This window comes from Salinimicrobium profundisediminis, assembly GCF_026241755.1.
Classification (GTDB): domain Bacteria; phylum Bacteroidota; class Bacteroidia; order Flavobacteriales; family Flavobacteriaceae; genus Salinimicrobium; species Salinimicrobium profundisediminis.
Genome location: NZ_JAPJDA010000015.1, coordinates 57,672 through 115,342, shown reverse-complemented (window position 1 = coordinate 115,342; position 57,671 = coordinate 57,672). Strand labels below are relative to the sequence as shown.

General features: G+C 42.4%; 42 protein-coding genes and 1 tRNA gene (2 of these 43 cut by a window edge). 15 read left to right on the top strand and 28 right to left on the bottom strand.

What is annotated here, in order from left to right:
- Positions 1-475 carry the 3' portion of an HD domain-containing protein gene (locus tag OQ279_RS10470; RefSeq protein ID WP_266069841.1) on the top strand. Its footprint begins 50 nt before the window's first position, so 475 of the gene's 525 nt are visible here — the last part of the coding sequence; the start codon falls outside the window, past its left edge; its stop codon occupies positions 473-475.
- Between the two features lie 103 nt (positions 476-578).
- Here the strand turns inward: OQ279_RS10470 and OQ279_RS10465 are convergent, their stop codons facing one another.
- Complete coding sequence (locus tag OQ279_RS10465; protein WP_266069840.1) at positions 579-2,135, bottom strand: M20/M25/M40 family metallo-hydrolase; 1,557 nt, start codon at positions 2,133-2,135, stop codon at positions 579-581.
- Between the two features lie 257 nt (positions 2,136-2,392).
- On the opposite strand from OQ279_RS10465, the gene proC reads away from it, so the two are divergent.
- Together proC and OQ279_RS10455 are read left to right on the top strand one after the other, a co-directional pair.
- Entirely contained in the window at positions 2,393-3,199 is an 807-nt protein-coding gene (gene proC / locus OQ279_RS10460; RefSeq protein WP_266069839.1) for a pyrroline-5-carboxylate reductase, read from the top strand.
- A gap of 232 nt (positions 3,200-3,431) precedes the next feature.
- Positions 3,432-5,240, top strand: a complete 1,809-nt coding sequence (locus OQ279_RS10455) for an AMP-dependent synthetase/ligase (RefSeq protein ID WP_266069838.1) — start codon at positions 3,432-3,434, stop codon at positions 5,238-5,240.
- 263 nt (positions 5,241-5,503) lie between these two features.
- On the opposite strand, the gene OQ279_RS10450 is transcribed toward OQ279_RS10455, so the two are convergent.
- Positions 5,504-5,577 (bottom strand) — tRNA-Ile (locus tag OQ279_RS10450).
- 81 nt (positions 5,578-5,658) lie between these two features.
- Positions 5,659-6,108: a methylmalonyl-CoA epimerase gene (mce, locus tag OQ279_RS10445; protein ID WP_266069837.1), complete on the bottom strand. Its 450-nt coding sequence runs from the start codon at positions 6,106-6,108 to the stop codon at positions 5,659-5,661.
- Positions 6,109-6,272: 164 nt separating this feature from the next.
- Here mce and rbfA point away from each other — a divergent pair, with 164 nt between their 5' ends.
- Both rbfA and OQ279_RS10435 read left to right on the top strand, forming a co-directional pair.
- Positions 6,273-6,665, top strand: coding sequence for a 30S ribosome-binding factor RbfA (rbfA, locus tag OQ279_RS10440; protein ID WP_266069836.1), 393 nt, complete (start codon positions 6,273-6,275; stop codon positions 6,663-6,665).
- Between the two features lie 3 nt (positions 6,666-6,668).
- Complete coding sequence (locus tag OQ279_RS10435) at positions 6,669-7,868, top strand: ABC transporter permease (protein WP_266069835.1); 1,200 nt, start codon at positions 6,669-6,671, stop codon at positions 7,866-7,868.
- Between the two features lie 117 nt (positions 7,869-7,985).
- On the opposite strand, the gene dusB is transcribed toward OQ279_RS10435, so the two are convergent.
- The 6 genes from dusB to OQ279_RS10405 all read right to left on the bottom strand — a co-directional run bounded on the left by dusB (position 7,986) and on the right by OQ279_RS10405 (position 17,171).
- Complete coding sequence (gene dusB, locus OQ279_RS10430; protein WP_266069834.1) at positions 7,986-8,978, bottom strand: tRNA dihydrouridine synthase DusB; 993 nt, start codon at positions 8,976-8,978, stop codon at positions 7,986-7,988.
- 352 nt (positions 8,979-9,330) lie between these two features.
- Entirely contained in the window at positions 9,331-11,745 is a 2,415-nt protein-coding gene (locus OQ279_RS10425; RefSeq protein ID WP_266069833.1) for a TonB-dependent receptor, read from the bottom strand.
- Between the two features lie 180 nt (positions 11,746-11,925).
- Positions 11,926-12,615 (bottom strand): LrgB family protein, encoded by a 690-nt coding sequence (locus OQ279_RS10420; protein WP_266069832.1) that lies wholly within the window; start codon positions 12,613-12,615, stop codon positions 11,926-11,928.
- Positions 12,612-12,989: a CidA/LrgA family protein gene (locus OQ279_RS10415; RefSeq protein ID WP_266069831.1), complete on the bottom strand. Its 378-nt coding sequence runs from the start codon at positions 12,987-12,989 to the stop codon at positions 12,612-12,614. Before OQ279_RS10415 ends, OQ279_RS10420 begins: the two co-directional genes overlap by 4 nt.
- 38 nt (positions 12,990-13,027) lie before the next feature.
- Positions 13,028-15,961: a serine hydrolase domain-containing protein gene (locus tag OQ279_RS10410; RefSeq protein ID WP_266069830.1), complete on the bottom strand. Its 2,934-nt coding sequence runs from the start codon at positions 15,959-15,961 to the stop codon at positions 13,028-13,030.
- Between the two features lie 37 nt (positions 15,962-15,998).
- Positions 15,999-17,171 carry an acyltransferase family protein gene (locus tag OQ279_RS10405; RefSeq protein ID WP_266069829.1) on the bottom strand — a complete coding sequence of 391 codons (1,173 nt, stop codon included), beginning with the start codon at positions 17,169-17,171 and terminating at the stop codon, positions 15,999-16,001.
- Between the two features lie 199 nt (positions 17,172-17,370).
- On the opposite strand from OQ279_RS10405, the gene OQ279_RS10400 reads away from it, so the two are divergent.
- The 7 genes from OQ279_RS10400 to OQ279_RS10370 are packed head-to-tail and all read left to right on the top strand — an operon-like array spanning position 17,371 to position 29,742.
- Positions 17,371-18,624, top strand: coding sequence for an ROK family transcriptional regulator (locus OQ279_RS10400; RefSeq protein ID WP_266069828.1), 1,254 nt, complete (start codon positions 17,371-17,373; stop codon positions 18,622-18,624).
- 38 nt (positions 18,625-18,662) lie between these two features.
- A complete protein-coding gene (gene nagB, locus OQ279_RS10395; protein WP_266069826.1) occupies positions 18,663-20,582 on the top strand; it encodes a glucosamine-6-phosphate deaminase in 1,920 nt (639 codons plus the stop codon).
- Position 20,583: 1 nt separating this feature from the next.
- Complete coding sequence (locus tag OQ279_RS10390; RefSeq protein ID WP_266069825.1) at positions 20,584-21,507, top strand: N-acetylmuramoyl-L-alanine amidase; 924 nt, start codon at positions 20,584-20,586, stop codon at positions 21,505-21,507.
- A gap of 3 nt (positions 21,508-21,510) precedes the next feature.
- Complete coding sequence (locus OQ279_RS10385) at positions 21,511-23,292, top strand: exo-beta-N-acetylmuramidase NamZ domain-containing protein (protein ID WP_266069824.1); 1,782 nt, start codon at positions 21,511-21,513, stop codon at positions 23,290-23,292.
- A gap of 15 nt (positions 23,293-23,307) precedes the next feature.
- On the top strand, positions 23,308-25,146 hold the full coding sequence (locus OQ279_RS10380) for an outer membrane protein assembly factor BamB family protein (protein ID WP_266069823.1): 1,839 nt from the start codon (positions 23,308-23,310) through the stop codon (positions 25,144-25,146).
- Positions 25,147-25,152: 6 nt separating this feature from the next.
- Positions 25,153-28,929 carry a phosphodiester glycosidase family protein gene (locus OQ279_RS10375; protein WP_266069822.1) on the top strand — a complete coding sequence of 1,259 codons (3,777 nt, stop codon included), beginning with the start codon at positions 25,153-25,155 and terminating at the stop codon, positions 28,927-28,929.
- Between the two features lie 15 nt (positions 28,930-28,944).
- Positions 28,945-29,742: an endonuclease/exonuclease/phosphatase family protein gene (locus tag OQ279_RS10370; protein ID WP_266069821.1), complete on the top strand. Its 798-nt coding sequence runs from the start codon at positions 28,945-28,947 to the stop codon at positions 29,740-29,742.
- A 138-nt stretch (positions 29,743-29,880) separates the two neighbouring features.
- Here the strand turns inward: OQ279_RS10370 and OQ279_RS10365 are convergent, their stop codons facing one another.
- The 14 genes from OQ279_RS10365 to OQ279_RS10300 all read right to left on the bottom strand — a co-directional run bounded on the left by OQ279_RS10365 (position 29,881) and on the right by OQ279_RS10300 (position 49,746).
- On the bottom strand, positions 29,881-30,786 hold the full coding sequence (locus tag OQ279_RS10365; RefSeq protein ID WP_266069820.1) for a serine hydrolase: 906 nt from the start codon (positions 30,784-30,786) through the stop codon (positions 29,881-29,883).
- 74 nt (positions 30,787-30,860) lie between these two features.
- Positions 30,861-32,087: a C40 family peptidase gene (locus tag OQ279_RS10360; protein WP_266069819.1), complete on the bottom strand. Its 1,227-nt coding sequence runs from the start codon at positions 32,085-32,087 to the stop codon at positions 30,861-30,863.
- A 59-nt stretch (positions 32,088-32,146) separates the two neighbouring features.
- Complete coding sequence (locus OQ279_RS10355; protein WP_266069818.1) at positions 32,147-33,127, bottom strand: aldo/keto reductase; 981 nt, start codon at positions 33,125-33,127, stop codon at positions 32,147-32,149.
- On the bottom strand, positions 33,124-34,155 hold the full coding sequence (locus OQ279_RS10350; RefSeq protein WP_266069817.1) for a dipeptide epimerase: 1,032 nt from the start codon (positions 34,153-34,155) through the stop codon (positions 33,124-33,126). Before OQ279_RS10350 ends, OQ279_RS10355 begins: the two co-directional genes overlap by 4 nt.
- A 4-nt stretch (positions 34,156-34,159) precedes the next feature.
- Positions 34,160-35,968 carry a glycoside hydrolase family 9 protein gene (locus OQ279_RS10345; protein ID WP_266069816.1) on the bottom strand — a complete coding sequence of 603 codons (1,809 nt, stop codon included), beginning with the start codon at positions 35,966-35,968 and terminating at the stop codon, positions 34,160-34,162.
- 28 nt (positions 35,969-35,996) lie between these two features.
- Entirely contained in the window at positions 35,997-37,436 is a 1,440-nt protein-coding gene (locus tag OQ279_RS10340) for a sodium:solute symporter (RefSeq protein WP_266069815.1), read from the bottom strand.
- 23 nt (positions 37,437-37,459) lie between these two features.
- Positions 37,460-39,118, bottom strand: coding sequence for a glycoside hydrolase family 10-like protein (locus tag OQ279_RS10335; protein ID WP_266069814.1), 1,659 nt, complete (start codon positions 39,116-39,118; stop codon positions 37,460-37,462).
- A 110-nt stretch (positions 39,119-39,228) separates the two neighbouring features.
- Positions 39,229-40,977 (bottom strand): RagB/SusD family nutrient uptake outer membrane protein, encoded by a 1,749-nt coding sequence (locus tag OQ279_RS10330; RefSeq protein ID WP_266069812.1) that lies wholly within the window; start codon positions 40,975-40,977, stop codon positions 39,229-39,231.
- A gap of 18 nt (positions 40,978-40,995) precedes the next feature.
- Positions 40,996-44,217 carry a SusC/RagA family TonB-linked outer membrane protein gene (locus tag OQ279_RS10325; protein ID WP_266069810.1) on the bottom strand — a complete coding sequence of 1,074 codons (3,222 nt, stop codon included), beginning with the start codon at positions 44,215-44,217 and terminating at the stop codon, positions 40,996-40,998.
- Positions 44,218-44,378: 161 nt separating this feature from the next.
- Positions 44,379-45,197: an N-acetylmuramic acid 6-phosphate etherase gene (murQ, locus tag OQ279_RS10320; protein WP_266069808.1), complete on the bottom strand. Its 819-nt coding sequence runs from the start codon at positions 45,195-45,197 to the stop codon at positions 44,379-44,381.
- 20 nt (positions 45,198-45,217) lie between these two features.
- Positions 45,218-46,807, bottom strand: coding sequence for a beta-N-acetylhexosaminidase (locus OQ279_RS10315; RefSeq protein WP_266069806.1), 1,590 nt, complete (start codon positions 46,805-46,807; stop codon positions 45,218-45,220).
- A 40-nt stretch (positions 46,808-46,847) separates the two neighbouring features.
- Complete coding sequence (locus OQ279_RS10310; RefSeq protein WP_266069805.1) at positions 46,848-47,612, bottom strand: creatininase family protein; 765 nt, start codon at positions 47,610-47,612, stop codon at positions 46,848-46,850.
- Positions 47,609-48,874 (bottom strand): sugar MFS transporter, encoded by a 1,266-nt coding sequence (locus OQ279_RS10305; RefSeq protein WP_266069804.1) that lies wholly within the window; start codon positions 48,872-48,874, stop codon positions 47,609-47,611. The genes OQ279_RS10310 and OQ279_RS10305 overlap by 4 nt, the downstream gene beginning before the upstream one ends.
- A gap of 11 nt (positions 48,875-48,885) precedes the next feature.
- A complete protein-coding gene (locus tag OQ279_RS10300; RefSeq protein ID WP_266069802.1) occupies positions 48,886-49,746 on the bottom strand; it encodes an ROK family protein in 861 nt (286 codons plus the stop codon).
- 293 nt (positions 49,747-50,039) lie between these two features.
- Here OQ279_RS10300 and lepA point away from each other — a divergent pair, with 293 nt between their 5' ends.
- The 3 genes from lepA (at position 50,040) to OQ279_RS10285 (ending at position 53,250) form a co-directional block, all read left to right on the top strand.
- The gene (lepA, locus tag OQ279_RS10295; RefSeq protein WP_266069801.1) at positions 50,040-51,836 is read left to right on the top strand and encodes a translation elongation factor 4; all 1,797 of its coding nucleotides are present in this window, start codon (positions 50,040-50,042) and stop codon (positions 51,834-51,836) included.
- A gap of 166 nt (positions 51,837-52,002) precedes the next feature.
- Positions 52,003-52,371, top strand: coding sequence for a four helix bundle protein (locus tag OQ279_RS10290; RefSeq protein ID WP_266069800.1), 369 nt, complete (start codon positions 52,003-52,005; stop codon positions 52,369-52,371).
- 120 nt (positions 52,372-52,491) lie between these two features.
- Complete coding sequence (locus OQ279_RS10285) at positions 52,492-53,250, top strand: YebC/PmpR family DNA-binding transcriptional regulator (RefSeq protein WP_266069799.1); 759 nt, start codon at positions 52,492-52,494, stop codon at positions 53,248-53,250.
- Positions 53,251-53,404: 154 nt separating this feature from the next.
- Here the strand turns inward: OQ279_RS10285 and OQ279_RS10280 are convergent, their stop codons facing one another.
- The 5 genes in view from OQ279_RS10280 to OQ279_RS10260 are tightly spaced (at most 50 nt apart) and all read right to left on the bottom strand, a layout consistent with a single transcriptional unit that may run on beyond the window.
- Positions 53,405-54,376 carry an isoaspartyl peptidase/L-asparaginase family protein gene (locus OQ279_RS10280; RefSeq protein WP_266069798.1) on the bottom strand — a complete coding sequence of 324 codons (972 nt, stop codon included), beginning with the start codon at positions 54,374-54,376 and terminating at the stop codon, positions 53,405-53,407.
- A 50-nt stretch (positions 54,377-54,426) separates the two neighbouring features.
- The gene (locus tag OQ279_RS10275; RefSeq protein WP_266069797.1) at positions 54,427-55,470 is read right to left on the bottom strand and encodes a sialidase family protein; all 1,044 of its coding nucleotides are present in this window, start codon (positions 55,468-55,470) and stop codon (positions 54,427-54,429) included.
- 28 nt (positions 55,471-55,498) lie between these two features.
- Positions 55,499-56,137 (bottom strand): copper homeostasis protein CutC, encoded by a 639-nt coding sequence (locus tag OQ279_RS10270; RefSeq protein ID WP_266069796.1) that lies wholly within the window; start codon positions 56,135-56,137, stop codon positions 55,499-55,501.
- Between the two features lie 32 nt (positions 56,138-56,169).
- Positions 56,170-57,600, bottom strand: coding sequence for an alpha-L-fucosidase (locus OQ279_RS10265; RefSeq protein WP_266069795.1), 1,431 nt, complete (start codon positions 57,598-57,600; stop codon positions 56,170-56,172).
- Positions 57,601-57,613: 13 nt separating this feature from the next.
- Positions 57,614-57,671: the end of a glycoside hydrolase family 3 N-terminal domain-containing protein gene (locus OQ279_RS10260; protein WP_266069793.1), read on the bottom strand. Its footprint extends 2,288 nt past the window's final position; 58 of the gene's 2,346 nt are visible here — the last part of the coding sequence; its start codon lies beyond the right edge, outside the window — the gene reads right to left on this strand; the stop codon is at positions 57,614-57,616.

Below are 57,671 nucleotides of genomic sequence, written 5' to 3'. Positions count from 1 at the left end.
ACGGAAATATTCAGAAGAAGCTTATATAGAACACCCGAAGCGGGTGGCAAAAATAGTAAAAAGCGTACCGCATTCCGCAGAAATGATTTGCGCGGCATATCTTCATGATGTCGTGGAAGATACTCCTGTGAAAATCGAAGAAATAAGGGAGAAATTCGGTCAAAAAGTAGCTAATCTGGTTGCAGAACTAACCGATGAATACATGAAGGTGAATTACCCTCACCTCAACCGCAGGACCCGTAAAGAGCGGGAAGTGCAACGCCAGGCCAACATAAGCAAAGAGGCAAAAACCATAAAATTAGCCGATGTTATTGACAACACTCCCGATATTGTAAGAAATGACCCGGGTTTTGGCCGCAAATACCTTTGGGAAATGGAAAAACTAACGCAGGTACTCATTGGCGGTGATCCCATCCTCTTTGAAAAAGCCCGAAAAGAGGTGGCTGAAGGGAAAAAGGCTTTAGGCCTTAAATAAAATAAGCTGCAGAAAATCCCCTTTTTGACACCTTAGGTGAAAGGACCTTCTGCAGCTTAGTGCAAGTAACCAGGAACGCCTGTGCTACAGGCGCTCTTTTTTCTTATTCTACTCCGCCACGGCGATTTGGAGATCGTGGCTCAGGCCATGTCTCCTGTTCTCCCGTACGGGTATTGATTGGAAGTTTGATTTGTTCCCTCGAAGCCTTTTCGTCGTCTTCACTCGCCATATAAGTAAGTACAGCCGTAAGAATGACGTTATTTCTCACGTCGTCAAAAACGATCTTGTCGTAAGTGTCGCGGTTTGTATGCCAGGTATAGTTCCAGTAAGCCCAGTCTAAAGCAGTTAGATTAAAAGCCGGAGCTCCTGCTGCAAGAAAAGAAGCATAATCTGACCCCCCACGACCCGGTCTTCCGGGGAAGGTAGTTTGTACATGATCGGCAACCGTATCGGGCACTTTTGAAAGCCAGTCTTCCAGGTAATCATAAGCGTGCAAGAACCCATTCCCGGTGATACGCACCACTCTTCCGGTTCCGTTATCCTGGTTGAATACCGCCTGAATATTTTCTACAATTTCCGGGTGATCTTCCACAAATGCGCGTGACCCGTTAAGCCCCTGCTCTTCGCTACCCCAAAGCCCAATAATTATTGTTCTTTTAGGGTTAGGGTAATATTCCTTAAGAATTCGGGCAGCTTCCATCATTACGATAGTTCCGGTTCCATTATCTGTCGCCCCGGTTGCGCCATCCCAAGAATCAAAATGCGCCGAAAGCACCACGTATTCTTCAGGTAATTCGGTTCCTTTAATAGTAGCAATGGTATTGAATGTAGGCACCATTCCCAGTTCTTTAGATTGGGCGGTAACTTTAATTTTAGGCTTGCTTCCGTTCTCTGCCAGCCTGTAAAGCATTCCGTAATCTTCAAGGGCGAGATCAAGGGTAGGAACCTCTTTTGTGTAAGCTCCAAAAACCTTGTTTACCCCAAAACCTTCAGACCAATTGGAAGTAATCACCCCAACAGCACCGGCTTTTTCAAGTGCAGCAGGTAAAGTGCGGGAGGTATAGCCCATAGTACTGAATTTATCTCTCCAGGCTTCAGATTGTTCACTACGCTCGCGCTTCATCTTTTCAAAAGAAGCTTCGGTAGCATATTCTTCCCAGTTATAATCGGGTCTTCCGGTTGGTTCCTGCATAGAAATGAGGACAAATTTACCCTTTACCTGTGGCAGCCAGCGTTGAAAAGCCATAGAATCGGAAACTGTTTCGGACAAAGTAATTACCTCGGCGGTTACAGGTTTTTTCCCGGTAGAAGGGCTCCAGGCGAGCTGTCTCCCTTCAAGGGTTTGCAGCCGTGGCTCAACCATATCAATATGGGTAACGCCGCGTTCCCAGCCGCGCCATTCTCCCCACTTCTGCTTTTCGGCAGGGATGCCCCAGCTTTCAAATTTCTTTACGGCCCAGTTATGAGCATTGTTCATTTGTGGTGTTCCTACCAGGCGTGGCCCAATGCTGTCCAGCAACTGGTGCGCTAACTCCTCAAGTTTCGAATTTTGCTCGACCTCCTTTACAATATTCTGTATAACTTCATCTTTTGATTGTGCAAATGAGAAGTGAGCCGACAAAAGCAGACACAGGGTGAATAATCCCGAAAGTTTTTTCATGCGTGTAATAAGTTTTTAAGATCAGTTTTAGCCAAATATATCAATAAAATTAACGTCTTCCCCTTCGGAAGCCTTCCTACTACTGACGGATTTTCAGGTTTTTGACGATATGTCGGTCACTTCAGAAATAAAACTATACAAACAAACTACTTGTTATCAGCGGGATACGCCATGACAGGCAAAGAATTTCAGAATTAATTTTATTTAAGGCTTGTCCTGTACAGTCTTTGCACAAACACTACAAAATATTAGAAGTAATGAAAGTTTTAGTTATTGGAGCAGGAAATATGGGCCTCACTTATGCAGAAGGCATGGCCTCATCAACATTTTTAAACCAGCGTAAGCTCATGATTTACGATGTCTCGCCAGATAAAATTGTTTTGCTGAAGGACATGGGGATCTTTGATGTACACGAACAACTGGAAGATGCTTTACCCCAGGCCGATCTAATCTTTATTGCTGTAAAACCATACCACAGCGAGGAACTATTTGAAAGAATGAAACCGATGATGAATAAGGAGCAAATCGCGGTTTCCTTAATGGCGGGAGTTACCATTGAGACTATACAAAATGGACTGGGCATTAAAAAAGTAGTAAGGTCAATGCCTAACCTACCGGCCCAGGTAGGAAAAGGAGTTACCTCCTACACCGAATCAAAAGAAGTTTCGAGAATAGAATTATTGATGGTTAGAAACCTTCTTGACACTACGGGAGAATCTATTCATGTGAAGAACCAGAACTTCATTGATGCCTCTACCGGAATTTCGGGAAGTGGACCTGCGTACGTATTCTACTTTATGAACTCTATGCTTGAAGCGGCCTTAAAAATGGGCTTTTCGGAGCACGATTCAAGGGTGCTTGTAAGCCAGACTTTTGAAGGAGCGGTAGAACTCTTTAACCAAAACGACCTTTCCCCAACCCTGTGGATGGATCGCGTGGCCTCAAAAGGTGGTACTACAAGGGCAGCGCTAGATTCTATGGATGACAACAACGTAAAAGAACTGATCAAAGAAGCCGCCTACGCCGCTTTTGACAGGGCAGTAGAACTGGGAGAAAAGAGCTAACCAATTTTCCCCTTTTTGACAGGTATATGAAGCCGGTATGTGAGTAACATGACCGGCTTTCCTTTTTCCTGAATTTATCTGCGGAAAAAGAAATGAGGCCCAGGCAAAAAAAGTAACTGCTTCCCGCCATAATTGTTTGATTAAGCAATATTTTTGCACTTCCCGAATAAGTCACAACAACAGATGACTTTTCGGCTATTTTCTGCAATAAAAGATTAGTGAGGATTGACATATGGACCAAAACACAACTTCTACCGAATTTCCAAAACGCCTGTTTGACTGCCTTAGCTTTCAGCTTGAACATTTTCCCCTGCCCGATATGCTTGTCGCTAAAGAAAATGGAACATGGAGAAAATATAGCACTGCCGAAGTAGGACAAAAAATTGAGCAAATAAGTGCTGCACTCTTAAAAATGGGATTTTCGGGAGGTGACGGAAGCATAGAAGGTAGAGATAAAATTGGCATTATTAGCCAGAACTGCCCCGAGTGGATAATGGCCGATATGGCTATTCAACAAACCGGAGCAGTATCTGTACCGGTTTATCCCAACATTACCAACCACGAACTGCAATTTATCCTGGCTGATGCCAGTGTGAAAATGATCTTTGTAGGAGACACCACACTCTACCAAAAGATCGTTGAAATACGCGAAGAGCTGCCGGCTTTAGAACATGTTTATTCTTTCAAACCGGTTGCCGGAATTCCGCAGCTAACCGATTTGATGATCGATGTAACACCCCAACTTAAACTGCAGGTAGCCCAGAGCAAAGATGCCGTTAAAGAGACAGATCTTGCGACCGTTCTTTACACTTCGGGCACAACGGGAACTCCAAAAGGCGTTATGCTCTCCCACGGCAACATTGTAAGCAATTCTCTGGGGGCCGCCCATGTTATACAAGAAGTGGGAGTTAAACACAAGAAAGTATTAAGTTTTCTCCCCCTCAACCACGGCTTTGAAAGAATGGCAACCTACTGTTTCTTTTACAGCGGGGCAGCGGTGTACTATGCCGAGAGCATGGAGAAGATCTCAGAAAATCTCAAAGAAGTAAAACCCACGCTTTTCACCACAGTTCCAAGACTCCTGGAAAAAGTTTATGAAGGCATACTTGCAAAGGGCAACGAACTTACCGGAATAAAAAGAAAACTCTTTTTCTGGGCTTTAAAACTGGCCGAGGAATTTGAGATCAACAAACCCAAGAGCCTGAGTTATAAACTTCAACTTGCCGTGGCCGATAAACTTATCTTTAGTAAGTGGAGAGATGCCCTGGGAGGAGAAGTGAAATCTATCATCACGGGTGCGGCTGCATGCCAGGTACGGTTGTTAAAGATCTTCACCGCCGCCAAAATCGTGATACAGGAAGGCTATGGTTTAACCGAAGCCTCTCCCATTATCAGCGGAAATCGCTACAATGAAAAGAACAGGATGTTTGGCACTGTGGGGCCACTTTTAAAAGGTGTAGAGGTTAAAATTGCCGAAGACGGTGAAATTCTTTGCAAAGGTCCTAATGTAATGATGGGTTATTACAAACGTCCCGATCTCACTGCAGAAGTGATGGAGGGTGAATGGCTGCGCACCGGCGATATCGGAACTTTTATTGACGGTAAATTCCTGAAGATCACCGACAGGAAGAAAGAACTGATTAAAACCAGCGGCGGAAAATTTGTAGCACCTCAGCCCATTGAAAATAAGATGGTAGAAAGCCCATGGATAGAGCAGATCATGGTGGTGGGAGAGCTACAGAAGTTTGTGGGCGCACTCGTTGTCCCTGCGTTTGAAGCTCTTAAAAAATGGTACCTGGAACAGGAGAAACCCTATCCGGGAAATGAAAAGGTGTTGGAAGACAGGCACGCAAAGGAATTGATTGGCGCCTCTGTAATTCATTTCAACAAGCATTTTAATCCGGTGGAGCAGATCAAGAAGTTCCGGTTGATCCCTAATGCCTGGACTATTGAAGGAGGAGAGTTAACACCCACCCTTAAGCTGAAGCGCAAAATGATCATCGAAAAGTACCAGGAATTCATCAAGTCTATTTATAATTAGTCGCGTCTGACTACCACGCAAACCTAACAGGTTTTAAAAACCTGTTAGGTTTTTCCTGATCTTAGAATATTAACTTTTCCAGGTGCTGAAGCTTCGGAAGAACTATCCTGAATTGCTATCTTTTGTCTTTCCAGTGAATTGGTGACCAGCAAAGTGCAATCGAATTCCAAGCAGATCTCCAAATTTGAGGTGGAGCCAACATAATCGTACAAACCAGAATATAAAAAAAGCCTCTCACATCGTGAAAGGCTTGATTTTACTCGTGGTCCCACCTGGGCTCGAACCAGGGACCACCTGATTATGAGTCAGGTGCTCTAACCAGCTGAGCTATAGGACCGGCTCATTGGTGTTATGAGGGCGCAAATTTAGATATTTGTTCAATACTTAACAAGCATTTCAAAAAGATATTTTCAGGAATTTACAAATCCTCCCACACCTCATCGCCAATGGGAATATACTCTTCTCCATCTTTGATCTCTTCACACAATTCAACCAGCACTCCGTTAGCCGATTTTGGGTGCAAAAAAGCCACCAGCTTATTGTCGGCACCTTTCTTTGGGCGTTTGGAAATGAGCTCAAACCCTTCTGCTTTGAGGCGTTTCATTTCGGCTTTAATATCGTCTACCTCAAAAGCGATGTGGTGAATGCCTTCGCCTCTCTTAGCGATGAATTTTGCCACGGCACTGTCTTCAGAAGTGGCGGCCAGCAACTCAATTTTGCTCTCCCCGGTCTTGAAGAATGAGGTTTCTACGCCTTCACTTTTCACTTTTTCGGTTTTGTAGCTTTCAGTCTGCAGCAGTTTAGCGTAAAGTTCATTAGCGGCTTGCAGGTCTTTTACTGCTATTCCTATGTGTTCAATCTTTTTCATTTTTCAGTTTCAATAGTTTTTAAAAGTAAATTTCCGAAGCTACATGAGTCGCTCCGGAAGTTTTGAGTTTTAAATATAAAAAGTAGGGAGCGGTTAGGAGCAAAAACCTAAAGCTATTAACGCAGATTTTAAGATTTGAGCACTAAATATGCTATTTTTGTGCCATGGAAACGAACAGACAGAAAAAAATAGGAGGCGTATTACAGCAGGATCTTGCCGATGTGCTGCAGTCTCACTTGAGGGATGCGGGAAGAACAGGAATTTTAATCTCTGTTTCGAAGGTGAAGGTCACCACAGATCTTTCGCAGGCAAAGGCTTACCTGAGCATATTCCCGGCAAAGAACGCGCAGGATATCTTGAAGGAACTCAACCTGCTAAAGCCAAAACTTAAACACGAACTGGCGCTGCGCACAAAGAATCAACTGCGACGTATGCCCAACCTCGAATTCTTTATTGATGATTCCCTCGATTATATTGAGAACATCGAAAAATCAATAAAAGGCGAGAACAACCCTATTGAACAGCCCGATTTGCTTTCAAAGCGAAAAAAATCTTAGCGCTTGAAGTTCCCCTTTTACATAGCCCGCAGGTACTTGTTCTCAAAAAGCAGCAACAATGCCATCAACATCATTACCCTCATTGCGGCTATAGGGGTTTTTGCAGGGGCTTTTGCCCTCTTTATCGTACTTTCGGGCTTTACGGGGCTCAAAGACTTCAGCCTTTCCTTTTCTAACGAATACGATCCCGATCTCAAGGTGCTTGCGGCAACGGGAAAAACATTTAATTTTTCTTCGGAAGAAAAACAGGAGCTGGAAAATATCGGCGGAATTTCCACTTTTTCAGAAGTAATTGAAGAAAGGGTATTCCTTGATTTTAAGTCGAAGAATAAGACAGCTTACATCAAAGGCGTAGATGAGAATTTTCTGAAGGTGAACAAACTGGACAGTGCCGTAGGTATGGGAGGCTGGTTTCATCCTGAAGAAGCCCAGGTGGTGATTGGAAATACCATTTCTCACGAGCTCAACCTTGGCACCTTTGATTATATGAGCCTGCTGGAGATCATGGTGCCACGCCCGGGCAAAGGTCAGGTGCTTGATCCTACCACGGCCTTTAATTCCAAACGAGCTGTAGTATCGGGTATTTACAGCATCAACGAAGAACTGGATGGCAAATATGTGTTTGCTTCTATTGGCCTGGCGAGAGAGCTGCTTGACCTGAAACCTGACGAGATCACCGGACTCGAACTTAAACTAACCCCCAATGCCAATCCCGAAACTGTAAAAAAGGCTGTACAGGCAGTTCTTAATGATGATGTTGAAATTAAGAACAGGGCGCAACTCAACGACGCCCTTTACAAAATGCTGAATACCGAAAACCTGGCCGTATATCTCATTTTTACCCTTGTTTTGATCATTGCGCTATTTAACGTGGTGGGTTCTATTATCATGGTGATTTTAGACAAAAGGGAGAATATAAAAACCTTGCACAGCCTTGGGGCCACGCCGGGACAAATCAAGAATATCTTCTTTACCCAGGGCGTATTTATGACACTTTTGGGAGGTAGCCTGGGCCTGCTTTTCTCTATTGCGGTGGTCTTTTTACAACTACAGTACGACCTGGTGATGATCACTCCCACCCTGCCTTATCCTGTAGCCATCACGTGGCAAAATATAGTGGTAGTGATGCTTACCATTACTGCGTTAGGTACCATGGCTTCTTATATTGCGGCAAGCCGAAGCAAAAAAGCTCTGGGCGCATAGAGATGGAAACTAAAAAATAAGAGGTTACCTCAGTTTTAGTTTGACATTAGACACCTGTACTTCCGCCAGAAAGACCTTCTGAAAATGCCATTTTTGACACCTTAGTAACAGCTGAAGTTACACGAACTGGTAGCCAGAGAATTCTTTTTCCACTTCATCGAAGGCAGCAAATACATCGGCGGCATCGTCGCTGGTCACCATCTTTTGGCGGTAATCCTTGAAGTGCGGAATTCCTTTAAAGTAATTGGTATAGTGTCTTCTGGTTTCAAAAACGCCCAGCTTCTCGCCTTTCCAGTCAATAGCCATTTGCAGGTGGCGACGGGCAGCGTCAAGACGCTCTTCCATAGTGGGAGGCGCAAGGTGTTCCCCGGTTTTGAAGAAATGTTTTACTTCCTTAAAGAACCATGGATAACCAATGCTGGCCCGGCCAATCATTGCCCCGTCAAGACCATATTTGTCGCGCATCTCTACAGCTCTTTCAGGCGTGTCTACGTCGCCGTTGCCGAAGATTGGAATATGCATCCGCGGATTGTTCTTAACCTCGGCAATAGGCGCCCAGTTAGCCTCTCCCTTGTACATTTGCACGCGAGTGCGGCCGTGAATGGAGATCGCACTTGCTCCCACATCCTGTAGCCGCTCAGCAACCTCAACGATCTTAATGGAATCGGCGTCCCAGCCGAGCCTGGTCTTTACTGTTATGGGTAGGTTGGTGTGTTTTACCATAGCCTCGGTAAGGGAAACCATGAGCGGAATATCTTTTAGGATCCCTGCACCGGCACCTTTGGAAACCACCTTTTTGACAGGGCAACCAAAGTTGATATCCATAATATCGGGACCTGATTTCTCAACAATTTCTACCGATTGTAACATGGATTCCAGATTGGCTCCAAAGATCTGGATGCCCACCGGCCTTTCTTTTTCGTAAATATCAAGCTTCATAACGCTCTTTGCGGCATCCCGAATTAGCCCTTCCGAAGAAATGAATTCGGTATACACGACATCGGCGCCCTGTTCCTTGCACAACGCACGAAACGGCGGATCGCTCACATCTTCCATTGGTGCTAATAACAATGGAAATTCTCCTACATCTATGTTTCCTATTTTCGCCAAAACAACTGTTTTTCAGGCTGCAAAAATAAGGAAATTTATTTAGTCGTTAGTCTTTAGTCGGGAGTTGGTAGAAGTTCAATTTTTTAAACAAAAATCATAGAGTCATGACCGAGATTAGGAAGAAAATCAACGATTCATCCTTTTCTTTTTAAATATAAATCTGATTAGAATTTGGTGCCTGGATTTATGTTTTTCAAAACACTTCTAACTTCGTCCTTCTAAAACCGTACTTCAACTTGTTTCCCGCTGATATCGCAGATTTCCGCAGAAAAAGTATTGACTTATAATGGATACAAAAATTCATCCGGGTCACCAGCACATTGTACAATATACCTTCTACAATATAAATTTTTTAGAGCCTATCCCTCTCTGCTGCTTCTATAGCTCTCTGATTATCGCTAAGCCTGAAATTTCCGAAGTTATACTTGAATCCTACACGTACGTACCGGGTTTCGGGTCTTGGATAGTAGCCGTTGTCCTGGTTGAGATATCGTGATTTAAGCCAGGTATTGGTCTCATCAAGCAGGTCTTCTACATTTACGCTAACCTCAGCACGATTATTCCACAGGGTTTTGCGAAGACCAAGGGAAAGGGTGGTCATGGGATCCATTTTGTAGGAACCGCTAAGCCAATCGGACACATAAGTGAGACTTAATTCTCCTGTAAGCGTACCGTCTTTAGAAATAATAATATTGTTGTAGAGGCTTCCGTAGAAACCATCTATCTCTAAAGTCACCGGTACATCACCGCTTTCAATAGCTACAAAAGTACGTTCCTCGTTAAAGAGAGAAACGTAAGCGTATGCATACCACCAATTAGCAACAGAACGCCCGTGAGTAATGTCAATCCCTACAGATTTACTCTCCAGCAAATTCATACTCACCCTGCGAATAAGCATTTGCTCATTGTCCTGAAAGCTGAGGGTTTGTGGAGTTTCGCCGCTATCCCTATAATAAAGATCGAAGAAATACTCATTTTTGAGGGCATAGCTCAAAGTAAAGTTATTACTAATTGAAGCCTCCAGGTTTGGATTACCCGAGTTATAATCAAATTCTGTAAGATAGTATCTAAACGGGTTCAGGCTTTCGTACCTGGGTCGCTGGATCCTTCGGCTGTAGTCAAAAGTAAGGCTGTGATTATCATTAAAGCTGTGCTGCAGGTAAAACGTGGGAAACAATTCAAAATACTCCCGGGTGTCGATCTGCTCCATTGATCTTGAATCTCCCGTGCGGTCTGTATATTCCCCTCTCAAACCACCTTTGACACTCCACTTCTCCCAGTCTTTTGCCAGAGAGAAATATGCAGCATAAATATTCTCATCGTAGAGAAAATTATCGGACTGATCTTCGTCAAATAAATAAGTCCCGGTCTCGGGAGCCATACGGAAGTAGTCTATCCCACTTTCAGAAGTAATAACGGAAGCTTTAATTCCGCTTTCAAAGCTGGTACTGCCTATGGGCGTGATAAAATCCAGCTGGCCGGTAAAAATCTCGATTCCCTGTTGGGCTTCAGTAGTAAAAGCGTAATTGGAAGTAGTAGCATCAAGATCTACAATACTGGTATTTATTCCCTGCTCCCTGTCGTGATCATAACGGGTATAATGTGCCTTCGCCGAAACCTGGGCACCGGGTTTGTCTAATAAATGTTTAAACTCAAGATCAAACGCTACGTTAGAAACGTCTTCCTCAAGTTCACTTTTGGTAATGAGGTTTTCCACTTCCTCATTCATCTCATAGACCCTGGTAAAAACATTGTTATTAAATGTTTCATTGGGTGAATACGTAAGACTGGAAGAGAAATTAAGAATGTTATTATCATCAAAATTATAGTCGAGCAGTATGTTCGCATTATGAGCATTTGACTGTGTAGTGCGATCAAAATTTGTTTCCCAGCGGTTTACGATATTGTCGGCTCCATCGCGAAAGTTGATGTAGCTATCGTCCTCTTTATATTCCTTGCGGGTAGAATTGGTATAATTTCCGAAGAGATTGAGTTTATCAGTTTTATAATAATGGCTGGTCCCCACCTGGAATTTAGGATAGATCGCCTGCGTCCATGCACCATTAATATTCCCCTTATAACCCGGTGCAATACTTTTGGTGGTGACAATGTTAAGAATAGCACCTCCTTCGGCATCATATCGAGACGGTGGTGTGGTGATCACCTCAATAGATTTGATATTTTCTGCTGAATAATTTTCGAGCAGGGTTTGTAATTCAGAAGCAGTTAGTTGCACCTTTCGGTCGTTGATATAAACCTGTACGCTCTGATTTCTCACCATGAGAGAATTGCCCGAGAGGATTACCCCGGGAGTCTTTTTTAGAATATCCCAGGAACTACCTGTTGAAAGTGTAGTGTTCTCCACGCTAAAAACCAGGCGGTCAACTTCTCTTTTTACTGAAGGATTCTTATAATTTATGGAGACTTCGTTAAGTGTAGCGGTGTTCTCCTTCAGGGTAATGTCGCCTAATTGCTTATTACCCGTAACCTTAATACGTTGTAACAGGTCTTCAAATCCAACAAAACTTATTTTAAGCAGGTAATTATCTTCGGCTACAGATTTAAGTGAGAAGCGCCCATCTTCTGAAGAGACGGCTCCCCGGTATACAGTTGTAGAATCTTGGGCATTCAACAATATCACGTTAGCAAAAGCAACAGGCTCCCCCGAAGCATCGAGAGTGCGACCTTCAACAGAATGTTGGCTTAAAGCCGAAAAAGAACAGAAAAATAAGAACAGGCACAGTGGGAGGCTGTATAATTTGGTCATGCAATTTGGTGGTTAGTGCTTGATAAAGGTAACAAAATCAAACAAATATAGCATATATGCGCTAAGTACAAAATATTTTTGCTGCTGTTGTTGCATGTGCTAACTTCTCTTGACTCAATTTGTTGTGCCTCCGGAAATATTAAATATCACTATTAGAAGCTCTAAAGAATTTAAGGCCACCTAAAGCAGGAAGTGTAAGATAACAGGGGTGACTACAGCTGTCACTATACCATTGAGACACATGGCAATTCCACTATATACACCTGGAATTTTTCCTTCCTCAATCGCCCGGGCAGTGCCTATTCCGTGAGCTGCCGTGCCAAGGGCCGCACCTATTGCTCTTTGATTGGTAATACCCATCTTGTTTAAAAAGTACAGACCAAAAACGTTTCCAAAAACTCCTACCGCTATTACGATTCCTGCTGTAATATCGGGGATTCCTCCTACGTTTTTGGTGATTTCAACAGCAATGGGCGTGGTAACAGATTTGGAGGCCAATGACTGGATCAAAAACATCGGCATTTCAAGGAGAAGCAGAAAGAAAACAATACTCACTACACCGCAAATTCCTCCAATGACCACAGCAATGGTAAGCAACCTAAGATCCTTACGCAGCTCTTCATACTTCTCGTAAAAAAAAGCACCTAAAGCAACTACTGCCGGACCCAGAAAATAAGTCAGAATTTTTCCTCCCTTATTATAAGCCTCAAAAGGAATATCGAAAACCTTCAGGAATACTATTATTCCTACAATAGCAAGAAGAACAGGATTCAAAAATGCTATTTTAAATCTCTTTATTTTTCCGGCTAAAGCATAAAAAACCAGGGTTATCCCAATGCCAAAAATAGCCCACAGAAAAGAGAAGTTCATTTTCCCGATTTTTGAAGAATTATAGCTGTAACGTATAAAGTGAGCAGGGTACTGGCAATTACAGCAATTGAAAGCGGCAGCCAGTATGATTTTATTAAATCAAAATAAACCATCAAACCCACCCCGTAAGGAATAAAAAATACCACCAGAAATTCTATGAGTTTATCGGATGCCGGTTTTATTGCCCTCAACGGTACCCATTTGTATTTAAGCGCCACAAAAAGCAATACCATACCTATAATATTCCCCCCCACAGGCAGTGCAAAAAGATAACTTATCACCTCTCCCATGAGCAGAAAAAGCAAAATGAAAAAGAATGCTTTAAGTCTCGCCCAGGAGAAAAGATCTTTAAGGTAGTTGAGTACTCGATGCAATCTTACATATTTAAAGAAATTACAGGTCTCAAAAATAGCTATTTTTTGATGGCATCATAAAGCACCTGATGGATTTCTGTACGGGTATTTAGGCTGTATAATTTATGATTATCGCGGGTAGGATGAACACGGTTAGAAAGAAATATATACAGTAAATCTACTTCAGGATCCATCCACACCATTATACCTGTAAAACCGGTATGGCCAAAGCTGGCTGCCGATGCATCCTGCGCAGTGTTCCTGCTCTCGCCCTTCTCGTTGTAATGAGGCTTATCAAAACCCAGGGCCCTGTGATTATCTGTATTGGGAAAGGTGGTTTCTGTAAATTTCTGAAGCGTTTGCTCCTCCAAATATTGTTTACCACCATAATTCCCGCCATTAAGGTACATCTGTAACAGCTTTGCCAGGTCGTTGGAATTGGCAAACAATCCGGCGTGGCCCGAAACTCCTCCCAGCATTATGGCACCTTCATCGTGAACCGTACCATGGATAGGTTGTTGCCTGAACAAAAAGTCATTTTCTGTAGGTACAATCCTGTAAAGTGGCAACTGCGGATTAAATCCTACCGTAGTGGCACCTAAAGGCTTGTAAAAGTTCTGCTGAAGAAAATCGGTAAAAGACAAATCGGTTCGACTTTCCACCACTCGTGGCGCCAGGATGAAAAAGAAATCGGAATACACATACTCCTTCTTTTCACGCAAAGGAGAGTTTTTTATCGCCTTTACAATCTTATGGGGATAATCTTTATGCAGGTACATCCCATCTTTAATTTTTATGGGATAATCTTCAGAAGGTGTTTTTTTAAAGGTCTTTCTCTTGTAACTGCCATTCTTTCTAAAAGTATCTTTCCAAAAAGGGATCCAGGGTTGAAATCTCGCCTGGTGCGTTAAGATGTCATAAAACGGAATATCTGCCTTATTAGATCTTCGGAAAGATGGAAGATGATCGGCCAGGGTGCCATCCAATTTGAATTTCCCCTGCTCATACAATTCCATCAGCGCAGCCATTGAAGTTGAAATCTTTGTCACAGAAGCGAGATCGTAAACATCATCTTTTTTTACGGTAACGGTATCAGAATAAGTATGGCTGCCATAAGCCTTGTGAAATATAACCTTTTGATCTCTTGCCACAAGAATTTGTGCTCCGGGAGTTGCTTTCATCTCCATAGCCAGGTTCATAAGCGAATCTATACGGGTGCGCAGGATTTCAGAATCCATTCCTGCAGCTTCAGGAAGAGTATAGCTAAACCGAATACCTCCTTCTACCTCCAGGCCGTCTCCGGCTTTAAATTTCTCTCCCACACTCACCGGAAGCTTTCCGTTAGCACCAATCCCGCCAAAGATGAGCTGTGCCGCCACCTCCTGGGTTTCTTCGTTATCCTGATAAGCAACCACCAGGCCTGCAGCATCTTCAATTCCGTCAATTTTATTGAGCACGTACGGGTTCTTAAAAAAGGCAAAAATCGAATTGTCTTTAGAAGCCAGTTCTTTTATGAGTTGCAACACATCTTCATTAAGTCGCAGGTTATTCCTCGGAAATTTGCTGAAGTCGTGAATTCCTGAAATTACCAAATCGTAATTCTGAAGCTGGTCCTTCAGGGTTTGCACCATTAATTCTGAAGCGTCTGCCGGCAGATTAAAATGTGTAATTCCGGCATAAAGGTCAAGGGTTTCCTGGAAATTTGTCCTTTCCATAGTACCAAAAGAAACAGAAGCTATTCTCAAAGATTCCAGCTCCTGTACCGGGATGACATTGTTAGTGTTTTTAAGAACAGTTAGCGAAGCTTCTACCAGTTTTCGCTTAAGATAAACTGCCTTTGGTGTGTTTATCTCTTCTAAAATATTTTTTAATTCTACTGGCTTGTAGTTATTGAGCCCCACCCACTGTTTTACTGCCAGGATCTTTCTTGCGCGGGAGTCGATCTCTTTTTGTGATATAAGCCCCTGGTTAATGGATTTCCGAATTTCGGAAATAGCTTTTGAAACTTCAACAGTAAATTCCAGGAGATCATTTCCTGCAAGGATGGCATCTTTGTCTACAATTCCCGGCTCATTACCTTCGGTCACACCTTTCATGTTCATCGCATCGGTGACGATGAGGCCTTCAAAGCCCAACTCCTCCTTTAAAAGTCCGGTAATTATAGGCTTGGACAAAGTGGAAGGAACTCCCGTAGAATCAAGCGCCGGAATATTTAGGTGCGCCACCATGACCCCGCCAATACCGGCTTTTATAACCTCTTTGAAAGGATACAGCTCTAAAGAATCAAGTCTTACCACCGGGTGGTTAATTTGTGGAAGGGCATAATGCGAATCGGTATCGGTATCTCCATGACCCGGAAAATGCTTGGCTGTGGTGAGCAGTTTTGCATCCTGCATCCCCTGCATATAGGCGGTAGCCTTGCGCGCCACATTGTATTTATCTTCCCCAAAAGATCGATAATTGATCACCGGATTGTTAGGGTTGTTATTGACATCTACTACAGGTGCAAAATTGAGGTGCAGCCCCGATCTTCTAATTTGCCTGCCCACTTCTATACCCAACTCGTAAATTAGGTCTTCTTCCTGAACCGCGCCCAAAGCCATTTGGTAAGGATAGCTAATGGTACTGTCCAGGCGCATGCCAAGACCCCATTCGGCATCTATAGCTCCCAAAAGTGGCACTTTTGACGCTTCCTGATATTCATTCATCAGCTTCACCTGACTCTCGGGATCTCCCTGGAAAAATATGAGTCCGCCAACCTTTTGTTCGTTGATAAGCTTGAGAATTTCCTGCTTATGGTCTTCACCCCGATTGGAATATGCAGCTACCATGATAAGTTGAGCAATGCGCTCATCTGGTGACAGCGTTGTCATCACCGAATCTACCCATTTGCTGTTTGTATATTTCAGGAATGGAGGTTTAGTGTTTTGAGCCTCTAGAGAAAGGTTGAACAAAAAGGCTACAACTAAGAGAAAAGGGGGAAATTTTGACATTTTTGAAGTTCTATCTTAAAAAGTTTAGGGGCGTAAACTACACCTTGATATAAATACGTTTTTTATCCATCCAGTAGCCCATAAGCCACATGAGCAGCATATAACAAACGGCAAAAAGCAGCGATGCATTATATGCCCCCAGCCAGCTAAGGAAAAAGTTACTATAAATCCAGCCTTTCATGGAAGCGCCATTGATCCAGATGACGCTCATAAGCATCACAAAGACCCCCGACATCACAAAAATGAATAAAGGATTTTTACCAAAGACTTCAAAGAAGTAGGTCCAGGATTTTAGCTTTACCACTTCAATAATCCAAATAAGGAATCCAATAAGCACAAGACCCCAGCCAATGGTAAGAACCACATAAGAGCTGGTCCAGATTGGCTTATTGATTGGAAACACCAGGTCCCATACCTCTCCCAAAATAACCAAAGCTATACCGGCTGCTACTAGTTTCCACACTGTAGTAAAATTATTTCCAGATTTCTGGATGAAAATACCGGCAACATAACCTGCAATAACATTAACTATAGCGGGCAAAGTGCTTAAAAGTCCTTCAGGATCGAATGGTAAACCAAAGCCACTGTATAGATTTTCAGGAGAAAAGATTAATAAGTCAAATTTTAATGCTGCATTACCTTCTTTGGAATAAGGGTTCCCGACATCCCCAAAATAGTACATGATCCACCAATATAACAATAGAATACCAGCACTTATAATTATTGAACCTTTCAGTTTAAAATATTTTACAATGAGGGATCCAAAAAGGTAACAAAGTGCAATACGCTGTAAGACTCCCATGATTCGCATTTCGGAAAGATCTTTTAAAACCAGCTCTCCACCCGACCTGTAAACAAAAGGAAAGGCAGTTAGAAAAAGACCTATAACAAAAATTTTAATGGTCCTTCTAAATACCTTTTTTAGAAATACAGAATCAGGTTGTGTATCAAATTTGCGCATACTAAAGCTCATGGCGTTTCCCACCACGAACAAAAAGCTGGGAAAAACCAAATCTGTAATCGTGAATCCATGCCAGGCAGCATGTTTAAAAGGAGCGTAAATAGTACTCCAGCTTCCGGGGGTGTTTACAAGCACCATGAGTGCAACAGTTAGACCCCTTAATACATCTAATGCCAAAAATCTTTGGCCGCGGTTGGGTTTGAAAATAGTTTTTTCTTCCCCAGACTTTGTTATATTAAGGCTTTCCATAAGTGGGTTTAACCATTATTTACACCTACTTCTTCAGAAGTTTCGTAAATAATGTGGATTTTATCTCAGCATAAAAATATAAATTTTTATTAAATAAAATAACTTTTATAAAAATTTTGATTAAGTTCTTTGGTTGTAATCTCATTTTATCCTACTTTTAATTTTCAATCAGCCTGCTTAAAGCAGCTTCTAAAATTCTATGAACATCGACGAACTTTTTATAAAAAACGAAGAGCTAACCAGTAACGTAGAGCGAAAAAAACACCTTCAGAAAATAAAGATCTTAAAGAATCTCTATTTTGAAGGCCCAAAAACCAACACCGAGATTTGTGAGCGATTCAATATTAGCTCACCAACATCAATAAGGCTTCTCAATCAACTTATAGACGAAGGCTGGGTAAAGAAAAGCGGTAGAGGAAAATCGGCAGGTGGGCGTAAGCCCGATCTTTACAAACTTGAAGGCAACAGCTTTTATGTAATGGGAATTCAGCTGGAAAGATCCAGGCTCAAAATTGCCATTTTTGACAACCACAACAAGAAGGTTGCAGACTTTAAAGATTTTTTTGAGCTGGGGAGTGAGGTTGGATTGGTAGATCATATTTATGGTGAAGCAAACAAGCTCATAGAAACTTCGGGCATAGACATTGAAAAACTGCTGGGCATAGGAATAAGCATGCCGGGGTTGGTATCTTCAAAAGAAGGAAGGAATTTCACTTATTTTATTCAGGAAGAAGAATCTGAATCTCTTGAAAACATCCTGAAACGCAAGTTCAACAAACCCATCTTCATTCTAAATGATGCAAAAAGTGCCTGTGTGGCAGAATCTAATTTCGGGATGGCTACTAACCTGGAGAATGTTCTGGTAATTTCTATGGATTGGGGAATTGGCCTGGGAGTCATTATTGACGGGAAAGTCTACCAGGGTTCGTCGGGTTTTGCCGGTGAATTTGGACATATACCCCTAATCGATGACGGGCAATTGTGCCACTGTGGTAAAAGAGGTTGTTTGGAAACAGTAGCTTCGGGCCTGGCTCTAACGAGAATGGCACAGGAAGGAATAAGAGCCGGAGAAAGCACCAGCTTAAACCTGCTTTCTGAAGAAGACCTGCGGAATCTACAGCCCGAAAAGATCATTGAGGCTGCTAATATGGGAGATCAATTCTCAATAAACATACTTTCCAAAATTGGAATAAACTTAGGGAAAGGCCTGGCTATTCTTATTCAGCTCTTCAACCCAGAACTTATCATTCTGGAAGGAAAATTTGCTAAGGCCAGCCAATTCATTACAGTACCTATCCAACAGTCTATCAATACCTACTGTATGGCGCAATTGAGAGAAAAAACCAAAATTTCTCTTTCCAGCCTGGGTGAAGATTCGGTTCTCCTTGGATCGGTGGCCACAGTGATGGAAAATATATTTGGCAAACAAATAAGCCTTATAAACAATAATTAAACTGAAATATCATACTACATTATACCTCTACAAATACTATGGCAAGATTAAATCTTCTTGAAGAAACACGTTTTGAAAAAGTCCCCGTTAGTGTCTATGACAATGCACATATAGCCTCCCTTAAAGTTGCCAATCGCATTGCTAACCTGATAAAAAGAAAGCAGGATCGGGGAGAAATGGCTGTGTTAGGCCTGGCAACTGGAGCTACTCCGGTACAGGTTTATGAAGAACTGGTTCGCCGTCACAAAGAAGACGGCCTTAGTTTCCAAAATGTCATCACCTTTAACCTTGACGAGTACTACCCCATGAATCCCGAGTCACGGCAGAGTTACGTGACTTTTATGAAAGAAAACCTCTTTGATCATATTGATATCAAAAAGGAGAACATCCATATTCCCGATGGTACACTTGAAAAAGAAGAGATTGCAGATTTCTGTATTGCATATGAGAACCAAATAGAAGCACTGGGAGGGTTAGACTTACAAATTCTGGGGATAGGTAGAACCGGGCATATAGGTTTCAATGAACCAGGATCGGCCCCTAACTCCGGAACAAGGCTTGTAACGTTAGATGATCTTACCAGGCGGGATGCGTCACGGGATTTTGGGGGAAAAGAAAATGTTCCAACAAAAGCCATCACGATGGGAATTGGAACCATTTTTAAGGCAAAGGAAATTATCCTTATGGCCTGGAACAGGAAAAAAGCCTCTATCATTAAAAAAGCTGTAGAAGGAGAAATTTCAGGCGAGGTCCCTGCCACTTACCTGCAGCTTTCAGAAAATACTGAGTTTGTCCTCGATCAAGATGCCGCTGCCGAACTAACCCGTTTTAACACTCCGTGGCTTGTAAAAGACTGTAGCTGGGATGATGAGCTTATTCGCAAAGCAGTCATCTGGCTGTCGGAAGAAGTCAATAAACCCATCCTGAAGTTGACCGATGAAGATTACAACACTCACGGAATGGCACAGTTGGCTACAGAAAAAGGACCAGCCTATAACATAAATATCAACGTCTTTAATCAGCTGCAGCACACTATTACGGGATGGCCGGGTGGAAAACCCAATGCCGACGATTCACAGCGCCCCGAAAGAGCTGAACCTGCTCAAAAACGCTCCCTTATTTTCTCCCCTCATCCAGATGATGATGTGATCTCTATGGGAGGTACTTTTATTAGACTGGTAGATCAGGGACATGATGTGCACGTGGCTTATCAAACCTCCGGAAATACTGCCGTTTGGGACACCGACGTTTTGCGTTATGTGGAATTTGCGATTGACTTCAACAAAAGTATTGGAGAAGACAGTAGCAAACTGGAAAAGATCTACGATGAAATGCGGAATTTCCTTAAGACGAAGCAGCCAAACCAATTAGACCTTCCTGAAATAAGGGATGTAAAAGGGTTTATAAGAAAGACAGAAGCTATCGCAGGAGCACGTTATGCAGGATTGCAAGATGACAATATCCACTTTATGGCACTCCCTTTCTATGAAACCGGAAAAACGGTGAAAAACCCTCCTACAGATGAAGATGTGAGAATTACCATGGACTTGCTGAAGAAAGTAAAACCACACCAGGTTTTTGCAGCAGGAGATTTTGCCGATCCACACGGTACCCACCTGGTATGTTTTAATATTGTGGTAGAAGCCTTAAAGCGACTAAAAGAAACTGAAGACTGGATCAAAGATACCTGGCTATGGTTGTACCGTGGTGCATGGCATGAATTTGAAACTCATGAAGTTCAAATGGCAGTTCCTTTATCACCTCAGGAAGTGCAAAGAAAACGCGATGCCATCTTTCAGCACCAGTCACAAAAAGACCGTCCTGTATTCCCCGGAGATGATGAAAGAGAATTCTGGCAAAGAGCCGAAGATAGAAATCGTGAAACAGCAAAGGCTTACCACAAGTTAGGCCTTGCAAATTACGAAGCCATGGAAGCCTTTGTCAAGTGGCAGTTTTAAGATGAGAAAAAATCATTTAATGTGGGTTGGTACCCTCCTGTTATCCCTACTAATAGGTTGCGGTACCAACCCTTATTCAAAAACCAACCGCGCACATAAAAAGCAGGCCCGGGAATATGCACGGAATTTAAAAACATTTCCGCAGCAACATTCAGACGACACACTGCTGGATTATGGCCCCTATCCTGTTGGCACTACGAATTTTAGTCTGCGAAAACCAAATTACGTGATCATTCATCACACCGCACAAAATTCTGTTGACCATACCTTAAAAACCTTTACCCTTCGCCGCACTTCTGTAAGTTCTCACTACGTTATTGGTCGTGACGGTGAAATATACCAAATGCTCAACGATTTTTACCGCGGGTGGCATGCTGGCGCAGGGAAATGGGGTAATGATACAGATCTTAACTCCTCCTCTATTGGTATAGAACTAGATAATAATGGCTTTGAACCCTTTGCCGATGCTCAAATTGAAAGCCTTATAGAGTTATTGAGTGTTCTTAAAGAAAGACACAACATACCCACACCAAATTTTATTGGTCACGCAGATATTGCCCCCGGCAGAAAAGTAGATCCAAACCCTAATTTTCCTTGGGAGAAATTGGCTAAAAAAGGTTTTGGCCACTGGTATGATGATATTGAGGTGGAACCAAAAGTAATTGGAGACAGCCTTGTACCGGTAAATAAGATCAGGGAGATTGATCTTAATGGAAGTGAAATTGCGCAAGAAGGTAAAAAAACAGATTCCCTTCACCTAACAATAGATCCAAAACTCGCCCTGCGGGTAATTGGTTATGATGTTAGTGATTTAGATGCAGCTATTCAATCTTTCAAGATCCATTTTATTCAAAAGGACATCAATTCTGAATTAACAGACGAGGACCTTAAGATCCTTTATAATCTTTATCAAAAATACCTTTAAAAAATGCGATTTCAAGCTCTCTTTTTTGCCTTAGTGGTTCAACTCCTTCTTAGTAACTCTGCCACAGCGCAAATAGAGGTAGAAGGTATAGACATTATAACCCGAAAGGAATGGCAGGCCAACCCTCCAAAAATGGAAGTTATCCGGCACATTCCCCGCATGATCACTATTCACCACACGGGCACATTCCAGAATAAAGATCGCAGTACTTCAGAAAAGTTACAGGCCCTTCAGAAGTTTTCTTACAGTGAAGGAGCTTTGGGGGACGGAACACCTAAAAAGCCGTGGCCCGATGTACCCTATCATTTTTACATTGGTGTTGATGGCAGTGTAGCTGAAGGAAGGGAACTTGAGTATCAGGGAGATTCCAATACCAATTATAACCTCAACGGCCATGCATTGGTTGTGGTAGAGGGAAATTTCAACCAGGAAAAGATCAACGACAAACAAGTAAAGAATCTCGAAAAACTTGTACTGGCTATAGCTGAGAAATATAAAATCCCTGCAGAAGCTATTTCAGGACACAAAGATCAGGCAGAGACTACCTGCCCGGGCACAGACCTCTACCGGCTGTTGCCTGCGCTTAGAAAAAAGGTGGAGGACTTACACAATCCCCGGGTAAAAATTGGGGCCGAGCAACTTTTATCTCCGGCCTTTGCTCACCTGGTAAAAGGAAAAAGAGTGGGGCTGGTTACAAATCATACCGGATTATTACCTGATGGCACTCACCTTATCGACTTGTTGAATGACCATCCAGATGTTGAATTAAATATACTCTTTGGCCCCGAGCATGGATTGAGAGGTGAAGAAGATACTCATGTTGCCAATGGCACAGACAACAAAACAGGACTCCCTATTATTTCTCTCTACGGAAAAACACGGAAACCCACTCCCGAAATGCTAGAGCAGGTAGATGTGGTTGTATTTGATATTCAGGATATAGGAGCCAGATATTATACCTATATTAAAACTATGCTCCTGGTACAGGAAGCAGCTGCCGAAAATGACAAATCTTTCATTGTTCTTGACCGTCCCAATGCTATTTCCGCCACTTATGTTGATGGGCCGGTGGGCAAAGCACTTGATGCGGAAAAAGGTATAGGTGTTATTCCTGTTACTCACGGAATGACGATAGGAGAACTCGCCATGATGTACAATGGTGAAAGGGAAGAAAAAGGTTTAAAAAAGGCAAATTTAACAGTGGTTCCCCTTCAGAATTATAAAAGGAATCAGTGGTATGACGAAACAGGATTACCGTGGGTAAAGCCTTCTCCCAATATGCTCACGCTGCAAACAGCAGTAGTCTATCCCGCTACCTGCCTCCTTGAAGGCACAGAATATTCTGAAGCGCGTGGTACTATCTATCCATTTGAACGTATTGGGGCACCATGGGTAAAAGGCCGGGAATTAGCCGATCAATTGAACAGTTATAAATTAAAAGGCGTTGATTTTCGCCCCGTCATGTTTATGCCCGACAGTATCGTTGACGGAATTAAGATCTATCCTCCAAAATTTCTGGGAGAGCAGGTAAATGGTGTGGAAATGCTCGTAACAGACCGTGACATTTTTAAATCGACCGAAGCCGGTGTCTATATTCTGCATGCTCTAAAAACCCTTCATCCTGAAAAAATGGCGTGGCGGCAACCTCGTCTCGACGGACTTTTAGGAACTTCTGAAGTGCGTGAGATGCTCGACGCAGGAAATTCACCTGAAGAGATTATTGCGCAATGGAAAAATGGCCTGGAAAGCTTCAGGCAAAAAAGAGCCCAATACCTACTGTACTAACTTTAAACTACTGGAATGAAAAAGATCTTCTTCGGAATTCTATTCTTCTTCAACCTTTGCCTGCAGGCGCAGGAATTTAAATTCGCTTTTGTAACCGATACCCATATTGGCTCCCCAAATGGCGTGGCCGAAGAAGATCTGCAAAGAACAGTGGAAGACATCAACAGCCTTGAAGGCCTGGATTTCGTTCTGCTCACCGGTGATATTACCGAAATGGGAACCGATGAAGAAATTGAACTTGCTAAAAGTATTATAGATAAGCTGGAAATTCCATGGTACATCCTGCCCGGAAATCATGACACCGGCTGGTCAGAATCTGGCGGAGTGAGTTTTATCCGTGAATTTGGATATGACAAATTTGTGTTTGAGCACAAAGGCTTTAAGTTCATAGGTAATGCTTCGGGTCCTTATGTAAGAATGTCCGACGGGCATATTCCACGAGATGCCATTGTTTGGCTGGACAAAGTACTTGAGGAGACTCCCACGGATCAACCTATCATCTTCGTTAACCATTATCCGCTAGATAACAGCCTTGACAACTGGTATGAAGCCATAGACCGGCTGAAAAATTACAATACACAATTTGCCATTTGCGGCCATGGACACAGGAATAAAGCCCTCGATTTTGAAGGTATTCCAGGAACTATGGGAAGGTCAAATCTTCGGGCCGGGCAGGAAGTGGGCGGATATAACATTGTAGAAATAACTTCCGAAAATGCCATTTTTAGAGAGCGTACTCCCGGAGGCGAAACTGCTACTGCATGGCGGGAAATTCCCCTTGGCAATAGAGATTTTCAAAATGACAACATCTATGAAAGACCTTCTTATGCCGTGAATGATTCTTTCCCGCAGGTTCAAAAGAAATGGGAGTACCATTCCGATGCCAATGTGATTTCCACTCCGGCATATATTGATGGAATGGTGATCTTTGGCAACAGCACCGGTAAAGTAGAAGCCCTTTCTGAAGCAACAGGAAAAATCGTGTGGAGCTTTGAGACTGAAGGCGGAATATTCTCTTCTCCTGCCATCTTCCGTAATACAGTGATCTTTGGATCTGGCGACGGAAATATTTATTCCCTCAAAGCAGCTTCTGGAAAACTTAATTGGAAAACAAAAACAGAACATTCAGTTTTGGGCTCGCCTATTGTTGAAGACGGTGTTGTTTATATAGGTGGAAGTGATGGAAAATTTCGTGCGCTAAATGCTAAAACAGGTGCCGAAAAATGGGTTTTTGAAGGCCTCAATGGCCCGGTTGTTTCCACGCCTCTTATCTATAAAGACCAGGTGATCTTTGGTGCCTGGGACAGGAATCTTTACGCGCTTAATAAAGAAACCGGGACCCTCAACTGGAAATGGAACAATGATTCGCCAAACCGCATGTTTTCCCCTGCCATGGTTATTCCAGTAGCACAAGACGGAGTGGTGTATATTGTGGCTCCAGACAGGTATCTTTCTGCTATAGATGCAAATTCAGGAAAAACGCTTTGGAGAACCAATGAAGCTACAGTAAGAGAATCCCTGGGAATTTCAAAAGATGGAAAACGCCTTTTTGGAAAGACTATGAATGATGATGTGGTAATCTTTGCTACTGAAAAAGAGGAACCAAAATTGCTTAAAAGGATCAATGCCAAATTTGGCTATGATCACGTGCCTTCCATGCTTTTTGAACAGGATGGGCAAATCATATTTGGTACCAGAAATGGCGTTGTATACAGCCTCAATACCACAACCGAAGCAATAAACTGGAAATATAAGATCGACCATTCTATGGTTAACAGCATTAGAGTTTTAGACAGCAATAGCCTTATCGCATCTACCATGGATGGGAAAGTGGTGATTTTAACCTGGAAATAAAATTACATGTACACAAGATCAATTTCTCTACTCCTCTTCTTCTGGATTGGGATCAATTCCCTTTTTGCGCAGCAAATCAAGCTGGACTGGCAACCCAGGGAAGACCTCAATATCTTGCTTCCGGCTTCAGTTCAAATCTTTGATGGCTTCGGAAGTTTAGCCGATGGTGCCCCGGTGAAAGCAGTATATGCCAAGATTGATCTTAAGGATGAAAACCTGAAATTAAGGGCTATTGGCAGCAACACCCATCGTGAGACCACAAAACAAACTCACGACAACAACAACGGAATACTCTCCATTAACGGCGGATATTTTGCCGCAACCTCATCGGTAAGTGCGCTCATATCTGATGGTGAAATTATAGCTCCCGGCCCCTCGGGAGAGACGCCCAGGGGAGCTTTTGGAATGCTAAACGCCAAGCCACAAATCACCTGGACCTTAGCTTCAGAAGATAAAATCCCGTTTAATATTTTACTCCCAGAGGGAAAGAGAGGAAAAGCCTTTTCGGCCACCCAGGCAGTTGGTGGCGGCCCTGTATTATTAAAAGATGGTAAAATAAATGTAACTACAAAAGAAGAAGGTTTTGGAGGCAGCCACACAATACGGCATCCAAGAACTGCCATTGGCTATGACGGGCAGGAGCATTTAATTATGATGGTTGTAGACGGCAGGCAAAAAGCCAGTGCCGGTGTCACTTTACCCGAACTTGCCATTCTTATGAAAATGACAGGAGCCAAAGAAGCCCTTAATCTTGATGGCGGCGGCTCATCGGCTATGGTAGCAAAGAACGAAGTGGTGAATATTCCGGCCGATATTACGGGCGGCAACCGTAACAGTTTGCGCAAAAATGCAAGTGCGCTTGTGCTTTCCCAAAAACTTCGGGCTAAAGAAAAAGAAATCTTTTACTATGATACTTCCGGTGACAATTATCGCGAATTTGGGCTTTGGAAGAACAGTAACGCCGTGAATTACTACGGAAATACCCCTTCCCGAACAACTTCAGCAGGTCTAAATTACAACAAGGCTATTTATAAGTTTGACAGCCTTCCGCAGAAAAATTACCAGTTGGCAGCCTGGTGGACAGTCAATGAAGAAGAAAACACTTCAAAAGCGGCTTACGTGATACATCATGCCCACAACCGCGATACGGTTTATGTAGATCAAAGCAGCCTTAAAACCCAGGGAAAATGGAACGTTTTAGGAACTTACCAGCTGGGCGCTAAAGATTCGCTTGAGATCATTGGTGCAGGAAAGGAAGGCAGTCTTGTTGCCGATGCAATAAGATTAGTGGCAACAACCAATTCGCCAGTGTTGCCAGCGCGCGGTGATGTGAGAATTGCGGTAATAAGTGATTTGAATTCAGGGCTGGGGGCTGCGAATTATGAGTGGCAGGTAGACAGCATCATCAACAGGATTCCACGCTTATGGCAGCCAGATCTTGTGGTTTGTGGTGGCGACATGGTGGCTGGTATGGGGATTAATGACAGCCTTCTCCTTAAAAAAATGTGGGCAGGTTTTGATGACCATATTGCCCAACCTCTCAAAAATGCCAAAATCCCCTTCGCCTTTACCCTGGGAAATCACGACGGCCCACGCTCCTATAAGCTGGAAAGAGCGATGACAGCCAGGTACTGGAACGACAATTTGCCCAGCCTAAATTTTATTGATAAGACCCACTTTCCTCATTACTATTCATTCGTAAAGGATGGGGTCTTTTTTGTTTCATGGGATGCCTCATCTTCAGAAATTACTTCGGAAAACCTGGCCTGGATGGAGCAGCAATTTGAAACTCCGGAAGCAAAAAATGCCGGTTACAGGTTTGTTTTGGGCCACATGCCGCTCTACAGCGTGGCACAGGAAAGAGACTCTAAAGGAAATGTACTCCAGCAGCCCGAAAAACTGCAAAACCTCCTTGAAAAACATAAGGTTCACACCTACATTAGCGGGCACCAGCACGCCTACTACCCCGGAAAAAGAGGAGACCTGAAATTTTTTAATACCGGAGCGGCAGGATCGGGCGCGCGAGGCTGGCTCACTCTCGAAGATGCACCCGTCAACACGGTTACTATAATGGACATTTTTAAAGAAAATGATTCCATTGCTTACACCACCTACGAGATCAAAACCCCCGATGCCGGTAAGATGAAGATCTTTGATGAAAAGAAGTTGCCAGCTTCAGTTTTTGGGGTGAACGGTCATATTTTGCGGCAGGATGTGGCTGTAAATTCTTCTGCTGAAGGTATATTTAGTCCGGTTTCAACAGCAGAAAAAGCCACTGGTAAAGTTCTTGCAAAAATTAGTTCTAAAAATGTCATTTTTGAAGGTTCCCTCCAGGATCTCTCTGGAAAAGCTGTAGCTGCCGATCTATTTTTGGGCCGCCATACCGAAAAAGGTAAAAAACTGCTTTCCCTTAAGCTGAAATCCCGCCGAAGTGGGGCCAGAATATCGGGAGAGATGCCTGCCAGCCGTGATCTTCAGGAATATTTATCGGTCGGCGCACTATACGTACAGGTAGAGAGCACCTCAGGAACATTTCGTGCACAATTATACCCACAAAATAACCAATTGCCACCGGCGCCTCAAATTACTTCCCATCAGGAAAAGAATATTTACGGGCTGCGTAACCTGGAAGCACTTTACGAACTACAGTGGGAGAAAGTAATTGATCCCGACGGGGATTTTGTTTCCTACAAATATGAAGTCGCTACAGACAGAGGCTTCAAAAATGTCATTTTTCAGCAGTATTCCGGTCGCAGCAACAGCATAAAATTGACCGAGCAGGATTGGTTTAATTTCCTCGGAAATGCTTCGGAAGGGGAACCGGTGAGATTTTACCACAGGGTCACCGCTACAGATGGTAAAAATATAAGCCCGGGACCTGTCGCAGCTTTGCGGCTAATGAAAAGCACACAGCCCCTTGATGACCTTATTGAAGTACCCGCCACAAAACTGAAATTTTCCGGAAAGATCCATCCTTCAGGTGCCGGGTATGGTGCCGAATGGGATCATATGGGAAAGATATGGCTGGCCGATTACAACAGCGGATTGATCATCAAAGACAGCAATGGGGATGATGTTCCTTTTTCCCCTTTAACAGAGGTGAAAATCAACCAGGAAACGTACAACCTGCGACCTGTTAATGGCATTGGAGTAGATAACGACGGAAATATCCTGGTGGGAAGGAACCGGCACCTTATAAAGATCAATGCCAAAACCGGAGAAGGACTTGCAGTATGGGAGGTTCCCGAAGGGAAAAGGGCGATTACCGCACCCAGGGCTTCAGCTTCGGGAGAAATCTATGCAATGTCTTTGTTTGGAGATGACCCTAATTATGTGCTGAAGCAAAGTATAAATGATCCTACGACCTTTGAGCTGGTAAGAACGCTCGAATTGGAAAGCAGGATCCTCTCCCGTACTTTTGATATGGGCCATGATGGAAAAACCCTTTATTTCCCCGATCCGGGCAGCCCCATCATACAGAAATTCAGTTCTGAAGACGGAATTAGTTACAAAAAAGAAAAAGATATTGTTAGTACAGCTTCGGGTTCCAGTGCCATTGAGATCATGGAAGATGGCCGACTCTTTGCAGCGGTGCGGGCAAGTGGTATTGCGCCTTCCACCTTTCATTTTAGAGATGAAAAAGAACAACGTATGTGGACGATCGAACTTCCAGAAGTAGATGGCGCAGAACCCCGCGGAATAGGAGTTTCTCCCGATGGCAAAACCCTTATCTTTTGCAGCTGGGATAAAGGTGGTGGGTTTTATAGATTTGATATTGAATAGGTTGTTTTTGTAATTATGCGTAATCTCTCAATTTTCTTCCTTTTGCTTTTATTTTGTACTGCAGGGAATAGCCAGGAAGCCAGGGAGGAGAAAATGGTGGTAAGCGTTCTTACCTATAATATTCTTCATGGTGCCACTACCAACAGGGACAATAACCTTGATGTGGTTGCTAAAGTGATCAATGAACTACAGCCAGACATCATTGCCCTGCAGGAAGTAGATTTCAGGACCAACAGAGTCGAGAAGCGGGATATTAATACTGAACTGGCACTAAAAACAGGAATGTCTTCCATTTTTGCCAAAGCAATGGATTTTGACGGCGGAGAATACGGACAGTCTCTGTTTTACCGCGGAACATTCCTCGAAACCGGAAAAATAGCGCTACCAGGTGCTCCTGGCAAAGAACCGAGAATCGCTGTTGCTGCAAACATGGTGTTGGGAAGCAGAGACACAATCAGAATTATTGGAACTCATTTAGATCATGTGGAAAACAGCCCTGACCGGTTAGCACAGGCAAAAAGGATCAACTCACTTCTCAAAAATGACAAATTCCCAACCCTTTTAGCCGGTGATCTAAATGACATTCCCGGGAGTGAGACCATCAACATTTTTGAAGAAAGGTGGACGTCAACTTATGACAAAGCAGCTCCAGAATTTACTTTCCCTTCCCACGCACCTGAAAGAAAGATAGATTATATCATGTTTTCTCCTGAAAACAGATGGAAAGTGCTTGAGAAGAAAGTGGTTTGTGATGAAATCGCGTCAGATCATTGTGCCTACCTGGTAGTACTGGAGTTGTTGCCACAGAAATAGAGAGACCCAGGATTCAAAAATCATTTGAATAACCCATGGCTTCAGTCATGGGTATAGAAAGTTACCACCACAGGGGCTTTAGTCCAATAATTTCTGAGCCTGTTATTTGTTCCCTGCTAATTGATCATTGTTTGCTGATCATTGTCTTACATAGGTACCATATTCACTGGCACTCCCAATCCTCCAATAATAGTTGAACAGAATTTTTGACACCTCTTCCATAACCTCTTCGGCTTCCCCGGGAAACTTATAACTTTCCATCATGGCAACGGCATAAGGCCGCTGTTCCAATAGAACAATCGCCCATTCTGTGGAAACTCCGTCAATAAATCCGGGTTTGAAGGCTATTGAAGTGCTTTCGGGGATTCCGGCAGCAAGTCGGCTGTCTTCCCTGCCGGTCGTTTTCAGGATTTCGATGATCTCCTGAGAGACTTCAGAATTAATAAATTTTCTATTGTATAACAACTGAAGGATCTTTGCAGCCTCTCCCGGTGTTGCCAGGTTTTCCTCGCCCCTTGCAGAAGCCGCAGAATTCATCATTTTTCGCTGTAGAAGGGTGTTGTTTACCCCAAGGCTTTTCAGCGTGCTATTGACCTCTGAAATGCCTACCAGATCAATCAGCGCATTGGTGGCAGAGTTATCACTTAGGGCGATCATTAAAATTGCGAGGTTTTTAATGCTTAAAGGTGCAGGATCTTCAAGATGTTTCAGGATCCCGGTACCGCCTACAAGATTTTCTGACTTTACAGGCAAAGGATCGGAAAGGGAAAATTTGCCTTCATTGGCCTGCTTAAAAACTTCCATAAGAACCGGAATTTTTATAGCACTGGCCTGCGGAAACTGAACATCAGGATTCCAGCTGATCTTCTCTCCAGAAGTAAGATCTATGGCTACCAGGCCTGTTATTGCAGGAGAATCGTGAAAAATCTCCTCGAGCTGCTGTTCTGCCTTTTGCTTCAGCATTTTCCGGGTATTTTCCTGGGCAAAAAGTGAGTTTACGCAAAGAAAAGATAGTAATACAAATAACTGGCCGGTGTTTTTCATTCCGAAGTATTTAGAAGTAATATTATAGGCTGAAATTGACAAAAAAAGCGGCCTGAAAAGCCGCTTTTTGAGAGTTATTTTTTGAAGTCTGTATTATCTTCAGTAAAAAGGTCGCTCTGCGCGAGATAGATGATCTTTTCATCATTGGTACCAAGAACTCTCTTGGTGCGCAGATATCGGTTGTAGTTGTATTCATCAAAATCGGTTGCGGTGGTATCAAAATTACTGATATGTACTTCGCCCATTGAATGGATGAATTTGTTATCTCCAATCCACATTCCTACGTGGATGATCCTTTCTGAAGTTGTATCTGTAGCTTTTCTTCCGAAGTAAAGGAGGTCTCCTGCCTTAAGATTCTCAAAGTTCTTCACCGAATCGATCTCCTGCCCTGCTACAATTTGCTGGGATGCATCACGGGGTAAGACCATACCGTTAAGAAAGAAAATGGTTTTGGTGTAGCCGCTGCAATCTACTCCTTTTGGAGAAGTTCCCCCCCACAGATAAGGCACACCCATCATATCTCTTGCTGTTGCGATTAGGTTTTCACCCGTAGGTTCTAAAGTGGTAAGCCATTGCTCATAAGCCTGGGCTTCCTCCTTTTTTACAAAAGCTGTTTTTTCATTTGGGTATTTCACCTCGTAAAATCCTCTATTTTCCCCTACAAGCTCCAGAACATTTCCTGCAACGAGATCTGAAATCACCTGTGAGTCTTCATTAGGCTTTTCATACGAAGATCCTGCAGTGTGCAGATAGATGAGCTTTTCGGTAGCTTTCCATTCGCTCAATTCTTGTGGGGTCATGGGAGTGATTCCGCCGTAATCTACCCAGGCAAGGTAGCCTTCAGGGGTTTGAATATAATACCAGCCACCATCTTTTTTGTAGACTTTTACCGGCATTCCCATAGTAGCCTGCGTAACTAATTCCGCAGAATGTGTAGGCTTTGAGCGGAGATTGGCTACAGAGATCTTCACCACCCCTTCTGTCTTTCCTTCTAAATCGGCTGAAGGCAACAGGGCTATACTGTCATTATAAGCTATTTTTTGAGCGTCCAATTTTTGCTTTAAGGTAGAAACTGCTTCAGGCATGTTGGATTCTCCTTTTAGTACATATACATCTCCCTCCTGCCTGGCTTCTATGTCGAAAAGCGCTACGCGGGAATCAGGTGCATATTCATCTTTAACCTCGGCTATATATTGATCTGCTTCATTTTCTTCGGAAGTTGAAGATTCCCTGTCTTTGCAGGAGTAAAGAGAGACCGAAAGCAGAAGTGCCAAAAAGGTGAAATTTCTAATTGATTTCATAAGTTTAAATTTTATTCATTTCCATTATAACTATTAAATGCTTCTTTCGCGATACACGGTTATCCCTGCTGAATGATCTTCTCCATCAATGAATCTAAATCAGCATTTTTGATCATTTGCAAATCCTCTTCCTGAAGTTGTGTAATGCCCCTGGTGTTCTTTTCTGCCTGCTCTGCTGTTCTTATTCCGGGAATTACTGTAGAGATTTCTGAATGGCTTAGTATAAAGCTCATGGCAAGTTCAGTCTTGGTGAGGCCGTACTTTTCACATAGGGGCAAAATATCTTTCATCCCTTTTTTATAAGCGTCGATCACTTCCAGAGTAAGCCTTTTATTCCTGTGATCATTTTTGGGGAATTCTGCGCCTGTATCAAACTTTCCGGTAAGCAGGCCAAACTGCAAAGGCATGCGTGCAATGATCCCATAGCCTGCTTCAGAAGCCTTTTTTGTTAGCGGCAGGGCTTTTTGGTTGATCATATTTAAAACCAATTGAAAACCGCTGCCCAGCTTATTCTCCATCAAATATTCTGCCTCAGGGTTTGGTTCATAAGTATTAAGGGACAATCCCCAATACCTGATCTTTCCTTGTTTTTGCAACATTTGCATGGCTTCAGTACATTCACCATCCTGTAAATTAGAAAGCCCGGCACTATGCAATTGATAATAATCTATAGTCTCCCGCCTAAGCCTTTTTAAACTGGCTTCACAAGCTTTTATAATGTGATCTTTAGAATAATCTGTTCCAAACTGGCCACTGCGGGCAACATTTCCGGCTTTTGAAGCAATAATTACTTCTTCCCGGTTACCCAGAGTTTTACCAATCAATTCTTCGGAATGGCCCAACCCATAGATGTCGGCCGTATCAAAGAAATTAATTCCTCTGTCAAGAGCCTTAAAAATGGCATTTTTGGAGGTCTGGTCATCTGCTTCTCCCCAACCTATGGCTGTATCTCCAACCATGGCGCCACCCCCTATTGCCCAGGCTCCAAAACCTACTTCACTAACATAAAGATCTGTATTTCCAAATTGACGCAGCTTCATAAGCTCAGTTTTAGATTCTCGTAGAGTTCTACCCCGGTGCCATTCCTGTCGGGAAAATGGGTTTTGCCATCATAAACTTTTACACCGTGGGCAATGTCATTTTTGATAAGCATTCCGCCATCCATATCCACATAATCCAGTAAAGGTAGTAAATGGCCAATTGCCGAAATTCCCACAGTAGATTCTGTCATGCAGCCCACCATGATCTTTAGTCCTAAAGCTCTCCCGCGGGCTATCATACGCCGGGCTGGCGTTAAGCCGCCACACTTGGTGAGTTTAATGTTGATCCCGTGAAAGTAACGGGCGCACTTATCTACATCGGCTTCAGTAATACAGCTTTCGTCGGCAATAACAGGTAAAACTGACTTTTCATAAACTTCAGCCATGCCTTTCTCATCTTTAGCCGGAAGTGGTTGTTCCAGGAACTCCACCCCAAGATCCTTCAGCAAAACTGAATTTTCAATGGCTTGTGCAGCAGTCCAGGCGGCATTGGCATCTACCCTAAAAATGGCATCCGTATGCTTCCGAAGCTCTTTTACAAGCTCCACATCATGGTCGGTCCCCAATTTGATCTTATAAAGCGGCCACGGAAATTCCTGAATCTTCTGCACCATTTTTTCCGCAGTATCGATCCCAATAGTATAATTGGAAAGCGGAATATTCTCAAGAGAGAGCCCCCACATCTTATAAAGCGGCAAATTATTCCTTTTTCCATGCAGGTCGTGCATTGCGATATCGAGCGCACATTGCGCAAAGGAATTGTCTTTAAGAAAAGGTGCTGTGATCTCCCACAGTGCTTCAGGCGATTTATGTAAGTTCTCTAAAATGACATTTTCGAGAGACAATATTTTCTTGGCCATGCCTTCGACAGTAACGCCGTAATAGGAGGTTGCCGCAGCCTCTCCATAGCCTGTGTATTTCCCGTCGCTTAGCTCCACGATGAGCGTTGGCTGAAAATCCCTCGAGGTATGACTTATCCTAAAGGTGTTCTTAAGCTCCAGATTATAAGCATGAGTCTTTAAATACATCTCGTTACTCCTTTTGTGGCTCCCCAAAATAAGCCATCATAAAAATAGCTCCTGCAGTTCCATCCATAGTGGGTTCATTGGTAGAATAATCTCCAAAATCATCATGGTAAACTACAAAATCATTTTGAAAATGGCTGAATTCGTCGGGTTCTGCAAGGTGGAGCCCGGTTAAACTATTATAAACCGAAGCATAGACAGGTCCATCTACCAATCCTCCCGGAACTTCTTTTTTGGTAAGAAACCAGACGCTGGTATGCACATCTTCGGGATATTCGCCGGTTTCAGGAATATTCATGAACATGGAGGTGCCCCAGGGATTTCTTCCTAAAAGCCAGTCGCGTTGTGCCAGCATAAAATCGTGGTACTGACTGTCTCCAGTCATTTTCTCGTACAGGATAATTTGTGTGGTAAGTGCTACCGCCAGATTGTTGGAGCACCAGATAAAAGGCACACCTATCTGGAAGGCATTTTTGGCACCTCTTTCCAGCGCATGCTCAATTCCGGTACGGTAGTATCCTGCCAGTTCATTTTTTGTTTCTTGATCTACATGCTCATAAAGGGCAAAATGACCAACATTGATAAATGGATAATAACGATAATGTTCAGCATCCTCTTTGTCTGTCCAAGAAACCGTATTGGCTAAGCGTGCATAACGTTTGGCGTCTTCTAAAAATTCCTGATCTTCGGTGTTTTTGAAGAGTTCGGCCGCACCCCATTCCATATCATCTGCCCAGGTATCTTCATTGTACCGATAAGGGGAGCCATAAGAATTTCCCTGTTGGTACCCTTCCTGCTCTTTTCCCATCGCATATAGTTCCAAGGCTGCATTTTCACATTTTTGGGCGAACACAGGATCATTGAGTTCTTCTCTCCAAATTCTGGCAGCAATGGCCATGGCAGCAGCCGATCTACCGGCTAAATTTGCTATTCCTGTAGCTTTGCTTTTATGTTCTCTTAGACCTTGTGGTTTTCCATTTGCAAAGTAGGCCACACGATAACTGTTGGGGCCCCAGCCATAATCTGAAGAATCTTTATCGGGCCACTTCATCCCCAGGTGATCGCGATCGTCGGCGACCTGGTGAAAAAGCATATCGGGGCCGGCATGCATTTTATGGATCCAGTCCAGCCCCCATTTGGCTTCATCAAGCACATCGGGGATTCCGTTTGGCTGCTCCTGCCCCAGTTCATTTACTTTATCACCAAATTTATCGGGGGCCAGTTCATAAGCTTTCAGCATCCTGGCGGTAGCATTGCTGGACGTAATAAGGTATTTTAACTGATCGCCTGCATCATGCCAGCCGCCGCTAACATCTACAAAAGTAGAATCGGGCATGGGACCGTACATGGTCCTGCCATCACGCTGATGACAAACCATCTCAAGAAATGGATTGTAACCGCAGCGCTGCTGTCTCATAAACCCAATGAGATCTTCATGGTAATCTTTATAAGAATGCTCCCGCCCAATCCCAAAACTTTTGGAACGGTTATTATTAACTTTAATAAAATATTTCCCGGGAGTTTTTACTTCAGAAAAATCAAGGCTGTAGTAATGAGAAAATGTTCCCCAGGCTTTTACTTCTGAAGGAACTATTTTTCCGCGGAAAATTTTCTTGCCTGTTTCGGCATCATAAAGATTGAAGTTACCTTTCACTGAAGCTTCAGAAAAAGCAATAGCCACTTTTGTATCTGCTGTGAGATAACCCGCCTGGTTAACCCTAATAAATATACTGTCATCCTTTATTTTCGAAGCAAATGAAACTGAAGAAATGAATAACAGAAGGCTAACAATTGTCAATGATTTTATTGGTCTCATTTTTTCACATTTTAAGGATGTTATGAGTTTAAGTACGCTTCTTTAAAAGGAATAGTCCAAAACAGGTTATGGCCGCATTGACCAGCAAGATTTCAAAACCAAATTTATATCCATTAAACCAGGCCGTAGAATTTACATCGAGCAGGACCGAAAGTAACGGGGCAGCAATACAAACCAAAGGCACAAATTTATCCTTCACTTTTACTTTGGTGAGCAAACCGAAGGTAAATAACCCGAGGAGCGGACCATAAGTAAATCCTGCTACTTTAAATACTGAGTTTACAACACTACTGTCGTTCACCTCATTGAAAGCGACAATTACACAGAACATGAGGAGTGTAAAGCCAATATGCACCAATAGCCTTGTCTTTTTCTGATTTTCCTGCTTACGTTTGGGAATGTCTAAAATATCAACACAAAAGGAGGTGGTTAGCGCCGTTAATGCAGAATCGGCACTGGAAAAAGCTGCAGCCACAATACCAAGAAGGAAAACAATACCTGCAAGAACTCCAAAGTGATTAAGTGCTAACATTGGGTACAAATCATCTGTACTCTGTGGGATCTCAAGCCCCTGATCTAATGCAAATTTGTAAAGCAATACTCCGAGTGCGAGGAACAGTACTGTAGAAAAGAAGAAGGTAAGAGAGAACCAAAAGATGTTCTTTTGAGCATCGGAGGTTTTTTCAATAGTCAAATTCTTTTGCATCACATTTTGATCCAACCCATTCATGGCGATGGTGATAAATATCCCGGCGAGAAAGGTTTTAAAGAAATTACGATCAGACTTCCAGTTCCAGTCAAAAATGGTTGACATATCGCTGTTTGACACCACATCTATAACCCTTGCAGGCCCCAGGTTCATCTGGTCCATGATCATATAAATACTGATGAGAACTGCCAGAAGTAAAAAGGTGGTTTGCAGGGTATCTGTCCACACAATAGTCTTTATCCCTCCTCTAAAAGTGTAAAGCCATATAAGGGTGATCGTGACAAAGACCGTAACATAAAAAGGAATACCAAAGGCGTCAAAAAAGGCAATTTGGAGCACCAGTGCTGCCAGGAATAATCTAAATGAAGCGCCAATTGTTTGGGAGATCAAAAAGAAGCCAGAGCCTGTGAGATAGGAGTTTTGTCCAAACCTGTCCTGTAAATACTGATAAATGGAAACCAGCCGAAGCCTATAAAAAAGCGGAATTAAAACAAGAGCAATGATGGCATAGCCCACCATATTTCCCATTACAAATTGCAGGTATGTCCATCCAGAATTTCCAACTTCCCCGGGAACCGAAATAAAAGTAACCCCAGATAAAGATGCTCCTACCATTCCAAAAGCTACAAGGAACCATGGGGATTGCCTATTGGCGGTAAAGAAGGTAGAATTATCGGCTTTTTGAGAGGTGAAATGACTAATTGCCATCAACAGCAGGAAGTATCCCAAAATGATACCAAAGACCAGGAGGGGTGTCATAGGTTTGAATTAATGTTTATAAATTACAATTTCTTGTTTAGGAGAATTTCCTGAAAAGCACTTTCATTGCCTGTGCGATCAATAGTAGTTACGGCAACAGCCTCTAAAAAGACCTTTTCTCCATTCTTCCTTTCAACATACTGGCTAAATTTAGTTTCATTAGTATTGCGGTCAAAAATCTTGTAGCTCCAGGTATCTCCATACTTAAAATAAACAACATACTTAAAACCATCTTCAGCATTGACGGGAGGTACCCAGGTAATTTTAATTGACTGGCCTTCAGTAACTGGTACAACAACAGGACTTTCGGGTGCTGTATTGTCTAACCACGGGCTGGCAGGAACCAGTGCCGGCTTTTTATATGGCCCTTCAGAAATGCTTTTTAGAAGCTCCGGATGTTTTACAAGAGGACCAATGCTCCAGTGCACTACTCCCGGATTTTTGGGCATCATTCCCCGGGTGATCATGATCTGATTGATAGTTTCATCAATATTTTTCTCATCTCCTCCAAGACCTACATTAATGCCAGGCCACAGGTGACGTTCTTCAAAGTTTTGGCTACCCCACCATCCCAGGAGAACAGGAAAACTTTGGCCTTCGGTATTTATCTTCCAGTACAACTGAGGCGTGTAGTAATCTACCCAGCCTTTATTAAGCCATAGTTTTGCGTCGGCATAAAGCTCATCGTATTGATCATAGCCTGTTACAGATTTTGGGTATCCGGGTCTCCAGATGCCGAAGGGGCTCAATCCGAATTTTACGGCCGGTTTTTCAGCTTTTATTTTTTTATAAAGGTTTTCTATAAAATCGTTTACGTGATATCTTCTCCAGTCTCCTCTTGTCAATTTTCCACCTGTATTTTGATAGGCTGTCCAACTCTTGTCATCGGGAAAATCTTCTCCGTTATTATATGAATCATACGGATAGAAATAATCATCAAAATGGATTCCGTCGAGATCATATCTCTTGATAAGATCCATTACAACGGCTGTTGAACGTTGTTTGGTTCCTTCTTGTGCAGGATCCATCCACCACATTCCGTTCTTAAGCTTTACCACAAGCTCAGGATTAGTTTTTACTACTGACTCTTCACTGATCTCTTTGGAAGAATGATGTGCACGATAAGGGTTAAGCCATGCGTGTAATTCCAGCCCGCGATCATGAGCGGCCTCTATCCAAAAATGAAGCGGATCATAAAAAGGTTCAGGTGCCTGTCCCTGCTTTCCTGTAAGGTAATAAGACCAGGGTTCTAATTCACTCTCGTAAAGAGCATCTGCCTGCGGGCGAACCTGAAAGATCACCGCGTTAAAATTGTTCTTTTTAAGCATGTCAAGCAAGGCAATAGCTTCCCTTTGCTGCTCTGTAACACTCAACCCAGGTTTGCTGGGCCAGTTAATATTGGCCACAGTGGCCACCCAGGCAGCACGGAATTCCCTATCGGCCTGTGGATGATTGACAGGTTCTTCAATAATCTCTTCAACAACTGCAACGGTGTCTTTTACCGGAAGTGGTGTAGGAATTTCTTGTGGTTCAGCAGGTGCTTCGGGCCTTTCAGGTTGGGGTACTTGTGCTACTTCCGAAGGTTCTTTGGGAGTAGGTGTTGTAGATTTTTGGGTTTTACAAGCCTGCAACAACAAAAGTATGCTGCAAAAAAGAATAAAAGAGGTTTTAATTCGTGTCATGATTGAGGTGTAAGGGATAAGATAGACTACGCAAAAAAATATAAAAAATTGCCCCCCAGGTTTTCACCAAAGGGGGCTAATTTATCTGAAATACCAGGATGGTTAATTAACTACCAGCCAGGGTTTTGTTCCAGTTCAACCCCTTGATCTGCATAAAGCTTAATTTGATCTAACGGTAAAGGTCTTAGGTACACTCTTGGATCATCAAAAGGTCTTTGAACCTCTGGTGAAGATGCAGGCACAATATAGCCTTTGGTTGCACTCGCAGGTAACCTGTTACCTTCAACATCGGCTAAATGAATTGCAGAAAGATCTGCATCAGGATTCTGGGCCTGAAGCACCTCTTTATCAATCCATGCACCCATGTTGATAGGGTAATTCTCTATAGTATCTACATAGTTGTATTTACCCCAACGTCTAAGGTCATCATTTCTAAAGCCTTCCATCATGAGCTCTACTCTTCGCTCTCTACGAATTTCCCATATAATAGCAGGGACACTTGGATCCCTATCGGGATCGTCGTAGGTTTGACCATTCACTGCGGGCATATCACCAGCGAGTTGTAAAGCAGGTAGATCAACTTCTGGCCTGGCACGTAGTACATTGATCGACTTATCAAGATCGGCCTGAGTAAGTGCAGGTCCTCCAAGAGTGGCTAATTCGGCTGCAGCTTCAGCATAATTGATCAAAACTTCTCCATAACGAATGATGGGAGCATCGGTTGGGTTAAGGTTGGAACTGCCTACAGGATCTTCGGCAATCTCTTCATTGAGAAATTTATGTACTGCCACACCAGATGTTGAATACCTGGAACTGGTTTGATTTACTCTTAGTTCATAAGGAACAAAAGTTTCAGACATTCTTCCGTCCCTGTTTGCGAATAACTCATCTACCCCATGATCTCCTTCATAAAGCGGAGAGAGTTCTACCGGAAGCCCATCTTCAGCTAAATAAGTATCGAGAGCATCCTTGGAAGGCCCGGTTTGAGGCTCTTTATTGTTATAACTATTAAGAGCATGAGTAAGTATTCCCTCTTCATATTCCCTGTATAGGATCACTTCTGGATTACCGGAAAGATCGAGAGAATTGAAAACAGATCTATAATCTCCCAGAGAGAATTTCCCGCTTTGAATAACTTCATTCGCAGCCCATTTTGCAGCTTCTAAATATTCTGCAGCTCTTTCGGTATCACCGTTATTGTATTTTTGCCACGTTCCTTCAAAAAGGAATATTCTGGACATAAAAGCTAAAACAACGTTTCGATTGACCATTTGGCCTTCATTCTTCACATCTTCTCTTACGTTTTCTGCAGCATATCTAAAATCTTCCAGAACTTTATCCATAACGAAACCACGAGAGTCACGAGGACGGTAAAGGTTTTCAACATCATTTTCGGCGATCTCTTCTTCGTACCATGGCACATCACCAAAACGACTAACAAGATCATGGTATTCAAGTGCTCTAAAGAAACGACCTATCCCTGTCCAGTGAGCGTTGGCTTCTTCATCCATATCGGCTAATTGAAGCCTGTCGATAAATATGTTTGCCTTACGCACCCATCCAAAATCCCATCCTCCACCTGAAGCAGGTGCAACTCTGGTAAATTGTGCGGGTGCCGCAGGGGCAAAATCATCGTTTAAAACTTCTCCTGAAAAGTAATCTCCCCAGGTGTAGCCAGAGCCATACCCTACAAAATACGCAGGGTAAAAGCCATAAGCAAAAGTCTCTACATTTTCTTCTGAAGTCCAGTAGCCGGGATCTTCAAACTGGTTTGTGGGCGGCACATCCAGAAAATCTTTTTCACAGCCTATAATTCCAAGGGCCAGAAAAAGCATTAAATATAATTTCGTAGTCTTCATACTTCTTTTAATTTTTTATTATATGGACGCTTGAATTCCAAAAGAAAGGTTTCTACGGAAGGGGTACACCCGTCCAAAAGTATTTGGATCATTAAGACCAGCACTTGTGTAATCTACTTCCGGATCTAATGGCATGTCTAAATTATCCCATTCAAAGAGGTTTTCTCCACTAAAATAAACCCTGAATTTATTCATGCCTAAACTCTCTGTAATATTGCCCGGAAGCGAATATCCTACAGTAAGGTTCTTCATTCTAAGATATGACATATCCTGAAGGTAACGACTTTGAGGCATAAAGTTCCTTATTGTATTTGACTGAGACTGGTCTGTTGGCTTTGGATAGAATGCATTGGTATTCTCAGGGGTCCAATAATCCAATTGGTGTGCATACCAACCTTCGTTGTAACGGTAACCAGGAATTACAACAGGCCCGTTTGCCCACATTTCTCTTTTTCCAACTCCCTGCATAAATACGCTAAGATCAAACCCTTTCCAATCTGCAGCAATTCTGAAACCATACTGCCAGCGAGGAGTAGAATTCCCAATAACTTTCATGTCTCCCGAATCACCCACAGTTTCAGTTCCATAGTTAATCACACCATCCCCATTAAGGTCACGGTATTTTACGTCACCTGGGCCATACTGGAACCAGCTATTCTCGTAAAGTTCCTGTGAAGGGATTCCTGCTACAGGAGTACCATCGGCATTAAAGTCGCTTTCCTGGTATAATCTATCAGTTTCATATCCCCATATTTCTCCAAGCATCTTTCCTTCATAATTGTTATAAATTCTCATGGTCGAATTGGCAAACTTAGTGATCTCTTCCTCGTAATCTGTCAAAGTTGCTGTCGCACTAATATTCAAGCCATTATCAAAGGAATGTTTAAAGTCGGCTGCAATTTCAAAACCGGTAGTTGTTAACTCTCCATAGTTCCTTTTTGGAGCTCCTGTTCCAAAAGAATTTGGAAGGGTAACACCAGCACTGTGCATATCGCTAACCACTCTTTCATACCAGTCAAAACTTAACCCTAGCCTGTTCTGGAAAAATCTTGCATCAACTCCAAGATCAAGGGTTGTCACAGTTTCCCAGGTTAAACTGGCAGGTTGCGCAGGAGGTGTCCCTACAGTAACACGATCGGCACCATCAATAACCCATCCTGAATTGGAAGGATTCATTATTCGGTAAATACTACCAAGTGATGCATTAGGATTCCCCAAAGATCCCCATGAACCTCTCAATTTCAGGAAAGACAGGTATGGCTTACTAAAGTCCATATAATCTTCTTCAGAAAGTACGTAACCTGCCGAGAAAGATGGGAAGAATGCCCATTTTTTATCTGCTGACAAAAGAGAAGCTCCATCATAACGTCCATTCACTTCCAGTAACAATTTATCCTGGAAAGAATAGTTGATTCTTCCGAAGAAACCAAGATTTTTCCATTTGTTCCTGTCTCCATTAACAAATTGATCACCAGTCGCCAAATCTAATTCCCCCTTGTCTGGGTCAATTAAATTTCTCCTTTGGGAAGAATGGTACCAGTACTCGTACTCTTCGTAGTCTCCCCCTGCAATTATCTTAATATCATGATCTTCTCCCAGTAACTTATTGTATGTGGCAAAAGCTTTTGCTGTATTTCGGTTACTCCAGTCAGAGGCATATTCTACCCTGTTATATGACGCACTACTATACGGTTCATATACAAGGTTTGAGCCTGTAGACCAGAAATTATAAGCTGAAAGTACACCACCAACCCTGTGTTCATGGCCTTCGTTACGGTCATGGGTATAATCAAAATCAATAGAAAGATCATCAATAGGAGTCAATGTTCCTCCCAGTGTTATCCTTGTCATGTTATCTGTATACTCATTCATATTTGCCTGCTCTACTTCAGAAATGTGATTTCTGAACGGATGACCTTCATAAGTACCATAAGGATATACAGCCGGCCACCTGGTAACATAGTACCACGGATCGTATGTGGCACTTGAAAAGTAGAAAGGCTGTGTGGTTGAAGAGCTATTATATTGAATGTTTGCCCGTGTAGAGAACCAATCGGTAATAGAAGAGTTAACACTAAGATTAACGTTATATCTCTGGTATTCATCGGGGTTTGTTTTTAATACCCCCACCTGGTCAAGGTATCCAAGACCAAGATAATAGTTTGTGTTCTCACTACCACCTGAAACAGATAGGTCATGCTTTTGTTGAGGAGTCCATTCCTTTACAAAAAGATCCATTGCATCCCAGGAACGGTAGAAGAATAAACGGCCATCCCTAATTTCAAAATCGCGTCCAAGCACCATTTCAGGGCCCAGATCCTGACCACCATATTGTTGTTCCCACTCTCGCATTTTTTGTACTGCAAGGTCGTCAAAGTACATACCAACAGTACCAAAAGAAGGAAGGTCTGGAATTCTTCTTCTCACAGCTGCAAGAGCCATTTCGGCCCCATCGGCTGCCGGTGCGATCTCAGGCATGGTAGTAGGAGTTTGCCAGCTGAAGTTATTAGAATAAGAAACTGTAGGAGCAGTATTTCTTTGTCCTTTCTTGGTGGTGATAAGAATTACCCCCCATGTACCACGGGCACCATATATAGAAGTTGAAGCTGCATCCTTAAGTACAGAGATATTCTCAATATCCTGCGGGTTGATCATTTGAAGGTTTGGCACCTCCACGTTATCAACAAGAATAAGAGGCTCAGCTCCCCCATCAGTCCCAAGGGTTCCCACATTACCACGGAGTTTGATCATTGGATTATCCCCAATTTGCCCACTTGGTGCACTAATTGTGAGACCAGGAGTGGTTCCCTGTAAACCACGGGCCACATCGGTAATAGGCCTTGCTTCAAGGACTTCGGTGTCTACTGTAGATACAGCCCCTGTAAGGTTTGCTCTTTTTTGAACACCGTATCCAACAACAACAACCTCCTGCAGGTCCTGCACATCGCTGGTCATTGTTACCTGAACAATATTTCTTCCTTTTACCGGAATTTCCTGGGTTTGGAATCCTACATAAGAAAAAACTAACACGGGATTATTCCCGGTTACATTCAGAGAGTATTCACCATCAAAGTTGGTAGTTGTACCCACTGTAGTCCCTTTTTGATAAACCGATGCTCCCGGAATTGGCATCCCAGATTCATCGAGTACTTGTCCTGAAACCTCTATTTCCTGCGAAAACGATTTCGTCAAAACGCCTAAAATAAAAAAGACAAGAAGCAGATGTAATTTTCTTCTCATAATTTAGTTTGAATTAAATAATCATTAGTTGATCTTATAAAAAAAGATGCAGCAATATAAACTAAAATATACTATAATAAAAACCTTTGTTAAAATAAATAAGTTATCCTGAACATACTTAACTAAAAATTTTATATAAGTTTAGCATAAGTGTATCTTAATCAGTTTTCTGAGTCAAAATTTCTTAAAACTTTTCGGACGCTTTTATATTTCTCAAGAAGTCTTTTTGCTTCCTCTTCTTCCACCTTCAGCTCCTCCATGATCATCTTAACACCACGGTTAACAAGTTTTTTGTTAGACAACTGCATGTCAACCATCTTATTCCCTTTTACTCTCCCCATTTTGATGAGGCTGCTGGTAGAAATCATGTTGAGCACTAATTTTTGAGCGGTACCTGCTTTCATCCTGGTACTGCCGGTCACAAACTCGGGCCCTACCACTACTTCAACAGGAAATTCTACTGCTGCAGCTAAAGGACTGCTATCATTGCAGGTAATACACCCCGTTGCAATTCCTTCTTCCCTGGCTCTTTTTACACCGCCAATCACATAAGGTGTAGTTCCCGAAGCCGCAATACCTACAAGCACATCCTTTTTACTTATATGAAATTTCTCCAGGTCTTTCCAGGCCTGTTCCAAATCATCTTCTGCATTTTCAACAGCATGTCTCAGAGCATGGTCGCCCCCTGCTATTAATCCTATCACCCAATCTTCAGAAACACCAAAGGTTGGTGGACATTCAGAAGCATCCAGCACCCCCAATCTTCCGCTGGTTCCGGCTCCAATATAGAACAACCTGCCACCTTCCTGCATGCGGGTCACAATGACATCTACCAACTTTTCAATAGCAGGTAATTGTTTTTCAATTGCCAGAGGTACAGATTTGTCTTCGTTATTAATATTGGTGAGTAATTCTTGCGTACTCATTTTCTCAAGATGATCATAATTTGATGACCTCTCGGTTGTTGGTTTATTCTCCATTGCTGTATATATTCTGAAACTTATTTGATATTTGAAAAGACTCCCGGAATGGCTTTTTCGACACCCCAGTTTACGCCAGGTGTTCTGTGAAAATTAATATCGAGGGCTCTTAATCTATCGCCGTGCTTTCCAAGTCGTGTAGTAAATTCCTGATATTCTCTTTTATCTCCGCTAGTCCAGCCTACTTCTGCCGCTGCAATAGCGCGGGGCCAGAACCTATTGTCCATCATTTCGTCGCTGAGCACAAACTCACTCCAAACAGCTGCCTCAACTCCAATCACATTTTCATGGTCTTTTATAAAACTGTAAGTATCTTCAAGGCTAACCCCATCTTTTTTACACCAGTTATTGGTATTTTCCTGCCCTGTGACATTTGCATGATCAAGATAAAGCTGTGTACATAGGGAGTGGATTACTTTAATATCTTTCACTACACTCTCAACTTTTCCATGCCACCTCTGGCTAATAAGATTTGAACTCACCTCAGCTTTAGTAACTTCTTCCCAGCCAATAGTGGTTTTACCAAAAGACTGCACGATAGAATCTGCCTTTACAACAAACTCTTTATATCTAGGGTCTTCAATCTCATCTCCTCCAATATGCAGCCATGGCCCCTTGGTGATTTCGGCCATTTCTTCAACCACATCGGCCACAAACTTGTAGATCTCTGGGTTCTCAAGACAGAACTTGCTCCAGCCAACATTGTAATCTTCAAAAATCGCTGGCGGAATTGCCCTTTTTGGAGTTAAGTTGGAATATTCATCACAGTTTAATTCGGGGTAGGCCAGTAAAGCAGCATATATATGGCCCGGCATATCTATTTCAGGAATTATAGTGATATTTCTTGCAAGAGCATAATCCTGCAGTTCTTTGTATTCCTCTTGAGTCAAAAACCCTGATCTTCCCCTTCGTACTGAGCTATTCCCACCTACCTCGGTAAGTTTGGGCCAGCCCTTAATCTCTATTCTCCAGCCCTGATCATCGGTAAGGTGCAGGTGGAGGCGATTCATCTTATACAGCGCCATTCTGTCAACGTGCCGCTTTAAATAATCCAGATCAAAGAAACTACGGGCCACATCTACCATGGTACCTCTCCATCCAAATTCTGGCTTATCTTCAATAGAAGTATGCCTAAGCACTACCTGATCTTCTAAACTTTGGCTTTCGATCTCTGCGGGAAACATTTGGCGCAGCGTCTGAATTCCGTAGAAAAGTCCGGCTTTTGAAGCAGCCTTCAGCAGAACGCCTTCTTCGGAAATCATCAATTGATAACCTTCTTCTCCTAAAGAAGAATTTAAGGAACTATCCTGTTCAATTTTCCAGTTTCCGCAGTTATCGGAAGCACTGGTAGAAACTGATAAGCCTGCTTTTTGAAGCAGAGTCTCAAGCCATTGAGAAGCCTCCTTTCCTTCTCCGGAATAGCAAATGGTATTTTGTTCAGGAATCACATAGGCTTTATCTTCCCAGCTCACCTGTGCAGGCAACGGGATTAAGGCAGGTATTTCGGGAATTACAGTAGCCTGTGGTGCATTTACAGTTTCTGTTCCTCCACAAGAACTAAGTACGGCGGCAAAAAGTAAGAAACCAAGGCCTCTAAAAAGGTATTTCATAATGACATTTTTGTAGGGTTATAAATTTCGACCGGGTTTTTTATTCCTCGTACCGATCCTCATTCTTAATTTTATCCATTTCGAGCAAGAGATCTGCCACCTGACGGGTTACGGCATCAAAAAACCGCTTCCCTTTTTCTTCGGAAGCTTTCCTGGGATCTCCAATACCAGTATCTGCCGACACCATGTGCCACTTTCTTTCACTCCAGGCCCAGCCCTCTTTGATGGCGGTTAACCTTGAATGTTTTTCTTCTCCATTTCCGGCTTCTTCTAAGGGCAGCACGAGTTCGGGTCTTAGGTGCAACATTAAGCTGGTCTCCATTTCATCGGCGTGGTCTCCGGCTTCTTCAAAGAACTCCTTCCGGTCTACCGTCTGAAAAAAACTTGTAGTCACAAGTAGCATTTTTGGATACTTTGCTCCTACCTCTCTCAAAAGGGCTTTAAAATTATTTCCGCCGTGACCGTTTAATAATAGTAGCTTCTTAACTCCACTTCTGTCAAGAACCTCTACAAGATCATTAAGAATGGCCAGCTGGGTGGAGGGGTATAAGTTCATACAAAGGTCAACTTCTGTCTGCCCGGTATTCACCCCAAACGGAATATTTGGCAATACGAGCACCTTCCCTCCTGCTTCCCATGCTTTTTTAGCAGCCTCGGCAGCAATTGCTTCTATCTGATAATTATCTGTAGCATAAGGCAGGTGAAAATTGTGAGCTTCGGTAGCGCCCCAGGTGAGCACAGCTACTTCAGTTTTTTGCTCTTTTACAGTTTTCCAGTTAGATTCTGCCAGTATGTAGGGTCTCATGCCTTTCTAATTTTGTGTCCTGCAACGGCATAGTAAAGAATAAACAAGTAAAGCGGTACAGCTATCCAGTAAGCCGATTGTTTATCTATAGCTTCAGCCAAACCACCATAAGCAAGGGGAATGACAGCACCTCCCGCAATTCCCATAACGAGTAGCGAGGAAACTGCTTTTGTAAGTTTCCCTACATCTGCCAGTGCAAGAGGCCAAATTGCCGGCCACATTAAAGAATTTGCCAGACCTAGAAGAGCGATAAATGCTACAGATATAAAGCCAGAAGTGGAAATTGCGCCCACAGTGAACACTACTCCAAGAATAGCACAAACTTTCAATGCATTTTCCTGTTTTATATACTTCGGAATAGCCACGATCCCTAAAAGATAACCAATAATCATGGCAGCCATAGTACCGGTGGTAAAGCCTTTAGCTGTTTCAAAATCGAACCCCTGAAAGATTCCGTAGTCAATGATAGTATCAACAGCGATAACTTCAACACCTACATATATAAAAAGCGTAATCACACCCAGAATAGCGTGCGGGTAATCGGTGATTTTTTTAGAAGTTTTCTGAAGAGCGGTAGCATCGTCTTCATCTTCGGCCTCAACTTCAGGAAGACTTGATTTATAAACCCAAAATGCCAAAGCGAGCAACACGATGATAATTCCAATATAAGGAGGAATTACACGAAGTGCCATTTCATCTAAAGCAGCTTCATCTGTAGTTCCTACAAGAACTTCAGCTTTATCTAACTGCAGGAAAACCCCTATCAAAATTGGCGCGATGGCACCTGCAAGCTTGTTACAGATTCCCATGATACTAATTCTTTTTGCAGCACTCTCTGCCGGCCCAACAATAGTTACATAAGGGTTTACTGCAGTTTGAAGAATTGCGAGTCCTCCACCCATAACGAACAAGCCCAGCAAAAAGATCAGGTAAGTGCGGCTCAATGCCGCCGGAATGAACAACACAGCTCCAAGGGCCATTACCCCCAAAGCCACCGACATTCCTTTTTTGAAGCCGAAATGATTAAGTGTCCTGGTAGAGATAGGTGCCATGACCACATAAGCGATATAAAAAGCAAAGGTTACAAAGTAAGCCTGAAAGGTGGTGAGTTCACAAGCAATCTTGAGATATGGTATCAAAAGAGCATTTAACCAGGTAACAAATCCAAAAATGAAGAAAAGTGCCCCAATAATGATTATTGAACGGGTGGCGCCAGAATCGCTAGCAGCTGCCGAGTTTTTGTTTTGAGTAGTTTTAGCCATAGGGAATTAAATTAGTAGTCAACAGTTTTAGGTGCTTCAGCCAAAATTAATGCTGCAGCCCCCAAAAGGGCAATATTTAAAGTGTTTGAAGGTTTAACAAGCAGTTGTTCCCTCACCTTCTTAAAAGGGAAACTGTCTATTGTGGTTTGAAGCCCGGCTTCAAAAAATGGAAAAGCTTTACTTATAGATCCTCCCAGTAATACAGCTTGTGGCGAAAGAACATTTAAAATGAGCTTTATAGCATTACCAAGATGTATCCCAAATTCTTCAAAAAGCAACAGGGCATCTTTATCTCCCGCCTGCGCCTTTTTAAAAACTTCGTTTCCGGAAACGCCATGTGCTTTAAAAAATTTCCCGCTACAATAATCTTCCACTGTACCGTCGAGATAAGAAATACCACCTATTTCCCCTGCACTTGAATATGCTCCGGAATACAATTGGTCGTGTATGATAATTCCGCACCCAAATCCTGACCCCAATGTGACGCCAACCATATTTTTAAAGGGTTTCCCCTCGCCAAACATCTTTTCACCCAGGGCGAAAACGTTTGCATCATTGGTCACACGAACGGGTTTGTTGAAACGTCGCTCTAAAAAGTCTTTTAGGTGCACTTCCTTAAAAGAAGGGATATTCAACAGATCGAAAAGAATGCCGTTCTGCTCATCAACCAACCCCGGCACTCCAATACCTATTCCGTAGAAATCATTCCCGGCAACCTCTAGGATTCCGGCGGAAAGTTCATCTAAAATTTGCTGTTTTGAAGCCGTCGAAGAGGTTGGGAAATCGGCTTCCTTAATTACCTGTGCATTTTGAACGACTCCAATCCTGGTTTTAGTCGCTCCTATATCTATACCTATTGTCCTGTAATTCATAGGAAATTATTACCGGCTATAGCCGCAATGAATTCTCCCCACCAACATTCAACAAGGAAATTCCCTTGAATTATGAGGGGAAGCTCTACAAAGAAGCCTTTTATTTTTAAAATATGCAAATACTTTTATAAATTTTTTATAAAAGTTATGCACAGAAAATCTAATTCAAAAATGCCATTTTTGACACCCAGGGTTAGCAGATAATTTTTCTTTACAGCCTTTTAAAAAAACTATATTTGTATCTTTTAAACAGAAAGGTTCTCTGCGAAGGAAAACTTTGTTGAAATTGATTTATGAAGAACATTCGGAATTTTTGCATTATAGCCCATATTGACCACGGAAAAAGCACGCTGGCCGATCGCTTATTGGATTCCACAGGATCTGTTACCGACAGGGAGAAGCAGGAGCAGCTGCTAGACAGTATGGATTTGGAGAGAGAAAGAGGAATAACCATTAAGAGCCATGCGATTCAAATGGATTACACCTATAAGGGCGAGCAGTATATTCTCAACCTTATTGACACTCCCGGCCACGTAGATTTCTCTTATGAAGTTTCACGCTCTATTGCTGCCTGTGAAGGAGCTTTACTGGTAGTTGACGCAGCACAGAGCATACAGGCACAAACAATTTCAAACCTGTACCTCGCACTTGAAAATGACCTGGAGATTATCCCTGTGTTGAACAAGGTAGACCTGCCAAGTGCAAATCCTGAAGAAGTAACCGATGATATTGTAGATCTTTTAGGGTGCGACCCATCTGATATTATTCCTGCCAGTGCAAAGACCGGCCTGGGAATTACAGAAATTCTTGCTGCGATCATTGAACGTATTCCGCCACCTTCCGGAAAGGTAGATGCCCCTTTGAGAGCTTTGATATTTGATTCGGTTTATAACCCTTTCCGCGGTGTTGAAACTTATTTCCGTGTAATTAACGGTTCTATTAAAAAGGGACAGAACATCAAGTTTGTCGCCACCAATAAAGATTATTTTGCCGATGAAGTAGGTACTTTAAGGCTGAAACAGTTTCCAAGACAGGAGATTAAGACCGGAGATGTAGGTTACCTCATCACCGGGATAAAAGAAGCTAAAGAAGTAAAGGTAGGAGACACCATCACCGATGCAAAAAACCCTACCACTGAAGCAGTACCGGGATTTGAAGACGTTAAACCTATGGTTTTTGCCGGAATATACCCTGTAGATACCGAAGATTATGAAGATCTGCGCGCTTCTATGGAAAAACTTCAGCTTAACGATGCTTCCCTGGTTTTCACGCCCGAAAGTTCTGCGGCACTGGGATTTGGTTTCCGATGCGGTTTCCTCGGAATGCTTCACCTGGAGATCATTCAGGAGCGTTTAGAGCGGGAATTCGATATGACTGTGATTACCACAGTTCCAAACGTTTCCTACCACGCATATACGCATAAGAACAGAGACCAGGTGATCCTGGTGAACAACCCATCCGATCTTCCCGAACCTTCAAGTCTGGACAGGGTGGAAGAGCCTTTTATTAAAGCCACCATCATTACAAAAGCCGATTTTGTAGGGCCGGTGATGTCTTTATGTATTGAGAAGCGCGGCCAAATTACCAATCAAACCTATTTGACAACAGACCGTGTAGAGCTATCTTTTGATATGCCCCTGGCCGAAATTGTATTTGACTTCTATGACAGGTTAAAAACAGTTTCTAAAGGTTATGCTTCTTTTGACTATTCTCCAATAGGCATGAGAGCTTCCAAGCTTGTGAAGGTTGATGTATTACTCAACGGCAATGTAGTTGATGCCCTTTCGGCTCTCCTGCACGTTGATAATGCTTATGATATTGGAAAGAAAATGTGTGAAAAGCTGAAGGAATTAATTCCAAGACAACAGTTTGATATTCCTATTCAGGCAGCTATTGGTGCCAAGATCATTGCCCGGGAAACTGTAAAAGCACTTAGAAAAGACGTTACCGCGAAATGTTATGGTGGAGATATTTCCCGAAAAAGGAAACTTCTTGAAAAGCAGAAAAAAGGTAAGAAAAGAATGCGCCAGGTTGGAAACGTAGAAATTCCTCAGGAAGCTTTTATGGCAGTACTTAAGTTGAATGATTAGAATCATTTAACTTAAGTTAGTAGACTCTAGTTGGTAGACGGTAGTAAAATTGGTAAAGAAATATTACTAATAATACAACTGCCTATTATTTTAATCTTCTTTATGAGTCTTTTAAAGTTGTAAGTTGTTAATTCTATGATCCTTAGATGCCTTTAATTAACAACTTATGCTATTCAAATTTGAAGACTTAAAAGTTTACCAGAAATCCCTGGTTTTCATTGACGGTGTCTATAAAATAACTCTTCAGTTCCCTCCAGAGGAGCTCTTTGGGTTAACCTCCCAATTCAGAAGAGCTTCAACTTCTATAGCTTTAAACATTGCTGAAGGTTCTGGCAGTACAGATAAAGATTTTAATAAATATCTTCGTACAACTTTTAACTCCTTGAAAGAGTGTGTAGTTTGCTCTACTCTTGCCTTTAGGCTGAAATTTATCAATAAAGAAGTTTATGATAACCTCAGAAAAGAGCTGGCAGAGATTTCAAAAATGATTGCTGGGCTTAGGAAATATCTCAACCAGAACAACCCAGAATATTGATACGAGCCTGTAATATTTGAGCCCGGACACAAATTTTATAAATTTGTAGATCTCTAATCCAAAACGGTAAAAATTTTCTACAGACTACAGACTACCGTCTAACGACTAAAGACTAATTGAATGGCCGGACATAGCAAATGGGCGAATATCAAACACCGCAAAGGAGCCCAGGATAAAAAACGAGCAAAACAATTCACTCGTGCGATCAAGGAAATCAGCGTAGCTGTTAAAGAGGGTGGAGGCCCCGACCCTGAAGCCAATCCCGCACTTCGTAATGCCATTTCTAATGCCAAGGGAGTCAATATGCCTAAAGACACTATTGAGCGTGCTATAAAGAAGGCAAGTGGGGCAGAGGCCGACAATTTTGAACTTGTAACCTTTGAAGGCTATGGCCCGCATGGGATCGCATTTTTTATTGAATGTACTACAGACAATACAAATCGCACTGTGGCTTCGGTCAGGTCGATCTTTTCTAAAAATGGAGGCAGCCTTGGCACCAACGGTTCCCTGGAGTTCCTTTTTGACAGGAAAGGTGTCTTCAGCATTGACCGTAAGTCTGTAACCTCAAGCATGGAAGAATTCGAACTGTCACTCATAGAGGGAGGAGCCACCACGATAGAAAAAGAAGAGGATCTAGTATATGTATATACAGATTTTACTGATTTTGGCGCCATGAATGCCAAACTGGAAGAGTTAGGCGTGGAGCCAAAAAATGCAGGGCTCCAACGCATACCCCTAAATACCGTAGAACTACCGATCCAGGAAGCTACTAAAATTATTGAACTTACTGAAAAATTTGAAGAAGATGACGACGTGCAGGACGTTTACCACAACCTCGAATTAACCGATGAGCTTCTGGAGGAGATCAATAGAGGTTAGTGGACTTACCTGCATTTTCTTTTATCAACATAAAAAACCGTTACGTTTCACTTATCAAGAAAACTATCCACAGCTTCTTCTAGCTATAAAAAGCTTATCTGATTTTTAGGTTGTATGAATTTTAGTTCTCATCTAATGATTTAACTTTAAACAACTACAAATAAGTTTTGCTTTTAAGTTCTGTATTTTCTGAATTCTTGTATTTGAGATAAGTAAATCCGGGATGTATACAGAAAGAACCAACTTCCCCTTTTTTATTAAGGGCAATAAATGCTACCTGGAAATTCTTATAATCAGGATTCTTTTTGATTATTCTATCCATAGCAATCTCACAAGCTTCCTGAGGACTTTTCCCTGAACGCATAAGTTCAACTATGAGAAAGGTACTTACATTCTTAAGGATCTCTTCTCCAAGGCCTGTGGCCACTGCTCCTCCTACTTCATTATCAATAAAAAGACCTGAACCAATAATGGGCGAATCTCCCACCCTACCTCTCATTTTATAAGCCAGGCCAGAAGTAGTACAGGCTCCTGCTATATCTCCCTTTTCATCAAGACAAAGCATCCCAATAGTATCATGATTCTCGATATTTATTATTGGTCTATACTCCTTTTCTTCAAGCCATTTTTTCCAATTAGCTTCTGATTCCGGTGTTAAAAGATTTACTGGTTCGAAACCCTGTTTTATAGCAAATTGATATGCTCCTTCACCAACCAGCATATTGTGTGGAGTCTCTTCCATAACTTTTCGTGCTACAGAGACAGGGTGTTCTATATTCTCAAGAAAACAAACACTTCCAAAATTTCCATTAGGAGCCATGATACAGGCATCAAGTGTCACGTTTCCATCCCTGTCTGGCGCTCCTCCCTTTCCAACAGTTTGATTTTTAATATTTGACTCCTCAACGCGTACTCCCTGTTCTACAGCATCAAGGGCAGATGCACCTTTGCTCAACAACTCTCCTGCAGTGCGATTAGCCTCGGCAAAATTCCAGGTGGTAACACTAATGGGTCCTGATGCTGTTTTATTTTCAAAAAGAGGCAGGTCCATAAATACATTTGCGTTGATTAATGGCAGACCAACACCGGCTGCACTAACTTTGGTTAGGAAATTTCTCCTTTTCATAATGTTCTCTTAAGTAAATATTTACTGATCATTTTATAGTAACAATCTTACTAATTTAATCTTAGTTTTAAGTATTTTATTCTTTCACGCTCATAGGTGTATATAATGTGAATATCCCCATTATTATCCTGTATTATAGCAGGGTAGCTATATTCTCCTTCACTCCTGTCTTCAAGTTTTAGAACAGGCTCCCAATCCTCTCCATTCAATGATATGGCCACAATAAGTTTATTACGCCCGTTATGCCAGTCTTTACCGCTCTTTAAGGGGTTGTATACCAATAAATGATGACCATTAGCTAAGGTGACAGCATCAACTCCTGAATTAGGATTTGCAATAGATGTTTTTTCCAGTTTTGTCCAGCTTTCTCCAAGATCTTTACTCAAACTCTCCATTAGAACATCCTGATCACTTCGGAAAAACGCTTTTAATACGCCATTATATTGAATAATAGCAGGCTGAATTGTTTTGAAATCAGAAATTGAATCTATGGGTACTTTTCGCCAGGTTTCACCGTCGTCTTCGGAAATTTCCACATGTGATTGCCAGATTTTACCATCTGTACTCTCCACACTGGAAGGGCTTATTATCCTGTTACCTATCTGTAAAGGTTTATTTCTAATAGGCCCCAGAATATTATCGGGGAGCCTCACCGGTTGTGACCACGTATTGCCGTTATCATGCGAAACTTTATACATGCCCCACCACTGTGAAGGGGAAGGCCCCACTTTGTAAAACAGAAACAATTTTTTGGATTTCGTTTTGAACAGAACAGGATTCCAAGTGGGGTAGCTGAGGGAATCATTCACTATCCCATCTGCTACTTTACGGGGTGATGACCATCCCAACCCCGATTTAACACTGGTGTAGATACTCACTTCTGGATGCCGTTCATATTCTCCCCCAAACCAGGCAGCAATAATTTCGCCATTTTCAAGCACTTCCATAGTTGAAGCATGGCATTGAGGAAATTCTGCTTTCTCAAAAATAAATCCTTCTTCTAAAACTGTAAGAGTACTATTTTCATTTTGAGCCCACATCCCGGTGCATATTATCAGAAAAAACAGCTTAAAGGTGAAAAAATTAATACTCATTATTTACAATAAATTTGAATCCTTCTAATTATTGGGCTAGCCCTTCAAGGCTTCCTACGATCAATCGGCCGTGGTAAGCCCTGGCTCCAATTAGTTCATGTAATTCTTGAACATTAGATTTAGTAATCTTCCCGGCCGGCATGATTTCAATTTCAGAAGAAATCTTAATCATTTCCCTAAGCACCTCCATACCTTCTAAAGCCGTAATTTCACCTCCTGAAGATAGTATTGTTGTGACACCATTAATATCTGCTAACTCCTTGCAAGCCTGCAAAGGATTGGGAGTATCATCTATAGCTTTATGTATAACTACCTTCAACGGTTGGGAATAGTCCGTAAGCTCCCTTAGTTTATCCAGATTCAAGGTGTTATCATTATTTAATATTCCAAAAACCACACCCTCTACCCCTACTAGCTTACAAAAAGCTATTGAAGCTTTCATCTCATCAATTTTCTGTACACTGTACACAAAGTTTCCGGCACGAGGCCGAATCATCACGTGGACCGGTATTTTTATGTGCTCTTTTATTTTTAAAATAAGATCATTCGAAGGTGTTAGACCATCCATTTCAAGATCTGTACATAATTCCAGTCTGTCTGCTCCCTGTTTTTCTGCGATGATCGCCTGCTGAAGATTTTCAACACATGCTTCTTTAATAAAACTCATTTTATCTTCGGTTTTAACAGACTTTAAGTTATTTAATTGAAAGAAAAAGCCAGTGCTGGTGTTACTTGTTCATAATCAGAAGGTAAATTCACGATAACCTCATTATTCTTTATTTGCCATTTTAGTACTTCTCCGGTCTCTAATAACGTAAGTTTACTACCCTTTTTTGGCAGGTTTCCTTTCCATGAAACCATCTTGGGGGCTTCTTTCTCCTTTTTCACCAAAACAATGGCATATTTTTTACCTTCTTTCTGGGTGAAATAAGTAGTACCGTCTTTGTAATAGCCAAGGGTTCGGGTACTATAAATAGCCTCCCCGCTCTTTTCCAGCCACTCCCCAATTTCCTCCAGAACAGCAACTGCGTCCAGAGGAAAAGTTCCATCAGATTCTGGACCAATTCCCAATAACATGTTACCACCTTTAGCGACAACTTCAACCAGGTTGTGGATAACCTCTTCTGATGTTTTAAAATTGTCATTAGGAACATATCCCCAATTATCTCCTAAAGGAAGACAGCTCTCCCATGGATCCTCCAGCTTTTCATCGGGAATCTTTCTTTCTGGAGTCTGATAATTCTCATATGGCCCGTGCACGGTTCTGTCAGCAAAAATAATTCCCGGCTGTGCCTCCCTTGCCATTGCAGCGATCTTGTCCATATCAATATCCTGGCTCCATTCTGGAATTGGTGCCCCCCAGGCCCTTACTTCATCATTAACTGTTTCTTTGGGTCTAACCCACCCTCCATCAAGCCACAAAACATCAATAGAACCATAATCGGTCATTAGCTCATTGAGCTGATTAAAAGTGAATTCTTTAAACTTGTTCCATCTCCAGGGATATCTATTGATATCATAATTATTATTTCTGTTTGGAGTGGCATATTTATCCCACCAATAATATTGCGAATGCCAGTCGGGCTTAGAGAAATAGGCTCCAATCATAAAATCTTTTTTTCTGAAGGCTTCAAAAATGTGCTTTGTTACGTTCGCTTTGGGATGATTCTTAAAAGGCCCGGCAGTTATTTTATAATCTGTTTGCTGAGTATCAAACATATTGAAGCCATCATGATGCTTGGTAGTAAAAACCAAATATTTCATTCCTGCAGACTCAGCCGCTTCAGCCCATTGATCTGGATCAAAATTCACTGGATTAAAGACTTTTTCCAAATTCCAGTACCACTTCTTGTAGTCGTTATAAGCGATTGTACTATCCCTTTCTATCCAGTCTTCAGAACAAATTGACCATGACTCAATGATACCTGGGACAGAGTATATTCCCCAGTGGATCAAAATTCCAAACTTTTGATCACGCCAATCTTCCAGTTTAGCCTTTACTAAAGGATCTACAGGGGCCTGATACTCTGAAGAACGCTGGTGCACATTATCTTTTTGTGCGTAGCCAGAATAGGATAATGATATACACACCAACCCTAAAATTATTTCTTTTATAGTTCTTTTATTCATGTTCTGAACAATTTTAATTCTCTAACTCTATTGATTTGGTAATCTCAAATTCCTCTTTTAAACGAATATCT

Bases quoted from the DNA above. Each gene is read 5' to 3' on its own strand.
- OQ279_RS10465 (WP_266069840.1), bottom strand. From the start codon at position 2,135: ATGAAAAAACTTTCGGGATTATTCACCCTGTGTCTGCTTTTGTCGGCT.
- proC (WP_266069839.1), top strand. From the start codon at position 2,393: ATGAAAGTTTTAGTTATTGGAGCAGGAAATATGGGCCTCACTTATGCA.
- OQ279_RS10455 (WP_266069838.1), top strand. From the start codon at position 3,432: ATGGACCAAAACACAACTTCTACCGAATTTCCAAAACGCCTGTTTGAC.
- mce (WP_266069837.1), bottom strand. From the start codon at position 6,108: ATGAAAAAGATTGAACACATAGGAATAGCAGTAAAAGACCTGCAAGCC.
- rbfA (WP_266069836.1), top strand. From the start codon at position 6,273: ATGGAAACGAACAGACAGAAAAAAATAGGAGGCGTATTACAGCAGGAT.
- OQ279_RS10425 (WP_266069833.1), bottom strand. From the start codon at position 11,745: ATGACCAAATTATACAGCCTCCCACTGTGCCTGTTCTTATTTTTCTGT.
- OQ279_RS10420 (WP_266069832.1), bottom strand. From the start codon at position 12,615: ATGAACTTCTCTTTTCTGTGGGCTATTTTTGGCATTGGGATAACCCTG.
- OQ279_RS10410 (WP_266069830.1), bottom strand. From the start codon at position 15,961: ATGTCAAAATTTCCCCCTTTTCTCTTAGTTGTAGCCTTTTTGTTCAAC.
- OQ279_RS10405 (WP_266069829.1), bottom strand. From the start codon at position 17,171: ATGGAAAGCCTTAATATAACAAAGTCTGGGGAAGAAAAAACTATTTTC.
- OQ279_RS10400 (WP_266069828.1), top strand. From the start codon at position 17,371: ATGAACATCGACGAACTTTTTATAAAAAACGAAGAGCTAACCAGTAAC.
- nagB (WP_266069826.1), top strand. From the start codon at position 18,663: ATGGCAAGATTAAATCTTCTTGAAGAAACACGTTTTGAAAAAGTCCCC.
- OQ279_RS10390 (WP_266069825.1), top strand. From the start codon at position 20,584: ATGAGAAAAAATCATTTAATGTGGGTTGGTACCCTCCTGTTATCCCTA.
- OQ279_RS10385 (WP_266069824.1), top strand. From the start codon at position 21,511: ATGCGATTTCAAGCTCTCTTTTTTGCCTTAGTGGTTCAACTCCTTCTT.
- OQ279_RS10380 (WP_266069823.1), top strand. From the start codon at position 23,308: ATGAAAAAGATCTTCTTCGGAATTCTATTCTTCTTCAACCTTTGCCTG.
- OQ279_RS10375 (WP_266069822.1), top strand. From the start codon at position 25,153: ATGTACACAAGATCAATTTCTCTACTCCTCTTCTTCTGGATTGGGATC.
- OQ279_RS10370 (WP_266069821.1), top strand. From the start codon at position 28,945: ATGCGTAATCTCTCAATTTTCTTCCTTTTGCTTTTATTTTGTACTGCA.
- OQ279_RS10365 (WP_266069820.1), bottom strand. From the start codon at position 30,786: ATGAAAAACACCGGCCAGTTATTTGTATTACTATCTTTTCTTTGCGTA.
- OQ279_RS10360 (WP_266069819.1), bottom strand. From the start codon at position 32,087: ATGAAATCAATTAGAAATTTCACCTTTTTGGCACTTCTGCTTTCGGTC.
- OQ279_RS10355 (WP_266069818.1), bottom strand. From the start codon at position 33,127: ATGAAGCTGCGTCAATTTGGAAATACAGATCTTTATGTTAGTGAAGTA.
- OQ279_RS10350 (WP_266069817.1), bottom strand. From the start codon at position 34,155: ATGTATTTAAAGACTCATGCTTATAATCTGGAGCTTAAGAACACCTTT.
- OQ279_RS10345 (WP_266069816.1), bottom strand. From the start codon at position 35,968: ATGAGACCAATAAAATCATTGACAATTGTTAGCCTTCTGTTATTCATT.
- OQ279_RS10340 (WP_266069815.1), bottom strand. From the start codon at position 37,436: ATGACACCCCTCCTGGTCTTTGGTATCATTTTGGGATACTTCCTGCTG.
- OQ279_RS10335 (WP_266069814.1), bottom strand. From the start codon at position 39,118: ATGACACGAATTAAAACCTCTTTTATTCTTTTTTGCAGCATACTTTTG.
- OQ279_RS10330 (WP_266069812.1), bottom strand. From the start codon at position 40,977: ATGAAGACTACGAAATTATATTTAATGCTTTTTCTGGCCCTTGGAATT.
- OQ279_RS10325 (WP_266069810.1), bottom strand. From the start codon at position 44,217: ATGAGAAGAAAATTACATCTGCTTCTTGTCTTTTTTATTTTAGGCGTT.
- murQ (WP_266069808.1), bottom strand. From the start codon at position 45,197: ATGGAGAATAAACCAACAACCGAGAGGTCATCAAATTATGATCATCTT.
- OQ279_RS10315 (WP_266069806.1), bottom strand. From the start codon at position 46,807: ATGAAATACCTTTTTAGAGGCCTTGGTTTCTTACTTTTTGCCGCCGTA.
- OQ279_RS10310 (WP_266069805.1), bottom strand. From the start codon at position 47,612: ATGAGACCCTACATACTGGCAGAATCTAACTGGAAAACTGTAAAAGAG.
- OQ279_RS10305 (WP_266069804.1), bottom strand. From the start codon at position 48,874: ATGGCTAAAACTACTCAAAACAAAAACTCGGCAGCTGCTAGCGATTCT.
- OQ279_RS10300 (WP_266069802.1), bottom strand. From the start codon at position 49,746: ATGAATTACAGGACAATAGGTATAGATATAGGAGCGACTAAAACCAGG.
- lepA (WP_266069801.1), top strand. From the start codon at position 50,040: ATGAAGAACATTCGGAATTTTTGCATTATAGCCCATATTGACCACGGA.
- OQ279_RS10290 (WP_266069800.1), top strand. From the start codon at position 52,003: ATGCTATTCAAATTTGAAGACTTAAAAGTTTACCAGAAATCCCTGGTT.
- OQ279_RS10285 (WP_266069799.1), top strand. From the start codon at position 52,492: ATGGCCGGACATAGCAAATGGGCGAATATCAAACACCGCAAAGGAGCC.
- OQ279_RS10280 (WP_266069798.1), bottom strand. From the start codon at position 54,376: ATGAAAAGGAGAAATTTCCTAACCAAAGTTAGTGCAGCCGGTGTTGGT.
- OQ279_RS10275 (WP_266069797.1), bottom strand. From the start codon at position 55,470: ATGAGTATTAATTTTTTCACCTTTAAGCTGTTTTTTCTGATAATATGC.
- OQ279_RS10270 (WP_266069796.1), bottom strand. From the start codon at position 56,137: ATGAGTTTTATTAAAGAAGCATGTGTTGAAAATCTTCAGCAGGCGATC.
- OQ279_RS10265 (WP_266069795.1), bottom strand. From the start codon at position 57,600: ATGAATAAAAGAACTATAAAAGAAATAATTTTAGGGTTGGTGTGTATA.